Genomic DNA, 51,334 nt, shown 5'->3' on the forward strand with positions numbered 1-51,334 from the left:
AAAAAAAAAAAATGAAATAATAGATAAATTAAAATTCACAATCTAAAAAAATATCACTCAAATTCGGCTATACATATTGTATTGGCTTAGTTTGAGTGATTTTTTGTTGCGAAACTTGGGTTATAACTGAATAGAAAAAAATAGAGATTTTAATATCTCTATTTTTCATATTTAGTAAGTACCATACAACCATCTTTGGTAACTACTATATCATCTTCTATTCTAACTCCTGCAACACCAGGTTTATAAATTCCAGGTTCTATTGTAAATACCATGTTTTCCTCTAATATGTCATCAGTACTTTGAGAAACATCTGGAAATTCATGTACTTCCATACCAAGACCATGTCCTAATCTATGAGTGAAATATTCTCCATACCCACCTTCTGTTATAATGTCTCTTGCAATTTTGTCAATCTCGCTAAATTTCATACCTGGCTTACAAGCCTTAATTGCTTCCATATTGGCTTTTTTGACTAATTCGTATATAGTTTTAGCTTCATCGCTAACTTTTCCAAATTCAAAGGTTCTAGTCTCGTCTGAGGCATATCCTTCATACCATACACCTAGGTCAAATAGAGCATAGTCTCCTTTTTTTAATTTTGTAGTGCCACTTTCTCCATGTGGATTAGCAGCATTTTTACCAAACAATACTATAGTATCAAATGACATAGATTTAACACCTAATTTTTTCATTTCAAATTCTATTATAGATTTTAGTTCTAATTCAGTGATGCCTTCTCTTAAATTATTTTTAGCAATATCAATTGCTATATCAGATAACCTTGTTGCTTCAATTAACTTTTCTATTTCATCACTAGACTTATATTTTCTCATATCTGCAATTAGATTATCACATTCATTAAATGATTTAATTTCAAATATTTTTTGTATTCTTTCTAATCTATCAATAGTTAAATGAGTTTTTTCAAGTAGAACATTTTCTAATTTACCTGTAAGTTTAAATAAATTAGCATAACCATCTTCTGTGTCAAGATAAGAAGTTAAATCTAATTTAACTCTTAGACTACTTTTTGCACTTTCAAATTCCATTGCAGGAACTAATAAAGAGATTTTATCTTTACCAATAATAAGTGCTAATAATCTTTCGTGTGGATCACAACTAAAACCTGTTAAATAATATATATTAGTAGGTTTAGTAATTATTGCAGCATCTATATTTTTTTCTCTTAATATTTTTTGTATATATTTAATCTTTTCCATTATTCTCCTATAATAAAAAGCTCTTAAAGAGCCTTTCATTTTTATTTTATTTTCCTCCTAATAAGTAACCGAATTTAATTCCTGGACGGAATGAATGAGTTATATTATAAGCATCATCCTTTTTTAAACCTAAGTTATCTTTATCGGCAGTATCATTTTTAGTTTTTATACCAGAATTTTCATAACCTAATACAACTGATAATCTAATTTGGTCATTTAATTTTGCACCAACTAATAAGTCAACATTTACAACATGTCCACCACCTAATACTTTTGGACTAGAATTGAAATCAAAATAACCGTGTCCACCAGCAGTTACTCCTAAACCAATAAATGCTTTTGTATCAGAGTTAGGTATAGCAAAATCAAAATTCATTTCTCCACCTACTGTAGCAACTATACCATGTATATTTTCTACTGGTTTATTCCATTCATATTGTGATACAATTTTATCTCCTAAAGTAATTCTAGGACCAAAAACTAAATCAACTTTTTCATTAATTTCATATTTCCATTCAGGCACATAACCAATTCTTAAATCTACTTCTTTTTGCCATATTTTTGTTGGCATTTTACCATTTTCTGAAATTTTTTGAATTTTAAATGGAAAACCAATTTCTCCTTCTATTCTATGAAATGGACCTTCAATATCAGCTGCAAAAGTAGTTAAGCTAGCTAATGCTGCAACTGTAAATAATAATTTCTTCATTTTTTTTCTCCTTTTAAATTAATTTGATATACATTTTTTAAATTTATTATATCATTAAAATTATAACACTATTTGATTTAAAAATCAATTTTATCAATAATAGTTTTTAGAATTTTTTTTGAATTATTTAATTTTTCTTGTTCCGCTTTGCTAAACTCTGGACATATTTTCATGACTTGTCCATTTCTGCCAACAATGTTTGGAACAGAATAATATATATTATCAATAGGGTTATATGTAGAGACTGTTAATATAGATTTTTCATCTCTTAATATAGCACCAACAATTCTATTAACTGCTAAGCCTATTGCATAGTTTGTATATCCTTTTTTCTTAATAATTTCATATGCAGAATTTTTTACTGACATTTCAACAGAATTTTTCAATTCATCTAGTTCTATATTTTCTCTTTTACAATATTCATCAATAGATAATGGACCAATGCTAAGAGATGACCATACAGCAAATTCACTATCTCCATGTTCACCTATTATATAACCATGTATGCTTCTTGGATCTAAATCAAATATTTTTGCCAAATTATATTGTAATCTAGAAGTATCAAGTACAGTACCACTTCCTATTACTCTATTTGCAGGAAAGCCAGATAATTTATATGTTATATATGTTAATATATCAACAGGGTTAGAAACAACTAATAATATTGCATTAGGAGAATATCTCACAATTTGTGGTATCATTTGTTTAAAAATTGATAAATTTTTATTTATTAAATCTAACCTAGTTTCTCCATCTTTTTGTCCTGCACCAGCAGTAATTATTACTATATCTGAATTAGCAGTATCTTTATAATCTCCTGCAATAATTTCAGTTGATTTAAAAAATGCAGCACCATGTGCTATGTCTAATGCTTCTCCCATAGCCTTATCTTTGTTAATATCAACTAATACTATATTAGATGCTATACCAGTTTCTGCTATTGAAAGTGTAGTAGCAGAACCTACAAATCCCGCTCCTATAATTGAAATCTTATTTGTCCTTTTCATCATATTTTTGTATGCTAAATCTCTTTAACCTACTTCTCCTTTCACCTTTTTATATACTTATTTTTTAATATCTAATGTAAAAACTCTATCTGAAATATGTTTTACAAGATTTATATCATGAGATATGAAAATAAAAGTTGTAAAAAAGTTTTTGTTAAAAAATTTTATTAAATTTATAATTTGTTCTTGTGTGCTTAAATCTAATGCAGAAAGTGGCTCATCGCATATGATTAATTTGGGGTTTGAAATCATTGCAGCCCCTACAACAACCCTTTGTCTTTGTCCCCCTGATAAATCAGTAGGGTATTTATTTTTGTAATCCTCTAATAAAAGTATTTTTAACATATCATCTACTTTTTCATCAATATTTTCTATATTATTGACTATTAAAGGTTCTTTTAATATGTTCTCGACTGTAATTGCTTCATTAAGTGAAGTGTATGGATCTTGAAATATCATTTGTATATCAATTATTTTTCTTTCAGAAATATCTTTATTTTCAAATATTATTTCTCCACCATCTTTTTTTTCAATTCCCATAATTATTTTTGCTATTGTAGATTTACCTATACCTGACTTACCTATAATTGAAAATATTTCTCCTTTTTTTACATTAAATGAAACATTTTCAAATATATATTCATTATTAAATTTTTTGCTTAAATTTTTAATTTCTAATAACATGGTTGTTCTCCTTTAATATATTATACTCAATTTAAGGGAAATATAAAAGGATTTTATGTAAATAAAAAAGGCACAATGCCTTTTTTATAAATTTTTACTATTTAACTAATTCAGAGAATTTTAATTCAACACGTCTATTCATGTATCTTCCTTGTTTAGTCTTATTAGTAGCAGCTGGTTCTAATTCACCTTTACCAGTAATGCTATTAACTTTAATAGAATTACTTAATCCGTATTTTTGTAATAACATAGTTATTTGTTTAGCTCTTTCAACAGATAATTTTTGGTTGTATTTAACTGATCCAGTAGCATCAGTATGTCCAACTACGTCTATATCACCTGATACAGCGAAATTATTAACCATATCTACGATTTCTTTTAAGTTCTTTTGTTCTTGTGCATTTGGCACTCTACCATCAACTTTAAATCCATATATAGTACAGATTTTAGTTTCTGATGAACAATTACCATGTATGAAATCTGGTCTTTCAACTTCAACTATAACTGGTTCTTCAACTACAGGTACAACTGGTTCTGGTGTTGGTTCAACAATTGGTTCAACAACTATTGGTTCAACAACAACTGGTTCAGGTTTAACTACTTCTTTTTGAACAACTGGAGCTTTTTTAATGAATGATCCTAATCTAAGACCTACTCTAATACCAACTTTGTTGTCAAATGCTTTATTTCCAGCAGCCTTTAAGTCTTTTGGAGTGAATCCACCATCATATAATAATTCAGCAACTAATGCGTTGTATTCAACACCAAGTCCTAAACCATAGTAAAGACCTGGTTTAAATGGATCTCCTACTTTTTCTCTTGAAGCCATTCCACCTAATCTACCTACAACATAAGCTGCAGCGTCATCTTTTTTATTTCTCCAAAAATTAAGATGTGTTACCGCATAAATAGGTATGAATTCTTTTTCATTTTTAGCAGTAGTACCTTTTTTAAATAATACTTCTGGTCCAGAATTGTAGTGTAATGATTTATAACCGAAGTTATATTCAGCACCTACCCCTAATTCAAATACACCTGTGTCTATAGGTATAATTTCAGTTCCTAATGTGAACCCCATACCGTTAGTATTATCTAACGATGGTTTTGTTGCAAATTTAACGTGATCTCTATATGCGTCGAAACCTGTTTTAACGTTCCATTCCCACGCGAATGTGTTCATGGCTGCAAATGTTAATGCGATAATCGCTATTTTTTTCATATTTTTCCCCCAATTCTAAATATATTTACATACATTTGTTTAATATACTCTGATATATTATATAACAAAAATTGTTAAAAATCAACTTAAAATGTGGTATAATAAAATTAAATAAATAATATTTGAGTTAGGAAACAGTGAAAGTATGAATAAAAAAGTAGTGTTAGGAATGTCTGGCGGGGTAGATTCATCAGTGGCAGCAGTGATTTTAAAAAATCTTGGATACGAGGTTATAGGGGTATTCATGAAAAATTGGGAAGAAAAAGATGAAAATGGAATTTGTACTAGCGAAATTGATTATGCAGATGCAATGAATGTTGCTGAAAATTTAGGAATACCATTTTATTCTGTTAATTTTGTAAAAGAATATGCAGACAGAGTATTTAGTTATTTTTTAGATGAGTATAAAAAAGGAAGAACTCCAAATCCAGACGTAATGTGTAATAAAGAAATAAAATTTAAAGCATTTTTAGAATATGCATTTAGTTTAGGTGCTGATTATGTAGCAACTGGGCATTATGCTAAGGTAATGCATACAGATAAGGGAAGTATTTTATTAAGGGGTATAGATGATAATAAAGATCAATCATATTTTTTATCTAAATTAAGTAGTGAGCAGTTAGAAAAGGTAATTTTTCCATTGGGGGATTATACTAAACCTGAAATAAGAGAGATTGCAAAAAAAAATGGATTAATAACGGCTAATAAAAAAGATAGTACAGGAATATGTTTTATAGGAGAGAGAAATTTTAAAGAATTTTTAAATAACTATTTACCGAATAAAAAAGGGAATATAGTAGATGAAAAAGGTAAAATTTTAGGAACTCATGATGGACTTATGTACTATACTATAGGACAAAGAAAAGGTATAGGTATAGGAAATACAAAAGATGGTAATGGAAAGCCTTGGTTTGTTGCTTATAAAAATTTAGAAAAAAATGAATTGGTGGTATCACAAGGAAATACTGATATCTTATATTCAAAAGGTCTTATAACTAATGACTTTGAATTAATTAATAAAGAAATAGCAAGTTTCCCCCTAAGATGCACAGTTAAGTTTAGATATAGACAAGATGACGTTTCTGCTATAATTACAAAAGAAAATGGGAAACATATAGTTATGTTCGATGAAAAACAAAGAGCGGTAACGGAAGGTCAAATAGTTGTCGCATATTTAGGGAATATTTGTATAGGTGCGGGAGCAATAGATAGTATAATAAAAGGAGATTAAGTATGTTTTTTGGGTTTTTTGGCAAGAATAAAAATGAAAAGATTGAAGAAGTTAAAGAATATTTAAATATTATAGATGAAGACGGAAAAGAAATTACTGTTGAAAAAAAAGAATGGTTAGCTACTGAGTTTTATCCATATATAGAAAACAATATTAATAATGATGAAGAAATATATAATATGGTTAATTTAGCAATGGAATATGGTGTAAAATATGAAGTTTTAGAGCCAAGTTATAAACTATATATTAAAGATAAAAGTGTAAATAAAAACGTTTGTCTTTTATTTAAAGCATATAGAATTAATAAAATGAATGATGAAGCAGTAGATTTATATGAAGAATACATGAATGATGGAAATGATTTGAATTGTTTCATGTATTATGATTTGGCTTTAGCACAAGAAGAGTTATCGAGATATGATATGGTTGAAAAAAACTTATTCTTAGCATTTACTAAGAACAACAACTATATTAAAGTAATAGATAAATTAATGGATTATACTAGTAAATTTTTAGAACCTGATAAATATTATGAATGGTTAAAAGATTTAAATGATACTTCTAGTTCTTGGTATTTGAGTAAAGAATTGGCAATATTACAATTTGAAAAAAAATTATATGGAGAGGCAACAAATAATTTATTAAAAAGCCTTAGTTTGTGTTCGAATAATGAAAAAAATGTTATTATTATAGCTAAATTATTATTAGAAAATAATAGATTAAATGAATTTGAAAATTGTATTTTACCTAAATATGATATAAATACTAGTGATATTAATTTTCATAATATAGTTCAAAAATTTTATTTCAAGGATAAACAATATAAAAAAGGTTTAGATTTATTAAAAGAAATATATTTAACAGGAAAATATGATGAGATATTTGTTCAAAATGAAAAATTATTTTTAAAATCTAAATTATTAGAACAAGATAAGAAAAAGTATGCTAGATTGGTTAGTGGTATAGCTTCACCTAAGGCTAGATTTAATCCACTTTTTGCACCTATATACACTAAGCAATTAAATATGAAAGTTAAAGAAAAAACAGGACCAAAATTTATATTTTTAGGATTTACAACTAATGGAGAAGTTGGAGAATATTCCGAAAACTTGAAGGGAATAGTTAAAAATATTTCTTCATATATATGTGATTTATTGTATTTTAATTCAGATATATCAATAAATAATGCCTTCTTATATGATGATTTAGGACCGGTATTAAAGCGTGGAGAATATAAAGATGAGTATTTCAAAAAAATAAAAGAAAGTAATCCTGATATGGAATATGTAATAACAGGAGAAATTTTTGAAGTAGATTCAAATGGAGCATTTGATATTAGATTTTATACATATAATTTTGAGATGGATCAAAGATTACAACTTTATTTAACTACTACTTCTGAAAATGGCTTATATGAAGTAATATCTAAATTTTTAAATGTTATTATTAATAAGATGCTTGATATCAATGTAGAAAGTGTAAAAATAACAGATAAAAAATTCTTAGAAATATATACGGATTATGTAGAAATATTTTTAAATGTAAATAATGATAATGAAAATAAAGTATATACTACTGATAAGATAATTAGATATTGTTTAAATAATCCTAGTGAATATAAAGTAAATATAGCATTATCTACAATACTTACTCAAAGTGAGTACTTCCCTGAAATTAAAGAGAATTATAAACAAAAAATATATGATATTATAACTTTAAATAATATGACATATAAAGATTTAATGAGTAATTTTGAATTTGTATACGGAGAAATAAATGAAGAAGCTTAAAAATTTTATACCAGCAATATTATTAATATTAATCTTAATATATAGAAATATGACTATTGATTCTAGTTCTAACGATGAATATTTAGTTGTAGGTTTAACTATAATATTTATAAGAATGATATTTTTTAAAATGTCATTAAATAGAAGTATGCTTTATGTAATATTATTATCAGTGATTGGAATATTTTATATATACATTTATACACATAACAATATAAATGATTTAATAACTGAAAACTATATTTTGTTAGCTTCTATATTTAATTTAGTAAATATACTACTAATGTTATGGTTAATACACCAAAATTATGTGTTTATAGGTATGATATATTTAATAAATGCTGTACTAATTTCAGTAGAATTAATACCTAATATAGCCAATTATGTAGAAATTTTAGCAATATCAATATATATAATAGCGAATATTAAAAAAATAATAAATATGAAAAGCGTTAAAGAGAAAGCAGAAATAAAGGAAGAAAAAAATGATTAAAGAAGATTTGGTACATATTTTAGACAACATAATAGATAAGCAGAAATTTAGTAATATGGAGATGAATTACTACTTTAAAATAAAAAAATATTCACTAGAAGAAAGAGCATTTGTTAAAAACTTATTGAATGTAACTATAAAAAATCTAATATATATAGATTATTTGATAGACAATTCAGCAAAGAAAGTAACAAAGAGAAAGACTAGGCAAATATTAAGAATGACATTAGCACAAATGTATTTTACAAATTCTGATATTAAGGGTGCAGTTTATGAAGCAGTACAAATAGCAAAAGAAATTAATGTTGAACAAGGGAAATTTGTAAATGCAGTTTTAAAAGACATAATAAAAAACAAAGAAAAAGTGGATAAAAAAATAGAAGCAGAAAAACTATATTACATAAAATATTCTTACCCTAGATGGCTATATGAAAAAATTTGTATAGATTGGGGAAATGATGCTTTAGAAATTATGAAATCTTTAAAAGAAAGATCATATTTGTCGCTTAGAATAAATACTAAAAAAATTACTAATAAAGAATTTGAAGAAAAAATAAAAAAAGTTGATACTAAAGTATTATTTCAAGTTGAAAATGTATATTACTTATCTAATTATAAGGTTTTTGAAAGAAAAATATTCAAAGAGGATGAAGTATTTATACAAGATGCTTCTTCATACATAGTTGCTAAGAATATGAATATAAAAAAGGGTGCGAAAGTATTAGATGCATGTAGTGCTCCAGGTGGTAAGAGCATAGCCGTGCTTAATATGTATGAGCCAGAAGTAGTTTTTTCTTGTGATATATATGAACATAAATTAGATGCTTTAAATGAAATAAAAGAAAAATTAAATTTAAAAAATATGACAGTTTTAAATAGAGATGCAAGTAAAGAAGAAAGTTTTATGGAAAATATTTTTGATAATATTTTATTAGATATTCCATGTTCAGGACTAGGGGTTCTTAGACGAAAACCTGAAAAGGTGTATACACTGGATTCAAAAAATATAAAATCACTTAAAAAATTACAAAAAAAGATATTTGAAACTAATTTAACTTATTTAAAAAAAGGTGGAGAATTAATATATAGTAGTTGTACTATAACGAAAAATGAAAATACAAATAATGTAAAATATTTTTTAGAAAAACATAAAAACCTAGAAGTGAGTGAGGTGTATATACCAGATAATATTGAGTATGTTAAGGATGAATTTGGGGGAGTATATATAAGTCCTAAAAATAAATATGTAGATGGATTTTATATTATTAAATTTAAAAAGGGATAAAGATGCGATTAAAATTAGAGTATGAGATAGTAGAAATATTAAATAAACTAAGACAATTTGGTAAAATATATATAGTAGGTGGATTAGTTAGAGATAAAATAATAGGTATTGAGTCTAATGATATTGATATGATGTCAGATATAGAGACCGATACCTTACTTGAAGTTTTAAAAGAATATAATCCTATTGTATATAATAGGCGATATCAAATAATAAAATTTAAAACTCAAAATAATAGATACGAAATAGCAAGATTAAGAGAAGATACAGGTATAGTAGATATAAAAAATTTTAGAAGATTTAATTTTGTATCAGACATTACAAAAGACGTAAAAAGGAGAGATTTTACGATTAATGCTATTGCTTATGATGGAGAACATATTATAGATTTAATTGATGGTTTAAAAGACATTAAAGAGCAGAGAATAAAAATTATTGGTGATAGTGAGACAAGATTATCAGAAGATAAGATTAGAATATTAAGAGCATTTAGATTTATGGCAAAACTTAATTTTGATTTTGATGAAAATCTTGAAAATGCAATAAAATTAATGGCAAAAGAATCTGATTTGTTTTCTAATTTTTCAAAAGAAAGATTATTAGTAGAATTTAATAATATAATATTAAACAAATATGGTCATAAAGCCTTAAAAAAAATGTTTGAACTTAATGTTTTAAAATATTTCATACCTATTTATGATAATAGAAGATATAATCCTGAATTATTTTATAAAATATGTAAAAAATATGAATTTATGATATTAAAATATAAGGTTATAGATAAAGAAATGGCATATGCATTATTATTTTCTTTTTCTGCTAAAAAAAAGATTGATTTTTCAGAAAAAAATTATGAAGCAGATAGTGTACAGGTGTTTGAAAAATTTAGACAGATTTATAAAATGCGAAAAAAAGAAGAGTGCAATATTATTAATTTAATATATTATCATAATATTATTTATAAAAATCCATCGCTTATTATGATAAAAAGAATGCTTTTGGATTTAGTAAATAATAATATGGTTTGTAAACTTATAAACATGACTAAAATTATGTATGAGTGGGAATTTGATAATGAAAATATAAATAAAATACTGTATAATATACAAAGACTATATTTAGCAGATGAGCCAGTTTTCATATCTGATTTAGAAGTTTTAAATATTGATTTGTATAATCTTAATTTAGATAGTAAAAAATTTTTCCAAATGAAAAAACAAGCTTTTAAAGAAGTTTTAAATGGAAAATTATCTAATACAAAAGATCAAATTTTAAAAAGTATTATATCAAAAAATAAATTAAATATAGAGTTAAAAGAAGAAATTTGTGCAGGGGCTGTTGTATACAGAAAAATTGAAAATAAATATCAATTTTTAATAATTAAAGGAACTAATGGAGGTAGTTGGGGATTTCCAAAAGGACATGTTGAATACGATGAACTATTAAGTGAAACTGCAATAAGAGAAATAAAGGAGGAAACTAGCATAGATGTTAGTATAATTAATACTAAAAACTTTGTGTATGCAATAAAATATATAATAAGTCCTGACATTTACAAGGAAGTCAATATATTTTTAGCAAGAGCTAATAATTATGAAATAAAAATAGATGAATTAGAATTAGAAAAAGCATTATGGCTTGATTTTAACGAAGCTGTTTCGATATTAACTTATCAGCACCAAAGAAATATATTAAGAAAAGCTATGCTATATATATATGAAGATGAGAGATAAAATGTTTGTTGCCTTAGTGCATTACCCAGTATATAATAGAAATAATGAAATAGTAGCAACTTCAGTAACTAATTTTGATATACATGATATATCAAGAACTTGCAGAACATATGATATTGCTAATTATTACATAATAACACCTGTTCAATCTCAAATAGAACTAACTAATAGAATAATAGGATATTGGCAAGTAGGAGATGGTATAGGTTTTAATAAGGATAGAAATGAAGCTTTTGAAAATACACTAGTAATAGAAAGTATAGAAAAAGCCATAGAAGATATTATAAAAAAGACAGGTAAAAAACCTAGAATTGTAACAACTTCGGCTAGAATTTTTGATAATTCTATAAGTTACAAAAAAATGAGTGAAAAAATAAAGACAGAGAATGAGCCTATACTTTTATTATTTGGTACAGGTTTTGGTTTAACTGATGAGATAATGAATATGTCGTACCATATCTTAGAACCCATAAGAGCCAACACAAAATATAACCATTTATCAGTTAGGTCAGCAGTTAGCATAATTTTAGATAGATTATTAGGAGAGGATTAAAAATGGTAGGTATAGTAATAGTAAGTCATAGCTATAATTTGACTAAATATTTAATAGAATTTTTAGAAATTTTTAAAACAAGTGATTTTGAAATAGTAAATGGTAGTGATGAAAATCAAGCATTTGGAACTAGTGTAGAAAAGGTTGAAACTGCAATAAAAAAAGCAGACAAAGGTAGTGGAGTTTTGTTATTCGTTGATTTAGGAAGTTCTATTGATATAGCATTAAAAGCAATGGAAAATTTAAATGGTGTAGTAAATACACAAATAGCAGACAGTCCATTAATTGAAGGAAGTATATCAGCAGTAGCAGCAAATGATGAGGATATTTCTCTTTCAAAATTAAAAGTAATTGCAGAAGACAGTATTAATTTTAGAAAAATTAAATAAGGATTAATTAAAGTAAAATAGGAGGCAAAAATGAGAAAAAGAATATTAACAATATTATTGATGTTTTTAGGTTTAATGAGTTTTGCAAAAAAACCAATAGATTATATATCTGCTGGTAGAGTTCAAATGTTTAATGGTGAAAAATATGAACTAAGATTTAGTTATAATCCTATAAAAGATTATTTTAAACAAGAATATAATAGAAAAGAGGACCAATCTCCTAATTATGTTAAAATGATAATTATAGATATTTTAAAAGTATCTGAAAATGAAAAACTTTCTGATATTGTAGCGGTTAAATATAATAGTTGGAAAGAACAAGGACTATTAAAATATTTTAAGGTTTTAAGTGAAAGCGAAAATGAGATAATATATGAGTTTATATTAAATTCAAATGAAATTCATGAGTATAATATATACAGAGAAAAAATTACAAATGGTTATCTTGTTTTATATGCTTATTCACAAAGAGGCTATATACATAATGAAAAAGAATTTAATGAATATAAGGCTAAAATAATAAAAAATAAAGATGATTTGTTTAAAAAAATTAAAGAAGTTAAATTGCCAGTTGTAAAGATTAAAAAATAAAGGAAAATAGGGGGCAAAAATGAGAAAAAGAATATTAACAATATTATTAATGTTTTTAGGCTTAATTAGTTTTGCAAAAGATAAAGAACCAATAGATTATGTGTCTGCTGGTAGAGTTCAAATGTTTAATGGTGAAAAATATGAACTTAAATCTAGTTCAAATCCAGTAAAAAATTATTATAGACAAGAATATATAAAAAAAGATGAAAAATTACCTGAATTTGAAAAAATTATAATGATTGAAAGTTTTAAAGCCAAAAAAAATGAAACTATTCAAAATGCTGCTAATGCAATTACTACTTCTTGGAAGAAATCAGAAGGTTTGATATATTTTAATATTATAGAGGATAGTAAAAATAAAGCTATTTTTGAGAGTATATTAATTTTTAGAGATAAAGTATGGGAATATAGTATATATAGATTGGAAATGCAAAAAGAAAACATGGTTTTATATGCTTATAGATATAGAGGTAATTTGAAAAATGAAAAATTATTTGAACAATTTAAGTTTGAAGTATCAAAAAATAAAGAGGATTTTATACAAAAAGTTAAAGAAGTTAAATTGCCAGTTGTAAAGATTAAAAAATAAAGGAAAATAGAAAATAATGAGAAGTATTGTAAATGAACTAAGAGAAGAAAAATTGAGCATATTAAAGTTATTTATTTTATCATATAAGGCTATATTTACTAATATTATTATGTTAGTAATAACTGCTTTAATGTTAGTAGTAATGTATTTTATTCCAATTGAATTCATTTTATTATTAGACCCAATTTCATATTTGATGGTAGTAATAGTATTAGAGTATACATTTTTTAAAAAAACTAATTACAATATTAAAAGAGTAGCCTTATTTCTTGTTATAATACTTTTATTTGAATATATACTTTTTCAATATTTGATTTTAATTGTACCATTATTACTATTGCTTAGAAATTTAGATTTCAGTTCTAGTTTATTATTATCTTTTAAATTAATTAGAGATAATATAGCTAAGATATTTTTAACTAATTTTATGCAACTTATATTTTTAGGTATAATTATTGGATTTCCACTAGCATTTTATACAACAGAATTAAACTTAATTCCAGTAGGAGCAAATCAAGAACAAGTATATGAAATACTTATAAAATTTACTACACCTTATTTACCTTTTTTTAAAATAATAAGCAGTATAATTTTTGGAGTACAAAATTACTTGATATACAAACACGTAGAATATAAAGATATAATAAGGGGTTAGCATGAACGAAATGATAAATATAGGCATTATAAAAGGAACTCATCATTTACAAGGGGCCTTAAAAGTAAATACGGGATTTTTACATTTTGATAAAATAAAAGGTGAAAAGGTTTTAATAGAAGCATTTAAAGGTATGCAAATATTAACTATAAAAGATTTTAAAAAAATGACTGATAAAAAATATATAATAACTTTTGAAGAAGTATCTAATGTTACTGATGCAAAAGAATTAATAGGTGCTAGTATAAAAATAAGAAAAGATTTATTACCTAAAATAGACAAAGATGAATATTATACAGATGATTTAATAAGTTTTAGAGTATATAGTGATAATGAATATATAGGAGACGTTATAGATATTATGGAAACGTCTGCACATGATATATTAGTGGTTCAAAATAACGAAAAGGAAGTTTTAGTTCCTTTTGTACAAGATGTATTTATAGTTAATATTGATTTTGAAAATCAAAAAATAGATATTAATTTATTGGAAGGAATGTTATGAAAATAAGGGTGCTTACACTATTTCCAGAATTGTTTGATTTATATTTATCTCAAACTATATTAGAGAGAGCAAAAAATAATATAATAGATTTTGACATAGTAAACATTAGAAAATATGCCGAGGATAGACATGATGGAATAGATGATACTGCCTTTGGTGGTGGAGCAGGAATGGTATTAAAACCTGAGCCATTTTTTAAATATTTTTTTGAATTAAAAGATAAGAATATTAAACCTTATGTAGTTTTTGTAAGTCCACAAGGTAAAAAATTAGATCAAAAAAAGGTTATGGAATTAGGAAATAAAGATGATTTATTAATAATATCAGGTAGATATGAAGGATTAGATCAAAGAGTAATAGATAGGTATGTAGATGAAGAAATTTGTGTTGGAGACTATGTATTAACAAGTGGAGATTTACCTAGTCTTAGTATAATAGATGCAATTTCTAGACAAAAAGATGGAGTTATAAAAAAGCAATCTTATGAAACAGATTCATTTTATAATGGGCTTTTAGGCTATCCACAATATACTAAACCTAGTAATTTGGGTAGGCATAAAGTTCCTAGTGTTTTATTAGAAGGAAATCATAAAAAGATAGAAGAGTTTAGATTTAAAGAGAGTGTAAAGAAAACTATACTTAATAGACCTGATTTGCTAGAAGAAAAAATGAAAGATAAAGAATTTGTTAAAAAATTAAAGGAGATATTATGAGATTTTTTTTACCAGTTATATTATTTACTGCCATATCTTTTTCAAAGGATACAGATTATAATTTAGAGTTATATAATCCTTTGAAAAATAATAAAAATGTACAAATATTAAATATTAAAAATTATGTTCCACCTGTTATTACAGCCATAGAAAACAATGATATAGATGCATTAAAAAAAGAAAAAATAGATTCAAATATTAATAGTCCTGTATTAAATAAAAACTTACTAGGAACAGCTATATACAATAATTCAAAAGATGCTTCTAAGTATATAATGCAAAAAGATAATGAGCAAATAAATGAGATATCTAGCGATAATACTTTACCTATTCAAAATGCGGTACTTAAAGAAAATGAAGAAATACTAACGCTTTTATTAAATAATGGAGCTATTATTAGAAAAAAAGATGCAAATGGAAATGATGCTTATGATTTAGCTACTAAATTTGGAAAAGGTAGAATGGTTAAGATACTAAGAGATAAAGAATTAAAGAAATATAGAAAAAATAAAGAGAAAAAAATAAAAGAAAAGAATAAAGAAAAAAGCAAATAAATTAAATTTATAATAAAAAAGTTTGAAAATAAAAGAAAATATTATATAATATAGATATAGATAGACATGTATATATTAAGTGTAAGTAAGTAATTTTAGGAGGACAAAAATGATTAGATTAACAGGTATTCCAGCGTCAGAAGGTATTTCGATAGGAAAAATTTTAGTATATCAAACTGAAAAAATTGATATGGAAGCTATAAAAATTTCAAAGATTCCATCAGAATCAGAAATGTTAAAATTAGAAGAAGGTATGAAAAAAACCAAAATACAAATATTAAATATTAGAGAAAAAGTAAGTCAAGAAATGGGAGAAGATAAGGCTGGAATTTTTGATGCTCATTTAGAATTATTAGAAGATGATGATTTGTTAGATGAAGTAAAAGAAAGAATAAAAACTCAAAATATGACAGCAGCTTATGCACTTAATGAAGGTATAGAAGAATATTGTGCACTATTATCTCAATTAGATGATCCATATTTAAGAGAAAGAGCAACTGATCTACAAGATATAGGATCAAGATGGGTAAAAAATATATTAGGAATGAAAATAAGTTCTTTATCTAATTTAGAACCTAATACTATTGTTGTTACTTACGATTTAACACCATCAGATACAGCACAATTAGATCTTAAAAATTGTGCAGGATTTATAACTGAAATAGGCGGTAAAACTGCCCATTCTGCTATAATGGCTAGATCATTAGAATTACCAGCTATAGTTGGAGTTAAAAATATACTTAGCACAGTAAAAGAGGATGAAAAAGTAATAATAGATGGAGATACAGGAGAAATATATTTATCTCCAACTGAATTGATAGAAAAAGAATTTACTAAAAAAAGAGAAGAGTTTTTAAATAATAAAGAAGAATTGAAAAAAGTTAAATATTTACCAACTGTTACATTAGATGGTAGACAATTAAGTGTAATGGGAAATATAGGTAGTCCAGAAGACGTAGATGCAGTATTAGAAGCAGGTGGAGAAGGTATAGGTCTATATAGAACTGAATTTCTATTTATGAATTCAGATCATATGCCTACTGAAGAAGAACAATATAGAGCATATAGAATAGTAGCAGAAAAAATGCAAGGAAAACCAGTTACTATTAGAACCATGGATATAGGTGGAGATAAAGAATTACCTTATTTAGATTTAGCAAAAGAAATGAATCCATTCTTAGGTTATAGAGCTATAAGAATTTCATTAACTCATAAAGAAATGTTTAAAACTCAATTAAAGGCTATATTAAGAGCATCTGCTTATGGTCAAGTTAAGATAATGTACCCTATGGTTTGTTCAATAACTGAAATTAGAAAATCTAATCAAATATTAGAGGAATGTAAGAAAGAATTAGATGCAATAGGTAAGTTATATGATAGAAATATTAAAGTGGGAATAATGGTTGAAACACCATCTACTGCAATAATAGCATATAAATTTGCAAAAGAAGTTGATTTCTTCTCTATAGGAACTAATGATTTAACTCAATATTTCCTAGCAGTAGATAGAGGAAATGAAAAAGTTTCTTCATTATATAGTTCATATAATCCAGCAGTATTAGAAGCTATACAAAAAGTTATAGATGCAGGACATGACAGAGGTATAAATGTAAGTATGTGTGGAGAATTTGCTGGTGATAAAAAAGCAACTGAACTTTTATTAGGAATGGGATTAGATTCGTTCTCAATGAGTGCAAGTTCTATATTAGGAGTTAAGAAAAACATTAGAGATTCTAAATATATAGAAGCACAAAATTATAGAAATATAATATTAAGTAAAGATACGCCAGAAGACGTAATAAGTAGTTTAAAATAGGAGTATAATATGAAAGTTGTTATGACATTAGTTAAAGATTTTGAACTTTTGGAAGCAGTTGGCTCTATTGATATGCTAAGGAGAGCTGATATTGATTTAGATATTGTATCAGTATTTAATGAAGATATAGTTATGTCTTATCATAATGTGGGATTAACAGTAGATAAAAAAATGAAAGATATTGATTTAAATAGTTATGATATGTTAATATTACCAGGTGGAGCAGGCACAGTTAATTATTTCAATTCAAAAGAATTAATGCAGGTTGTTAAAGAGTATAATAAAGAAAATAAGTATTTAGCAGCCATATGTGCAGCACCATCAGTTTTAGCAAAAAATGGTGTTTTAAATGGGAAAAATGTTACGGCATTTCCAAGTGTAATTTCTGATTTAGAAAAGGCTAATGCTAATGTAATAAATAAAGGTGTGGTTGTAGATGGTAAAATTATTACAGGACAATCTGCGGCTTATAGTATAGATTTTGGATTAACATTAGTTGAAACTATATTAGGAAAAGAAAAAAGAATAGAAATAGAGAAATCAATAATTAGAAGCTCAAAGTAGAGCTTCTTTTTGAAAGAATTACGGAGGTTAAATGAAAAAGTTGGCAATAATAACAGGTGCAACTAGCGGTATAGGTTATGAAATAACTAAATTAATAGCCAAAGAAGACGTTGATATATTAATGATATCTAGAAATAAAGATAAAATGGAAACTGTTAAAAAAGAATTAGAATTATTTAATAAAAATAAAATAAGTATATTATCAATAGATTTATCTAAAAATTTAGAAACTGATTTTGAAAATATAGTAAATGAGATTGGAGATAGATCAATTAAATACTTTATAAACAATTCAGGTTTTGGAGATTATGGAGAATTTTCTAGTGCAGATATAGAAAAGCAAAGAAATATGATAAATTTAAATATATTGGCATTAACTAATTTAACTAAGATATTTTTTGATAATGTAAAATCAGATAGTGAATCATATTTATTAAATGTAGCATCAGTAGCATCTTTTATGTCAGGACCATTAATGTCAGTATATTATGCAACTAAGGCTTATGTATTGTCATTTACGAGAGCATTAATATATGAAAATAGAGAAAATAAGAATATTCATATATCTGTATTATGTCCAGGCCCAACTAAGACTAATTTTATTAAATCATCTAATTTAGAAAATTCAGGATTATTTAATAAATTAAAAATTATGTCAGCCTATGATGTTGCTAGAATAGGGTTTAGTGAACTAAAAAAAGGTAAAAAAGTAATAATACCTGGAATAAATAATAAAATAGGTGTAATACTTAATAAGTTTGCACCAAGTAATTTAGTAAGTTATATAGTATATAAAATAAATAAGAAAAAGTAAAAAAAAGTAAAATTACTTAAAAAATTATAAGTATTTAATTTTAATTATTAATATGTTTAATAATAATATAGGAGGTTCAATATGAAAAAAATAATAACAGTAATATCAATTTTAATTACAGCAACAACAACTATGTCAATGACTTCAATAAGAACATTAAAAGGGATAAAATCAGTAAGAGGAAATGTAACATATACAAATAATAGTATTACAAAAAATATTCCTATACATACAGTATTTTTAGGTTTAGAAGGTGAATATCTATTGCCAGTATATGAAAATTATAATAAAACTAAATTTTTATTAGGTGTAGGTGGAGATATTAAATTAGGTTTTTCTGGTTATAAAGAAGATAATTTGAAAAAATTTTTAATAGAAGGTTATTTAGGTCCATATGTAACAGGGCAATTTGGATACCAAGTAAATAGAGATTTTTTATTAAGAGGTGGACTTAAAGTTGGCGTTGGTTTAGATACTCATAGTGTTTGGTCAAAACCAGGTGCTTTAAATGCTAAATTTGCACCTACTGTTGGAGTGCCTATCACTTTAATAGGAGGATTAGATTATAATAAATTTAGTCTTAATCTTGAAATAGGTGGAAAATATCTTGCTAAAAAAGGTGAAATAGGAATATTAAATAAACATAAATTTGTATTTACAACAGGAATTTCATTAGGGTATATTTTTAAATAATAATCTAATATGTGAAAATATATAATATGTAGAAATATAAAGGAGATCAACTATGAAAAAAATGTTAATTATTGGAATAGCAATGTCAATTTTTAGTTTTTCAGAAGGGGCATCATATATTAGAACAGGTATAAATTATACTAGAAATAAAGTTAATATAAGTGATAAAAATGTACATACTGTTTTAGTATCAGGAGAACTAGAATATTTATTTCCTGTATATGAAAATTCAGGTTTTAAAGTATTGACAGGTGTAGGAATAAATGGGAAAATAGGTGGAGCTAATATATTTAGAAATATTAAGAAACAAAACTTATTAGAAATATATGCTGGACCCTATGTAACACCACAAATTTCATATGATATAAATGATTATTTAACTGCTAGAACAGGATTTAAATTAGGAGTGGGCTTAAATGTGCATGAAGTTTTTAATTATGATTTAAATAATGATACTATTATAACTCCATCAGCAACTTTAGGTATACCAATGACTTTTGTTTTGGGAGTAGATATTGGAAGATTTACAAGTAATTTTGAAATAGGTTCTAAATTAGTTATGGGAAATGGTAAATTATTGACAGAGAAAAACAATTTCTTACTTATAACTTCATTATCTATAGGTTATAAATTTTAATTAGATTACAAATTTTAATTAAGAGATCATTAAACTTAAAAACAAGTTTAATGGTCTTTTTTGTAGAAGAAAAAAGAAAAATATGCTAAAATATACAAAAAAACAATTGAAAAATATGAGAGTATAATGTAATATATTAGTTAAGAAAGTGAGTGAAAATGACAAATCAAGAAATTGAAAAAGAAGTATTAAGGCAATATGATATTCTAAAAAGAGGTTGCGAAGAAATAATAAATGAAGAAGAGTTTAAGAAAAAGTTAAGAAAAAGTATAGAAGAAAATAAACCATTAAAGGTTAAATTAGGTATAGACCCAACTGGAAGTGATTTACATATAGGGCATGCAGTTCCACTTAGAAAATTAAAACAATTTCAAGATTTAGGGCATGAGCCAATATTTCTAATAGGAACATTTACTGCAAGAATAGGAGACCCAACTGGTAAGTCTGAAACTAGAAAAATGCTTAGTATGGAAGAAATAGAACAAAATATTAAAACATACCTAGAACAAGTAAAATTAATATTAGATATTGATAAATTAACAGTTAGGTATAATCATGAGTGGTTAGAAACTTTAAGCTTAGCAGAAGTATTAAATCTTTTATCTAAATTCACTGTATCACAAATGGTAAGTCGTGAGGATTTTTCAAAAAGATTAGCAGCTAATAAACCAGTATCATTAATAGAATTTATGTACCCTATATTGCAAGGTTATGATTCGGTAGCCTTAGATGCTGATATAGAATTAGGTGCAACTGAACAAAAATTTAATCTTTTAAGAGGGAGAGATTTATTAAAAGATTTTGGTAAAGAACAACAAATATGTATGCTTATGCCTATATTAGTTGGGTTAGATGGAACTGAAAAAATGAGTAAATCATTAGGTAATTATATAGGGGTAAAAGATAGTCCTAATGATATGTTTGGTAAGATAATGTCAATATCAGATGATTTAATGTATACATATTATGAACAAATTACACAAATTTCTATTGATGAAATAAAAGAAATTAAAGAAAAAATGCATCCTATGGAAGCAAAAAAGAAACTGGCTATGGAATTAGTTAATACATACTATGGAAAAGATGCAAGTATTGAAGCAAGAGCATATTTTGAAAATATTTTTTCAAAGAAAAATTTAGATATAGAATTGCCAGAATTTGAAGTTGATTTTAATGAAATCAATGTTATTGATCTTTTAGTAAAAGAACTTAATATATTTAATTCTACAAGTGAGGCTAGAAGATTAATCTCACAAGGTGGATTTAAAGTTAATGATGAGAGTATAAAAGACGTTAAACATGTTTTAAAAATAGAAGATAACATGATAATAAAAGCAGGAAAGAAAAATATTTTTAGATTAAATAAGAAAGGATAAATTATATGGAAAAAATATATGACGTAATAGTAGTTGGTGGAGGGCCTTCAGCAATAGCAAGTGCTATATATACAGTTAGAAAAGGTCTTAAGGTTGCAGTAATTGCTGATAGTATAGGTGGACAAGTAATAACTACTAATGAGATAGAAAATATTATAGGTATACCTAAAACAACAGGTTATGAGTTTACAACTAATCTTGAAAAACATTTAACAGAATATGAAGTAGACGTTTTCAAAGGACATTTAGTTAATCAAATTAAATTAGAAAATGAATATAAGTTAGTTATTACAGATAATGAAACATACAAGACAAAATCAGTAATATTAGCAACTGGTGCTAAACATAGAAAATTAAATGTAAAAGGGGAAGATGATTTTGCTTCAAAAGGAGTACATTATTGTGCAACTTGTGATGGACCATTTTATAGAAATTTAGACGTTGTAGTAGTTGGTGGTGGAAATTCTGGTGTAGAAGCAGCACTTGATTTATCTAATATAGCTAAAAGTGTTACTTTAATTGAGTATTTAGATACTTTAAAAGCAGATAGTTTACTACAAGATAAATTAAAAGAAAATGAAAAAATAAATGTTATACTAGGTGCAAAATTAGAGGAAATCAAAGGAACACAATTTGTTACAAATCTAGACTATATTGACAGAAAAACAAATGAATTAAAGAATATAAAAACAGATGGAATTTTTGTAGAAATAGGATTGTTACCTAGCACAGATAATTTTAAAGATTTAGTTGAATTAAATAATAGAAATGAAATAAAAATAGATGCATTAAATAAAACAAATGTAGATGGAATATTTGCAGCAGGGGATTGTACAGACGTAGCATATAAGCAAATAATAATAGCATTAGGAGATGGAGCAAAGGCGGCTCTTAGTGCATTTGATTATCTTTTAAAGTTAGAAAAATAAATAGGAGGAACAATAAATATGGGAAGACACGGAACCATTGCTGGTCGTAAAGAATCGCAAGATAAAAAAAGAGCAGCAGCATTTACCAAATATGTAAGATTAATAACAGTAGCAGCAAGAGAAGGAGCAGACCCTGAGTATAATGTTTCTTTAAAACATGCAATAGAAAAAGCAAAAAGTATAAATATGCCTAATGATAATATACAAAGAGCAATCAAAAAAGGATCAGGAGATGGAAGTGCTGATGCTTTTGAAACTTTAAATTATGAAGGTTATGGTCCTGGGGGAGTTGCTATTATAGTTGAAACTTTAACTGATAATAGAAATAGAACAGCTTCAAATGTTAAAAGTCTTTTTGATAGATCAGGTGGTAATTTAGGAGTTACGGGTTGTGTTTCATATATGTTTGAGAGAAAAGGTGTAATTGAAATTGAAAAAAAAGATGGAATGTTAGAAGATGAAATAATGGAAACGGCATTAGAAGCAGGTATGGATGATATGATAACATATGATGATAGTTTCTATATAACAACTCCACTTGAAAATTATGATACAGTTAAAGACGCACTAACTAATGCAGGTTATGAACTATTAGAAGCAGATTTAGAATATGTTCCTTCTATAGAAGTAGAAACTTTATCAGATGGAGATAAAGATAAATTGCAAAAATTAGTTGATAAATTAGAAGAAGACGATGATGTGCAAAAAGTGCATCATAATTTTACTGGTTTTTAATGACAAGAGGTGCTAATAATGGAAAGTGAATTTTTAGATGATGATTTATTTTTACTTGATTTGGAAATATCTAACAAACAAGAATTGTTTGAGTTAGTTGCAAAACATGCAAAAAAATTAAATTTAATAGAAGATGAAGAAGGTTTAATACAAGATCTTTTTGAAAAAGAAAAATATACGGCTACATATCTAGGAAATGAGTGCAGTATACCACATGTAAGAAGTTCAAAAATAAATAAAAATACTATACTGTTTTTTAGATTAAGTAATGGAATTGAATGGTCAGATAAAGATACGGCAAAATATATATTTGTTATACTTGCTAAAAAAGAAGATAGAAATTTACATATAGACCAATTAAAAAGTGTTTCTAAGAAAATTTTAGATAAGAAAAAATTTGAAATTTTTAAAAATTCACAAGATAAAAAAGAAATTTTAAGTATATTAAAAAGCTAGAATAATAAAATATTCTAGCTTTACTTTTTTGAAACAGAGTTTATCAAGCTAGACTACTCTGCTTCTGAGAATAATATTCTAGACAATCTGTCACTCAAATTATCTTTATTACTCATTAATATTTTTCTAACTTGGTCAGAATTTTTACCTTTTAAAGTTTTCATAGCTTTTGTACAAACTCTTATTTTAACTTCTTTACCGTTAATCTCTAATTTCATAACTTGTAAATTAGGTCTCCAAATTCTTTTAGTAGCTCTGTGAGAGTGGCTTACTAAATTACCGTGTCCTGTTTTTTTCCCAAAAACTTCACATACTTGCATCTTTTGCACCTCCATAATTCAATACTTAGATTTTTATTATATCATATTGAAATATATTATTCAAGGGCGTTTTTGCTTTTATTTAAAGATAAATTTTGTTTTAATTCATATAGGTATTTATATACAAAAAATAAAAAAATTTCAAAAAAAAAAAATATGTGTTATAATAAACTATAAACATATAAAATATAGGAAGAAGGATATAAAATGAAAAAAATATTTGTAGTAATATTAATTGCCTTGGGATTAGGTTCATATTTATTTATAAAACAATATAAAAATAAAGAAGTAAAATCTACAACTGATATTACAAAAACAGAAGAGGTTGAAAATAATACAGAGAATAACACAGAAAATAAAATAGAAAATGAAAAAGATACTGAAATTAAAACATTAATATCTAATACTAATGTTGAAAAAAATATAAATAGTAAAGATTTTGAAAATAAGGTAAACATAATAAAGAAAAATTTAGGAATAACGGCTAATGAAAAAACAGTTAAAATAATGTTAGAAATAGATGAAATGCTTAACTTAACTGATGCTGAGTCAAATGAATTCTTTGATAAATTAAGTTTAAGATTATCTAAAATAGTTAAATCAGGTTATGCAAATGTTGAAAAGTTAAACGAGATAGTAGATTTAACAAAGGTAATATTGGTTAAAGAAAAAGAGTATAAAGTTAAAGATGAAAAATTAACATTAGATGATCTTGAAAGAGCTAAAAATTCTGCATTTAATATATTAGGTCTAAATCAAGATGCATTAGATAAAAAAGAAATAATAAAGAAAAATTTAGATATAAAAATTGATAAAAATACTGTTGAAATTATGGTAGAAATAGATAAAATAGCTAATTTAACTGATTATGAATCAAAGGCATTATTTAATAAAGTAGGAGCTGAAACTGCTAAACTAGTTAAAGATGGTAAAGCAAAACCTACTGATTTGAAAAAGATATTAGAATTAATTAAACTTGTATTATCTAATCAAAAAAATGGAACAGGAGAAAATGGAAGATTAACAGCCAATGATGCTAATAAAGCATTAATGGACGTAATAAAGACATTTAAAAAATAAAATAAAATTATAGGTAGATTATTATCTGCCTTTTTAACTGAATATAGGGGTGCATATGAAAAAAATAATATTTACATTTTTAACAGTAATATTTTTTATATCTTGTGGCTATACTGTACCTAAAAAATATATGTCATTTCATTTTGACACTAAGGTAAGTGGAATTAAACTTTTAAGAGAAGATAAAAAAAATAGCGAAAGAGTAATTATAGGATTTAAAGATTTTCAGGGTGAAGAATTTGTTAATTTTGAACTAGGAGATTTTTCTAAATTTAGTGGTAAAATTGGTATAGTATATATAAAATCCAATGGAAGATTAAATGATAAATATAGCTCATATTATGGGACAGAATATGAAATGAAAGGAAGCATAGAAAATATAATTTTAGAAAATCCAAAAAAGAAAGTTAAAATATATATAGATATGAAAAATGGAACAGCATGGGTAGATAATGTAGAAAATAAATTTATAGTAGAAGAAATAAAATTGAAAAAAATAGAAAAAATTTAAATAATTTGATATATAATTTCAAAATTAAGTGCAGAGAAAACTGTGAAAAATATAAACAAAATATCAGTAGTAGAGATTTTCACCTTTACTACTTTTTTAATGAAATTTTGACAAATAGTATGTTAATGTGTAAGATTAGATGAGAGTAAATGTAATATAATAGTGATAGTTTATAATCTATGTACTTTTATCAATTAAATATGATATAATGTAGCTATAAATGCAAATATAAATTAAAGAAGGAGTGATTAAAATTAATAAAATAAAGTATATCATAGATCATAAAATGTTAGAAAAACTATGTAATAGAAATTTAGTAATTTTAGAATCTGTATTTAAAGAAAATATATTTATAAGCATAGCAAAACAAATTAGTGTTTTTGCTAATAATGAACAAAGATTAAGCATAATGATAGGTAGGTAATAAAATGAAAATAGGTATAGATAGAATAGGAATACATGTTCCAAAATATTATTTAGATATAGAGAATTTAGCAAGTGCTAGGGGAGTAGACCCTATGAAATTTACTAAAGGGTTATTACAAAAGAAAATGGCAGTAACACCTATTAGCCAAGATATAGTAACAATGGGTGCTATGGCTGCTAATAAAATATTAGATAAAAAATTAAAAAAAGAAATAGATCTTTTAATAGTAGGAACTGAAACAGGAGTAGATCAATCAAAGTCAGCAAGTATATTTATACACTCTCTTTTAGGATTAAATCCGTTTTGTAAAACTTTTGAAATTAAACAAGCATGTTATGGAGCAACTGCTGCATTACTTTATGCAAAAGACCATATAAAAACTCATAAAAATTCTAAAGTTTTAGTAATTGCTTCTGACATTGCTAAATACGGAATAAATACAGGTGGAGAATCAACGCAAGGTGCTGGTGCAGTCGCTATATTAGTAACTAATAATCCAAGTATTGCTGAAATAGAGGATGAAACAGTATGTTATACAGAAGATATTATGGACTTTTATAGACCTAATAAATCTGATTATGCATTAGTAGATGGGAAATTATCAAATGCCATGTATTTGAAAGCATTAGATATGGTATATAATAAATATATAGAACTAGGTTATAATACTGATTTTAAAGATATATGTTTTCACATCCCATACCCTAAATTAGGAATTAAGGGATTAAGACAAATAAGACCTGATTTAGAGTATAAAAATGATGATGCTATAAAATTAAATTCTGAAATAGGAAATATTTATACAGGTTCTCTATTTTTAAGTTTTTATTCTTTAATTTCTAACTCAAATGAATTAAAAACTGGGGATAGAATAGGAATGTATAGTTATGGTTCAGGTGCTATTGCAGAGTTTTTTGCTGTCAAATTATGTGATAATTTTAAACAGGAAAAACTTGATTTAAGTAATAGAATAGAATTAAATATAAATGAATATGAAAATATGTTCTTTAAAGAATTAGAAGAAGATATAGAATTTGAAAATTATGCTAATGAAAAGATATATTTAAAAGGTGTATTTGACACTAAAAGGAAGTATGCGATAAATGAATAATGATTTTAAAGCTTATTATAAAAAAACAAGATTAGAAAGATTAGAAGTATTGAAAAATAATAACTATATTTCCAAAGAGTCATATAATTATTTATTATCTGAAAAAACTCTAACTAATGATGTTGCTGATAAATTTATAGAAAATCAAATAGGAATATATTCTTTACCTTTGGGTATTGCAACTAATTTTTTGATAAATAACAAAGAATATGTAATACCTATGTGTATAGAGGAACCATCAGTTATAGCAGCGGCTAGTAATGCAGCCAAAACTATAAGTGAAAATGGTGGAATAACAGCAAGTATAGATAAAAAGTATACTATAGGTCAAATAGCAGTATATAATGTAATGGATTTTGATTTGGCTATACAAAAAATTAATGAAAATCATGATATGTTAATAGATACTGCAAATAAAGCACATGTTGGCATAAACCTTGTAGGTGGTGGAGCAAGAAAAATATATGCAGAAAAAAAAGAGGAATTTTTAGTAATATATTTAGTGGTAGATACAGTAGATGCTATGGGTGCTAATATTTTGAATACAATGTTAGAAGCAGTTTCGGTAATAGTTGAAAACCTAATAGAAGGTTCTATACTTATGAGTATAATTTCTAATTATTCAACTAAATCTATAGTTAAAGCAAGTTGTAAAATTGAAATAGAAGAATCTATAGGTAAAAAAATTGAATTGGCATATAAGTTTGCAAAAGCAGATATATATAGAGCAGTTACTAATAATAAAGGTATATTAAATGGAATAGATGCATTAACTATTGTAACAGGTAATGATTTTAGAGCAATGGAATCTAGCATACACTCATATGCAAGTAGAAACGGCAAATATGAACCCTTAACTACATGGGAATATAAAAAAGGTTACTTATATGGTAACATAGAGATACCATCGCCTGTTGCCACTGTTGGGGGCTCTATAGGATTAAATTATGTTACTAAAATAGCCTTAGAGATATTAAAAAATCCAAATGCCAAAGAATTATCTATGATAATGGCTTCGCTAGGATTAGCACAAAATTTTGCAGCATTAAAAGCATTAGTTACAACAGGTATACAAAAAGGACATATGAAATTACATGCAAGAACAATAGCAATATTTGCAGGTGCTAAGGAAGAAGAAATAGATATTTTGGTTAATGAAATGATAAAATTATCTAAAATAGATTTAATATATGCCAAAGAAATATTAGGAGAAATTAGAAAATGAGTACATGTTCTAAAATAATACTATTAGGAGAACATAGTGTAGTTTATGGGAAAAAAGCATTAGCAATTCCTGTAAAAAAATTATGCATAAATGTAGAATTAGTTGATGAAAAAATTAAAGAAGATAGTCATGTTAGATATATAAAAGAAATTATTGAAAAAAAACATAATGTAGATAAAAAATATGTGAAAATAAATTCTAGCATACCTATAAGCAGTGGTATGGGGTCATCAGCAGCACTTGCTATAGAAATGGCAAAGAAATATAATGCTGATATAAGATATGTTGTTGACAAGGCTGAAATAAAAATGCACCAAAATCCTAGTGGTATAGATGCTAATGTAATATTAAATGAAAAAAGTATAATATTTCAAAAAAATAGAGAAAACATTGAAGTAGATAAATTAGGAGCATATTTAGTAATTTCCCATAGTGATGAGTATGGAGATACTAAAACTGCTGTTAACATGGTAAAAAAATTAAATAGAGATGATATAATAGAACAATTAGGTGAGATTACAAAAGATGGTATAAGGGCATACTATAAAAAAGACTTATATTCTTTGGGTCTAGCCTTTACTAAATCTCAAAAATGTTTAGAACAATTAAATTTAAGTACAAAAAGAATAGAAAAAATAATAGATAAAGCAAAATATGATAGTTTAGGTTCTAAAATAAGTGGTTCAGGCTTAGGTGGAGTGGTAATATCACTTTGCAAAAATAAGGCAAAAGCCAAAAAAGTAAAAAAGAAATTAAATAAAAGTGGAATAGATAAGGTTTGGGTAGTTAAAATATAAAGGTAATTTAATAACAATGAAAGGTATAAATTATGAACATAGCATATATGAATATTGCAATAATTAAATATTGGTGTAAAAATATGTTTAATCCATATTTAGTGCCCTTAGTTCCAAGTATTTCTTTGTTATCGACTACTATGTATACTAAAACTAAAATAAGTGCTAGTGTATCTGATACTTTTTATTTAAATGGAAAATTACAAGATGATATTGAAACTTCTAAAATTTTTTCTTTTGTAGATAAGGTAGTTAGTAATAGAACGAAACTTTGTATAGAAAGTTTTAATTCTATGCCAACAGCAGCAGGTTTAGCTTCTAGTGCTTCGGCATACAGTGCTTTAACTATGGAACTTAATAAATATTTTGATTTAGGTTTAACTGTTGACCAAATGTGTAAAATTGCTAGTATGGGGTCTGGTTCTGCTGCTAGAAGTTTTTTTTATATATCTGCTTTTGATGAAAATGGAGAAATATACCCTTTAAAAACAAATTTAGAATTTGGTATGAAAGCAATAATTATAAGTGATAAGAAAAAAAGTATTAGTAGTAGGGCTGCTATGGAAATTTCTAAAAATACTTCTAATATAATAGATATCTGGGTAGAAAAAAATAAAAAGTATTTTGTGGAAATGAAAAAGGCCTTACTTAATAATGATTTTGAATTAGTTGGGAAACTAATGCAAGAGAGCACTAAGTTGATGCATGAAGTAATGAAAACTTCAACACCTAGTATAAATTATTTAACAGATAAGAGTGTAGATTGTATAAAATATATAGAAAATTTACAATCCATTGGCTATAAAATATACTGGACAACAGATGCAGGGCCTAATGTGAAAGTTCTTTATTTAAAAAAAGATGAAGAAAAAATTTCTAAAATTTTAAATGAAAAATATAAAGGAGTAATCTTAAATGTTATATAAAGCCCCATCTAAAATATATTTGGCAGGAGAATATGCAGTTTTAAAACCTAATTCAGTAGCTGTTATTGCCTGTGTAGATAAATATACATATTTAGATTTAGAACCAAGTAATGTTGAAAAAGTAATAAGCAATATAGATGATAAACATAATTTATTGAAAAATGCTAGAAAAGTGGCTTTTGAATATATAGGAGAGTATAAGACATTTGCTTATACATATACAACTGATTTATATGATAAAAATATGAAATTAGGTTTAGGTTCATCTGCTAGTGTAGTTGTAGTAACTATAAAGGCTCTATTAGAACACTTTAATATTTCATACACTAAAAATACCTTATTTGAATTATCTGTTAAGGCCATGCTTTTATCGAATATGAAAGGTTCTATGGGAGATATAGCATGTATTTGTTATGAAACTTTAATAGAGTATAAAAGTATTTATAAAGATAGTTTTAAATACAGTATAAGACCTATAAACTTAGATAAAAATCTTGAAATAACATGCATTCATACAGGAGTAGAAGCGAGTACAAGTAAGCAGATATCTAAACTTGATATTGATAGTGATGAGTTTAATGAATTTTGCAAAATTTCTGATAAATATACAAATATGTATGTTAAAGCCCTAGAAACTGGGAATGACAAGTTATTATCTTTAAGTATAGAAAACTTAAGAAAAAATTTATTTGAGTTAGAAAAGTTTAGCAATATAACTATACATAGTGAAAAAATAAAGGAAATAATAAATAATAATGAAAATTGTAAAACTAGTGGTGCAGGTTTGGGTGATTTTGTGGTGTCAGTAAAATTAGGAGAAAAAAATGAAAAAGAATCAACATATGAAGTATGCTTTAGAATGTAAAACTAATAATTCACTAAATGATATTAGATTGAAATATTTTTCTATGCCAGAAATTAGCATGGATGAAATAGATATATCTACAAGTTTTTGTGGTATAGATTTTAAATACCCTATATATATTAATGCAATGACTGGTGGAAGTGAAAATGCAGATAATATAAATAAAAGATTAGAATATATATCAAAAAAACTAGAAATATTTATGTTTTCTGGTTCTTATACTCCAAATTTGAATAATAATAATAATAAATATTATTACCCTAAAAATATGGGTGTTAATTTAGGAGCAGACAAAAGTATAGATGATATGAAAAAAGCAATAAATGAGACTAATGCTAAAATAATTCAAATTCATTTAAACCCTATGCAAGAATTAATGATGGTAGATGGAGATAGAAATTTTAAAGCCTATACTAAAAATATATCTTTAGCAATAAAATCTTTAGACATACCAATAATTCTTAAAGAAACAGGTTATGGTATGAATGGTAAAACTATTGAAAAAGCAATAAATTTTGGCATTAAAACTATTGATATAAGTGGTAAGGGCGGAACTAATTTTTCGTATATAGAAGATAAAAGAGCAAATAAGAATAGAGAGTATATGTACGAAATTGGCTATACAACGAAAGAAAGTTTGCTTAGTAGTATAAAATATCAAGATAGAGTAGAAATACTCGCTAGCGGTGGCATAGAGAGCCCTATGGACATAGTTAAATGTCTTAGTATGGGGGCAAAAGCAGTGGGCATGTCAGGACATATACTAAAACTACTTAATAAGTATGATGATGATGATAAGATTATAGAAATTATAAAAGAATATATAAATGAAATAAAAATTCTTATGTGTATTACTAATTCTAAAAATTTAAAAGAATTAAAAGGTAAATGGGAGGAAGTAAAATGATAAAACCGTTGGGAGAAAGAATATTAGTATCAGTAATTGAAGAAGTTAATAAAACTAAAAGTGGAATAATATTAAAAGATTCTTCAACAAAATCAGATATACATATAGCAAAGGTAGTAGAAGTGTCTGATGAAATAAATAATATCAAAGTAAATGATAAGGTATATTTTTCTAAATTTAAAGGAGAAATTTTAAAAATAGATGAAAATGAATATATAATATTAGAACTTAAAGATATATTGGCAAAGGAGATATAAGGTGGGAAAAATTATTAAGTTTAATGAAGAAGCAAGAAAATGTTTAGAAAATGGAGTTAATATTTTAGTTGATGCAGTAAAAGTAACTATTGGTCCTAAAGGGAGAAATGTAGTTTTAGATAGGGGTTTTGGTGCACCAATAATAACTAATGATGGAGTAACTATTGCAAGAGAAATAGAATTAGATGATATAGTTGAAAATATGGGAGCACAAATATTAAAAGAAGTTGCAACTAAGGCTAATGATTTAGCAGGAGATGGAACAACAACTGCGACAGTTTTAGCAGGGGCTATGATAAAAGAAGGTATGAAATTAGTATCTTCTGGGCATAATCCTGTATTAATAAGAAAAGGTATAGAAAAAACTGGTAAAGAAGTAGTAAAAAGATTAAAAGAAATTTCATATACAGTAGATAATGATGAGCAAATAAGAGACGTTGCGACAGTATCAGCCAATGATGAATATATAGGAGAATTAATATTAAAAGCTATAGAAAAAGTTGGGAAAACTGGTGTAATAACAGTTGAAGAAGCAAGATCACTTGAAACTAGTCTTGAAATAGTAGAAGGAATGCAATTTGAAAATGGTTATTTATCACCATATATGGTAACTGATACAAATAGAATGACAGTAGATATGGAAAATCCATATATTTTATTAACTGATAAAAAAATAAATAGTATGAAAGAAATACTACCTTTATTAGAAAAAGTAGTAGAAACTTCAAGACCATTGGTAATAATAGCAGAAGATATAGAAGCAGAAGTTCTTGCAACATTAGTAGTTAATAAAATAAGGGGTTCACTTAATATAGCAGCAGTTAAAGCACCAGCATTTGGTTCTAGGAGAAAAGATATGCTAGAAGATATCGCTATACTTACAGGTGCTAATGTAATTTCAGAAGATAAAGCCATGAAATTTGAAGAAGCAGATTTAGATGATTTAGGAAGTTCTAAATCTATAAAAATAACTAAGGAAAAAACTACTATAGTTGATGGTAAAGGTTATACAAACGAAATTAAAGATAGACAAGAATATATAAAAAGTCAAATTGAAAACACTAGCTCAGAATACGAAAAAGAAAAATTAAACGAAAGATTAGCAAAATTATCTAATGGTATAGGTGTAATAAGAGTAGGAGCAGCCACTGAAACTGAAATGAAAGAAATGAAAATGCGTATAGAAGATGCATTAAGTGCAACTAAGGCAGCAATAGAAGAAGGAATAATAATAGGTGGTGGAGCAGCACTTGCTAAAATATCTAATTCATTAAATGATTTTAATTTAGAAGGTGAAGAGCAACTAGGTGTAGAAATAGTAAAAAAAGCACTTTATGAGCCATTAAAGCAAATAGTAATAAATGCAGGACTTGAAGCAGGAGTAATAATTGATAGAGTAATAAATTCAGGTAAAAACGAAGGTTATGATGCAGCAAAAGAAAAATATGTTGATATGATGAAAGAGGGTATATTAGACCCAGCAAAAGTTACAAGAGTTGCTATACAAAATGCTATATCTGCTTCAGCACTTTTAATTACTACAGAAGTAGCCATAGCAAAAGAAAATGAAGAAGAAATGCCAGTAGGTAGATAATATATAAAATGAAAAAACACACTCTAATTTAGAGTGTGATTTTTATTTGTTATTTTACAGCTATAACATCAATTTCAACTTTAACGTCTTTAGGTAGTCTTGCTACTTCAACACATGCTCTTGCAGGTTTAACTTCACCTAAATATTTTTCATAAACTGAATTGATTTTTCCAAAATCATTCATATCTTTGATAAATACAGTTGCCTTAACAACATTTTTAAATTCATAACCAGCTTCTTTTAATATAGCTCCAATATTTTCTAAACTTTGCTTAGTTTGTAGTTCTACATCCTCAGAAACTAAAGTCATAGTAGCAGGAACAAAAGGTATTTGTCCTGAAACATATAAAACTCCATTTACTTCAATTGCTTGTGAATATGGACCTATTGCAGCTGGTGCATTAACAGTGTTAATAATTTTTTTCATAATAGCCTCCTTTTAATATATACATATATCTACATTTTAATTATACCATTAAAATCAAAAAATAAAAGAAATTTTTATTTGTTATTTTTATCCCAAATTAAAAGAGAAAGAGAGTTTTTCTTTTATTTATTAGTCTAATCGCTAATATTTTACTATACAAAAAATGGTATTTGTGATATAATGTGTTTATAAATTTAAAATGAAGAAAGGTGGTCGTATTTACAATGAATAATGTAAAATACCAAACAATAATTGAAGATGTTTATGCAAGAGAAATTCTTGATTCAAGAGGAAACCCAACTGTTGAAGTTGAAGTATATTTAGAAGGTGGAGCAATGGGAAGAGCTTCTGTACCTTCAGGAGCTTCTACTGGAATACATGAAGCTGTTGAATTAAGAGATGGAGATAAGGCAAGATATTTAGGAAAAGGTGTTTTAACTGCGGTTGAAAATGTAAATAATGAAATCGCTGAACACATAATAGGAATGGATGCTTTAGACCAAGTAGAAATAGATAGAGTTATGATAGAACTAGATGGTACTGAAAATAAAGGTAGATTAGGTGCTAACGCAATATTAGGTGTATCATTAGCAGTTGCTAAGGCAGCTGCAAATCAATTAGGATTACCTTTATATAGATATTTAGGTGGGGTAAATGCAAAAGAATTACCTGTTCCAATGATGAATATATTAAATGGTGGATCACATGCTGATTCAGCAGTTGACGTTCAAGAATTCATGATACAACCAATAGGAGCAAAAACTTATAGAGAAGCTTTAAGAATGGGTGCTGAAATATTCCATCACTTAGGTAAATTATTAAAAGCAAATGGAGATTCAACTAATGTTGGTAACGAAGGTGGATATGCTCCAAGTAAAATTAATGGTACAGAAGGTGCATTAGAAATAATATCAGAAGCAGTTAAAAAAGCTGGTTATGAATTAGGAAAAGATATTACATTTGCATTAGATGCAGCAGCATCAGAATTTTATGATGAAGCTAAGAATAAATATGTATTCAAAAGAGAAGGTGGAGTTGAAAGAACTTCAGAAGAAATGGTTGATTGGTATGCAGGTTTAGTTGCTAAATTCCCAATAGTTTCAATAGAAGATGGATTAGCAGAAGATGACTGGGATGGATTTAAACTAATGACTGAAAAATTAGGAGATAAAATACAAATAGTTGGAGATGACTTATTTGTTACTAATACTAAGAGATTAGAAGAAGGAATTAAAAAAGGAATTGCAAATTCAATCTTAATTAAATTAAACCAAATAGGAACATTAACAGAAACATTAGATGCTATAGAAATGGCTAAAAAGGCAGGATACACTGCAGTTATTTCTCATAGATCAGGAGAAACTGAAGATGATACTATAGCAGACGTTGCAGTTGCTACTAATGCAGGTCAAATTAAGACTGGTTCTGCTTCAAGAACTGATAGAATAGCTAAATATAATCAACTATTAAGAATAGAAGATGATTTAGCTGGTCAAGCAATCTATAAAGGATTAGATTCATTATACAATATTAAATAATAATAACAATAAAAAATAAAAATGCCCTGAATTTTCAGGGTATTTTTAAAACTTTAATTTGAAAGGAAGAAATGGAAAAGAATAAAATACAATATTTAAGATATTACGATATAATATTTATTACGATAATTATGTTTGGAATTGCAATTTACAGTTCAATTTTAGATTATAAAGACATAATATATGGAGTATCAAATATAAATGAAAATTTATATTTTTCATCTACAGAAGATTGGTTTAGTATAATTATAGAAATTTTTGAATTATTCATAGTTTTTGTATATTTATATTTTAGAAAATTTGATTTTTCAAAGTGGAAATTTAAAATGGGATTAAAGACTATTTTAAAAGGAATTTTAATTTATATAGTCGCATCACTTATTATAGATATTTCTTCATTTGTTTTTAGTTTTAACCAATTTCCATTAGTTTATACAGGGCAGTTTATTGCTGTCAGTGAATTTATCAAAGAATTTAGTATATCATTAATACCATTTTCAATTTTAAATGGTTTTTTTGAAGAAATATTCTTTTTGGGAATTTGTTTAAGCGTAAAAGAAAAATATATTAAATATGCATTAATTTATTCTATGATAATTAGAGTATCTTTTCATACATATCAAGGTATGGCATCTGCTATGACTATTGGTATAGGAATAGGTCTATTATTTTATGTAGCATACACTAAATATTCAAATAAAAATTTAGCACCTGTCGTAATAGCACATATTATTTCAGATATTTTTGGAGCAGGAATTATAGGGTTTTTAGTATATTAAAAATAAATTTTTAGTTAGGTAGGCGAATAATGAAATTATTTTTTAAAATTATATTATTAATTGTTTTAATAATATTCTTAGTAGTTTTTTATGTGAATTTAATTCAAAAAAGATCTTTTAGAAGTTTTGTAGTTGAAAAATATTTGTGGTTAAATAATGAGAAAAGTTATTTTGAAGAAAAATCTGATGAATTATTTGAAAAGCAGATAGAAGAATCTATGAAAAAAAGTGATATGGCATATGAGAAACCAGTAAATTATATTGATTATGAAATAAATGAAAAGTATATTGAAGGTATGCAAACTTTTATTTGGAATGATAAAAAAGATATAAATCAAAAAAATATAATATATATACATGGTGGTTCTTATATAAATCAACCTAATTCGTATCATTTTAAAGCATTGAATAATATAACTAAAAAAACAGATGCTAAAGTGTTTTTTCCAATATATCCAAAAGCACCAAAGCATACTTATATTGATTCATTATTAAAATTAGAGACTTTGTATAAAAGTATTTTAAACGAAAATGTAAAACCAGAAAATATAACTATAATGGGAGACTCTTCTGGTGGTGGACTAGCCTTATCATTTGCACTTTTTATAAGAGATAAAAATTTAATTCAACCTAAAAATATTATTCTTGTTTCTCCTTGGTTAGACCTTACTTTAACTAATGAAAAAATAAAAGAATATGAAAGTAAAGATCCTATATTATCTAGTTGGGCTTTGAAAAAAATAGGAATACTTTGGGCAGGTAGTAAAGAAGAAACTAAAAATAAATATGTAAGCCCTATATTTAATTCTTTTGAAAATTTAGGGAAAATCACAATAATTACAGGAACTAATGATATACTTTACCCAGATATTTTAAAATTAAAAAAAATATTAGAAGATTCTAAAATAGATTTTAATATTATAATCAAAGAAAAAATGGGGCATGTATATATTATTTACCCTATTCCAGAAGCAAAAGAAACACAAGATGAAGTAATCAAAATAATAAAAAAAATTTAATAGATTAGTCATAAAATATTATCAAAAAAATGTCTATACTATAGGAAATTATTAGGTTTTATAAAAAATAAAATAAAAAGTTATAAAAAAATTTGCATTTTAAAAAATTAAAGGTATACTATATTAACACATTTAAGGAAAGAGGTAGTAAAATGACTATTACAGACACTAAAATTAGATTAATTAAGAGTACAGAAGAAGAATTGAAATTAAGAGCTTATGTAGACATAACATTTGATAATTGCTTTGTTGTGCATGGATTGAAAATAATAGATGGTCAAAATGGATTATTTATAGCAATGCCATCAAAGAAAATATCAACAAATGAATTTAAAGATATAGTTCATCCTATACAAGCAGAATTTAGAAAAGAAATAACAGATATTATACTTGCTAAGTATGAAGAAGAAAAGAATAAAGAAGAATAAAGTCATATAAATATACGTGACTTTTTGTAAGACAATTAATAAATACACTATTACATTTATAATTTTAGAATTATAATTTAGATAGTGTATTTTTATATTAAAATCTATTGAATACTTAAATTAAACATGATATAATGAACTGATTTTTTTATGAAAGGAGGAATTTATATAATATTTATTATATAAATAGTTAAGAAAACTTATGAAAAAAATATTTTTTATATTATTATTTAGTTTAGTTAGTAATTTATTTGCATTAAATAATAATATAGGAGAAATTAATTTGAAAGCAGGAGTAATATTTAAAAGAGAACCTGATTTAAATGAACCATATAATTATTGGGGAACAGCGTATTCTTTTGTTCAAATTGGAGAATTAGAATACCTATATCCAGTATATAGATCTAAAAATAATGAGATTATAAAAATTGGAGGAGGACTTCAAACTTGGTTTCAACTATATGATGCCCCAAGAAAAAATACTCAAAAATCTGCAAAAATATCTATATCTCCAATTTTTACAGCAGTTATAGAAAAAGAAATAAAAGAAAATTTAAGTATTTATGGTGGAGTCAGTGTTGGAGCGGGGCCTCATTTATTAACAGTTTTTAAAGATAAAAAACAAAATAAAAAAGGTTCGATAACTGTAAGGCATGGTTTCCCATTATATGGTAAATTTGGTGTGAAATATAATAACTTTATTATAGAATCACAAGCAGGAGTGTATATTGCAAAATATATAAGAGAAGTTGATAATATAAATACATATAAATATATAGCAAATGTTGGAGTATTATTTGGGTACTCATTTTAAAAATGTGGAAAGGTAATTAAATGAAAAAAATATATATAACATTATTAACAGTAATATTATCAGGAATTGTATTCGGATTGCCAAATACTGATGGAGAAATTAATTTAAAGGCAGGGGTTAATCTTAGAATAGACCCAGATTTGCGTGAACCAATATTGTATGTAGGAACATCCATTCTTTTTTCTGAAAATTTAGAATTAGAATACTTACATCCTGTGTATAAAATAAATTCTAAAACTGATTTAAAAATAGGTGGTGGATTACAAAATTGGTTTATGCTTTATGAAGTTGATGGTAAAAAAGCTCAAACTTCACTTAAATTTTCAGTAGCACCTGTTGTTTCATCAATAATAGAACATAATATAAATGATAATACAAGTATTTATGGTGGTGCTAGCATAGGTATAGGGATAAGATCTTGGGTAGCGTTTCCAAATGAATTTCAAAGACCATTTAAATCGGGAATAACTTATGGAATACCTATATATGGTAAATTTGGAGTAAAATATAAGAAATTTTTAATAGAATTACAATCAGGAGTATATATAAGTAAATTTAGAGATAAAAATTTTCATAGATATGTTGGAAATATAGGAGTAGTAGTAGGTTATTCATTTTAATTAAAAAAATGTTGAAATAAGAAATATAAACTTATACAACATTTTTTATTTATATATTTAAGTAAAAAAAAAGAACTATAAGTTCAAATGGTTGGGCTGGCTGGATTCGAACCAACGCATGGTGGAGTCAAAGTCCACTGCCTTACCGCTTGGCTACAGCCCAATAAATGACAAAATAATTTGTCAAGTTTTAGAATAAACCAGGTATAGAAACTCCACCAGTTACAGATGACATTTCGTTTTCTGCAAGTTCTTCGGCTTTGCTAAATACTTCGTTTATTGCTGATAAGATTAATTGTTCTAATTCTTGTGTATCATTTTCTTTAACAGCTTCTTCTAGTACTTCTTTACCTATTTTTAATTCAATTAATTTTTTTTGTCCGTTTGCTTTAACTTTAATTTGTTCACCAGCAACAGAAGCTTCAACAAATTTATCTTTAAGACCTTCTTGTACTACCAACATAGCCTCTTGCATTTGTTTTGCTTTTTTTATTATATCGTTTTGACTACCAACACTTTTGTTAGTTTTTAATTTTCTTACCATTATTATCTCCTTTATAAAAAAATGGTGGCGAGAGAAGGATTCGAACCTTCGAAGGCTGAGCCGGCAGATTTACAGTCTGCTCCCTTTGGCCACTCGGGTATCTCGCCGAAAAAATGGTGCCGCTTGTCGGATTCGAACCAACCACCTACTGATTACAAGTCAGTTGCTCTACCAAATGAGCTAAAGCGGCGTTTTAATTAAAATGGCGGAAGTGACGAGACTCGAACTCGCGACATCTTGCGTGACAGGCAAGCACTCTAACCATCTGAGCTACACCTCCATATTTAATGGTGGTCACAACTGGGCTCGAACCAGTGACCCCCTGCTTGTAAGGCAGGTGCTCTCCCAACTGAGCTATGCGACCTTCTTCATTTTAATTAATTTTTAAATATTTATATGTTTGTATGGTAGGCCCTAGGAGAATTGAACTCCTGTTTCCGGGATGAAAACCCGATGTCCTGACCACTAGACGAAGGGCCCATACAATCGCTTACTAGCGACAAAAGTAATGATATCAAAAATATCCGCAAATGTCAATAAGAAATTTAAAAAAAAAATAAAAAAAATAAAAAATAATAGAAAAAAAAGCTTAAAAATGCTATAATATATAAGTGAAATTAGAAAAAAAGATTAGGAGATGAATATGGTAGAAAAAAATTATGGTTCTGATGATATTATGGTCTTGGAAGGTTTAGAAGCCGTAAGAAAAAGACCTGGTATGTATATAGGGACGACATCGTCAAGAGGACTACACCAATTAATATGGGAAGTAGTTGACAATAGTATAGATGAAGCGTTAGCTGGTCATTGTGATACAATAAAAATTAGGATGTTACCTGATAACTATATTGAAGTATCAGATAACGGTCGTGGTATACCTATTGCCATGCATAAAACTGGAAAACCAACATTAGAAGTTGTTATGACAGTATTACATGCAGGTGGGAAATTTAGTGATAAGAATTATACCTTTTCTGGTGGGCTACATGGAGTAGGAATTTCAGTAGTTAATGCCTTATCAGATGATTTAATAGCGACTGTTACAAGAGATGGACAAATAGTAGAGCAAAAATTTTCTAAGGGAAAAGTGGTTTCAGATTGTGTCCAAATAGGAACTGCTGATGAAAATGAGCATGGAACAGTAATTAAATTTAGGGCAGATAAAACAATATTTGGTAATATAGTATTTGAGCATGCAATTTTAGAAGATAGAATAAAAGAACTTGCTTATTTAAATACAGGACTTAGAATAATTTTAACTGATGAAAGAGATGAAGAAGAGGAAATAGAAGTTCAAGAATTTAAGTTTGATGGTGGAATTAAAGACTTTGTAGAAGATATGCTTCAAAAAGAAAAAATGGTTGCTCCCGTAGTTTACATGAAAGATAGAGTAGATATAGGAGATAAATACATAGAAGTTGAGGTTGCATTAACATATAAAAATAATCAATCAACTACTGAATATTCTTTTGTAAATAATATTAATACCTATGATGGTGGTACACATGTTCAAGGATTTAGAAGTGCATTAACTAGAACAATAAATGACGTTGCTAAACAAATAGGATTATTAAAAGATAAAAAGAATGAAAATTTCCAAGGTTCAGATGTAAGAGAAGGTTTAGTTTCAGTTATAAATATTAAATTTCCTGAACCTCAATTTGAATCACAAACTAAATCAAAATTAGGAAGTAGTGAAGCAAATTCTGCAGTTTATGGAGTGGTAAGTAATAAACTTAAAATATATTTAGAAGATCATCCAAAAGATGCTGCTGCCATAATAGAAAAAATGTTAATTTCTAAAAAGGCAAGAGAAGCAGCAAAACAAGCAAGAAGTGCTATACTTAGAAAAACAGGACTTGAGATTGGTTCACTTCCAGGAAAACTTGCAGATTGTTCTTCTAAAAATGCAGATGAATGTGAAATATATATAGTCGAAGGAGATTCAGCAGGTGGTTCTGCTAAACAAGGAAGAAATAGAAAATTCCAAGCTATATTACCACTAAGAGGTAAAATAATAAATGTTGAAAAAGCAGCATTACATAAAATATTAGAAAATACAGAAATTAAGGCTATGGTAACTGCTTTTGGAACTAATATAGGTGAAAACTTTGATATAGAAAAACTTAAATATGGCAAGATAATAATAATGACAGATGCCGATGTAGATGGAGCACATATTAGAACTTTAATGTTAACATTCTTCTTTAGATATTTAAGAGAATTAATAAATAATGGTAATATATATATTGCACAACCACCTTTATATAAAATACAAGTAGGTAAGAGTATAAAATATGCTTATTCAGATGATGAGTTGAAAAATATTACTACAACACTTGATAGTGAAAACAGAAGATATGGTATACAAAGATATAAAGGTTTAGGAGAAATGAATCCTGAACAATTATGGGAAACAACTATGGATCCTGATACTAGAACTTTATTAAGGGTTACTTTAGAAAATGCAAGTTATGCAGATAAAATGTTTACTATACTTATGGGAGATAAAGTAGAACCAAGAAGACAATTTATAGAAGAACATGCAAATTATGTAAGAAACTTAGATATTTAATAGGAGATGAAAATGTCAGATAAAATAAATGAAAATAACGAAGAAGAAATAAAAGATGTAATGTCTACGGATTCTAGAGAACAAGAAATACCAATATATATTGAAGATGAAATAAAGGCGTCATATCTTGATTATTCTATGAGTGTAATAGTAAGTAGAGCTTTACCTGATGTAAGAGATGGACTAAAGCCAGTGCATAGAAGAATACTATTTGCTATGAATGATTTAGGAATGACTAATGATAAGCCATTTAAAAAATCAGCGAGAATCGTTGGGGAAGTTTTAGGTAAGTATCACCCACATGGAGATACTGCTGTATATAACTCTATGGTAAGAATGGCACAGGAATTTAATAGTAGATATATGTTAATAGATGGTCATGGTAACTTTGGGTCAATAGATGGAGATAGTGCTGCTGCAATGAGATATACAGAAGCAAGAATGGCTAAAATTACTAATGAAATTTTAGAAGATATAAATAAAGATACCATAGATTTCAGAAAGAACTTTGATGAAAGTTTAGATGAACCAATAGTATTACCTGCAAAATTACCTAATCTATTATTAAATGGAGCAACAGGTATAGCAGTAGGTATGGCAACTAATATACCACCACATAATTTATCAGAACTTTGTAATGGAATAGTAGCATTAATAGACAATGATAATATTACTATAGATGAATTAATGGAACATATACCTGCACCAGATTTTCCAACGGGTGGAATAATAAACGGTAGACAAGGTATAATTGATGCTTATAGAACAGGTAGGGGTAAAATACAACTAGTTGGTAAATTAAGCATAGAAACTTCTAAAACTGGTAAAAACAGTATAATAATAACAGAGATACCTTTCCAAGTTAATAAATCTAAATTAATAGAAAAAATAGCAGATTTAGTAAGACAAAAGAAAATATCAGGAATTACTGAATTAAGAGATGAGTCTGATAGAGATGGTATAAGAATAGTTATAGAAGTTAAAAAAGGAGAAGAACCTGAATTAATACTTAATATGCTATATAAATATACTGATTTACAAACTACTTTTGGTGTAATAATGTTAGCCTTAGTAAAAAATATTCCAAGAGTTTTAAATTTAAAACAAATTCTAAAAAAATATTTAGAGCATAGATATGAAGTAATAGTTAGAAGAACTAACTTTGACTTAGAAAAAACTAAGAGAAGAGCTCATATATTAGAAGGATTTAGAATAGCACTAGACAGTATAGATGAAATTATAGTTTTAATTAAAAAGAGTCCAGATGGAAATGTTGCCAGAGATAATTTAATGGCAGAATATGGATTTAGTGAAATTCAAGCCAAAGCCATATTAGATATGAGATTACAAAGATTAACTGGTTTGGAAAGAGAAAAAATAGAGCAAGAGTATAATGATTTATTAGCTTTAATAGCAGAATTACAATCTATATTAGATTCAGATGAAAAGATATATGGAATAATTAAGCAAGAAGTAATAGATATTAAGACTAGTTATGGAGATAAGAGAAGAACTGAGATACAAGATAGAAGAAATGATATAGACATAGAAGACCTTATAAAAGAAGAAGAAGTTGTTGTAACAATAACTAATAAAGGTTATGTTAAAAGAGTTTCATCTGATACATATAGACTTCAAAAAAGAGGTGGCGTAGGAGTTAATTCTACTAATACCATAGAAGATGATGAAGTTAAAGATATATATACAGTTAAGACTCTAGATAGATTATTAATCTTTACTGATAAAGGTAAGGTATATAATATTAAAGTTTATGAAATACCAGAAGCAAGTAAACAAGCTCGTGGTAAACTTATAAGTAATATTATTAATCTTGATGATGGAGAAAATGTAAGTGCTATATTAAATACGGTAGGAGCAACTAAGACTTCAGAAATATTCTTTTTAACTAAAAATGGTATTGCAAAGAGAACTAAGATGGAAATGTTTGAAAGCATTAACAAAACTGGTAAGATAGCAATTACCCTTAAAGATAATGATGAATTAGTATTTGTTGATTTCTCTCGCGGCTTAGATGATGAAATATTTGTAGCAACTAAAAAAGGTATGGCTATAAGATTTAAAGAATCTGATGTAAGAACTATGGGAAGAAGTGCTAGCGGTGTTAAGGCTATAAATCTTAAAAAAGATGATATAGTAACATCAGCATGTGTAATAGATACAAGTAGTGAACTTAAAAATTGTGAAGTTTTAACTATTTCATCAGAAGGATTTGGTAAGAGAACGAATTTATCTGAATACCATGTTCAAAAAAGAGGTGGAAAAGGAGTTAAAAACTTTAAGATTAGTAAGAAAACTGGTGATGTAGTAAGTTCATTATTAATAGATAATACTGATGTTAATAGAGAAATATTATTAATAACAAAAGATGGAACATTAATAAGAACTAAAATAAAACAAATTTCAACATATAGTAGAGCAACTTCAGGAGTAATAGTAATTAAACCTAGAATTGGAGATTATGTAACATCCATAGCAATGACTTTGGAAGGTGATGAAAATGTCAATGAAGACTAAAAAAAGAGTACTATTTTCTATAAGTAAGAAAAGTGAAATAGATGCTGCTTTTAATTTCTCAAGAGCCATAAAAAAACATTTTGAAAATGTAGAAACATGTGTAGTTTATGTAAAAGATATAACTAAATATGAAATTTTTCAAAATAATATAAATGGTTATACTATGACTAATGCTGCAACTATGGTTATGGGAGAATATAAAGGAATAGAAGATAATTTTTATGAAGAAATAAAAGAGAAAGCTAAAAATTATTTTGATAAAGTATATAGTGTAACAGGCGAAGCCATGGAAGTTATAACAGAAGAAATGAAAGCATATGATTTATTAGTTATAGTTCGTGATGAAGGAAATATTACTTCATCACTTACTGATGTTATAAGATCACATTATAAACCTTTGGTTATAATACATGAAAATGGTAAAGAATTTAAATTCGATAAAATATTAATGTTAAATGATGGTGGTTATAAGGTTAATAAATCAGTATTTTCATATTTTAATATATTTGGAGAAAGAAATGTAGATGTATTAAGAGTAAATGTTGAAGATAGAGATAGACTTACTGAAAGATTTGGAGATATTTGTAATTTAATACATGAAAATGGAAATGAAGTAGAAATAATAAGTAAATATATACCTAATTATGATATTATACTTATGGGTGGACTTAATTACCCAGCATTTTTTGAGAGATTTACAGGACAAACAGGTTTAAAGATAATAGAATTATCAACTAAGCCAATATTCATTGGTTAGGAGTATATATGAGAAATAAATTAAATTTAAAAGTTAAAGCATTTGAAACAAGTATTATTTGGGTATTACTTGCAAGTTTAATTTCTGGATTACTACTTTTAGGTAAATTACTTACTATGCGTAATAATTACATAAGCTTTAAAATGCATGTATTTAATTTTGAAGATTTAGTAAATGAAATGTCTAAATATATGAATACATTAAAAGATTTAGAAGTATTACTGCAAATATATAGAATTTCAATATTGATACTTTGTATAGTTATAGCATTTTTCATAATTTATAGAATAGCAACAAAAGAAATTTTTAAATTAACGAAGTTTAGTTTTATAATATCTTTTATAACATTAATGTTTTCTTGCTATTTAGTATATATTACAAAAGATATATTTTATGCTTTAAAAACATTAAATAACAGATTATATGATACAGATTTTTCAAAGATAGCATATCTTGCATCTAAGTTTCAAAAGATAAAAAATATTAGATATATTGCAATAACAATATTTTTCTTAGTTTTAGCATTAACAATAATTGCTTTAATAATTAATATTTATGAAGCGACTAAAAAAAGTGATATAGTATTGTTTCCAACAGTAAATTCTGCTATTTTATCAATTAGTGTAATAACTTTTTTAATTTTAATTTTTGTAACATATAGAATTAATGCAGGGAGTAATATAATAAGGCCGTTTGACTATATCATGATAGAATATGATACAGATGATAATGAAAATATAATTCCATATGCAAAAATTGATATCAAGAAAATTGAAAAAAAATATGTTGATCCATATATAAAAGATTTTTTAAAAACAGGATTAATATATGAAATTAAATCTAATAGAAAATACAATAATAAGTCGTTTTTAGATATTAAGGTTGCTTATGATATAGAAAAAGCAGAAGATTTAAAATTAAGTTTAAGAGAAACTGAAAAGAAAATATTACTTAAAGAGAAAGTTAGCATAGCAAAAAATAATGATGAAATTGATAAAGAAAAATTATTAAAAAAAATTGATAAAAAAGATACTAGATATATATCTAATGCTGATAGTGAACTAACTTTTAATAAGTTATTTTATTCAAAAGATAAAAATGGTAATTTAGAAGTGTATTTTATACAAAAAATTTCTGTTGATATATTGTCTAATACAGAATTAAATGAAATAGAAAAATCAGGTATAAATAAACTTGATGGACTTATTTATAGAATGGTATATTTAGGAAATGTATATATAAATGAGAAAAAAGATATATTATCATATAATGGTATAAATAAAAAGGATTTAATAAAACATATAAAACAGGAATCAGAATTTAATGAATATTTAAGAGAGATGAATATAAAGGAATTTTAGAAAGGGTTTAAATGAAGGAGAAGTTAAAAGTTCTTACTGAGCAATTACATAAAAGACTAGAAGAAGTTCTTGATATGGAAGAGTTAAATGAGATAAGAATAAAAGCACTTGGTAAAAAAAGTGAAATAAATGCTCTTATGAAAGAAATGGCAAAACTTACTCAAGATGAGAGAAAAGCTTTTGGTCAAATAATAAACGAAGTTAAATCAGAATTGCAAAATAGAATTGAGCAAAAAACATTTGAAATAAAAGAAATATTAAAGAAAAAAAGAATAAAAGAAGAAACTATAGATATTAGTTTACCAGGTAAAAAAACTAATTTAGGAAGTCTTCACCCTATAACTAAAACTATGTCAGAAATAAAAGAAATTGTTTCTAATATGGGATTTGATATAGTAGATGGACCTGAAATAGAATTAGTTAAGTATAATTTTGATGCACTTAATATTCCTACAACACACCCATCAAGAGAAAAAACAGATACTTTCTATATAGATAATGACTTACTATTAAGAACACAAACTTCACCTATGCAAATTAGGTATATGTTAGAAAATGAACCACCATTTAGAATGATTTCACTTGGTAAGGTATATAGACCTGATTATGATGTTTCTCATACACCTATGTTTCATCAAGTTGAAGGACTTATGGTAGGAGAAGATGTTTCTTTTGCTAACTTTAAGGCATTACTTGAATTAATTGTAAAAAGAATATTCGGGGAAGATAGAAATGTAAGATTTAGACCGCATTTTTTCCCATTCACTGAGCCTAGTGCTGAAATGGATGTTGAATGTGGTATATGCAAAGGTTCTGGCTGTAGACTTTGTAAGGGTACAGGTTGGCTAGAAATACTAGGTAGTGGTATGGTTAATAACAAGGTATTAGAAGCTGGTGGTATAGACTCTACGAAGTATCAAGGATTTGCCTTTGGTATAGGTATAGAAAGAGTAACTATGCTTAAATATGGTATAGATGATTTAAGATCATTTTTTGAAAATGATATAAGATTTTTAGAGCAGTTTTAGGGGGGTAGAGATGTTAATTTCTTTAAATTGGTTAAACCAGTATGTAGATATTAAAGATAAAGATATTAATGAGCTAGAAAATGCTCTAACAATGATAGGTCAAGAAGTAGAAAAAATAGAAAATAAATATGGACATTTAGATAAGGTTTTAACCGCTAAAATAGTTAAGTATGAAATGCACCCAGATTCAGACCATTTAACTATTTGTCAAGTTGATAATGGAACTGAAATTTTGCAAGTAGTTTGTGGTGCACCTAATCATAAAGAAGGCGACATAGTTGCTATGGCACAAATAGGTGCTAAATTAGGAGAAGATTTCATTATAAAAAAAGGTAAAATAAGAGGAGAAGCATCAAACGGTATGCTTTGTTCACTCGCTGAATTAGGTTTAGGAGATGAAGCAGATGGTATTATGATACTACCTAAAGATACTCCGTTAGGTGTGCCTATTAATAAACTATACGATAAAGATGATATAGTTTTTGAATTAGAAATAACACCAAATAGACCTGATTGTTTATCGTATATGGGTATTGCAAGAGAATTATCTGCTTACTATAATTTACCATTAAAAAAACCTGACACTAAAATAATGTCAGAAATAGATAAAACAAATTATTCTACTGTAAATATAGACAATGCCAATATTTCTAAAAGATATATGACAAGAATAATAGAAGGTGTTAAAGTAACTGATAGTCCAAAATGGCTTAAAGATAAATTAGAAGTATTGGGCATGAAAAGTGTAAATAACATAGTAGATGCTTCAAATTTTGTAATGCTAGAACTTAATCAACCAAATCATATTTTTGATTTAGATAAGATAGATAGCAATATAATAATAAGAAATGCAAAAGAAAATGAAAAAATTATTACATTAGATGATAATGAATTAGAATTAGATACTAATGATATAGTTGTAAGTTCTAATAATGAAGTTATAGCATTAGCAGGAGTTATGGGTTCTAAAAAACATTCAGTAACTAATGAGACTACAAATATATTATTAGAAGTGGCACATTTTGATTCACAAAGTGTTAGAAAAACAAGTAGAAAATTTGCTATAATTTCTGAATCTTCATATAGATTTGAGCGTAGTGTAGATATAGAAAATCAAATAAATGTAATAAATAGACTTGCTAATGTAATAGTAGAAGTAGCGGGTGGAAAAGTTTTAAATGGTATAGTATATAAATATCTAGAAAAACAAACTGTAAATACAACTAGTCTTGATTTAGAAAGATTATATAGATTTATAGGTAAAAATATAGGAAAAGAAAAAGTTATTAGTATATTAGAAAACTTAGAAATAAAGGTGGTAGATAAAGTAGACACATTAGAATTAACACCACCAACTTATAGACAAGACCTATTATTAGAACAAGACTATTTTGAAGAAGTAATAAGAATGTATGGATTTGATAACATAGAAAATATACTTCCTAAATTAGATATAAAAGAAAATAAGGTAATAGATACTACGGCTCTAAATTATAGGTTAAAAAATATATGTTCTTCAATTGGTTTAAGAGAAGTAATAAACTATAGTTTTATACCTAAAAAAGCTTATGAAATGACTAAGCAAAGTTTAGAGGATACAATAGAAATTGAAAACCCTATAACAGAAGATTTTGCTATTATGCGTAAGAGTTTAATGTTTAGTTTACTAAAAAATGTTAAAGACAACTTTAATAGAAGTTTTAATGATATTAAACTATTTGAAGTGAGTAAAACTTTTGAAAAGAAAAATGACGAAATACTTGAATCTACTAAATTAGGAGTAGTATTAGCAGGAAGTAAAGATAAGAATATTTATGCTAATGAGTTAGTTTATGACTTTTATGATATAAAAGGTATAGTAGAAAGTATTTTAGAAAGTCTTAATGTAACTTCATATAAAGTATTAAGGACTGATAATGAAAGTCTACATACTGGTCGTGGAGCTGATATATTCATAGGTAGAGATTTAATAGGAAGTTTTGGAGAAATACACCCTGATTTAGATGAAAACTTTGATTTTGATGGTAAGAAAGTAATGTATTTTGAATTAGATATAGAGAAAATTAAAAAATATATGAAAGATAGTATAAAATATCAAAGTATAAGTAAGTATCAAGTAGCTACTAGAGATTTAGCCTTTGTGGTTGGAGAAAGAGTATTAGTAGGAGATGCTATTAAGTCTATAGAAAAAATAGATAAAATAGTAAAAAAAATACATTTATTCGATATTTATCAAGGTATAGGCATTGAAAAAGGTTGTAAGAGTTTTGCGATAAGTATACTTATGAGAGATGAAAATAAGACATTAGAAGAAAAAGAAATAAATTCTGTTTTAGATAAAATTATAGCGAAATTATCAAAAGAGTATGGTGCAGTTATAAGAAAGTAGAGGGAAATATGAAAAAGAGTATAATGACAGTTATTATAGTTTTAATGACTATGGCTTGTTCAGGTATTAATTCTAATATATATATTCCGAATTTCTACATAAATAAAAAAGCAAATGAAAAAATATATATTAAAGAAAATTTAATAGCAGATTTAGAAGTTAAAAATGTTGATACTAGGGTAAAAGATGGAAAAATACATTCAACTTTATCTTATTCTTATGGTGATACAAAAGGAATAATTAAGGTTGCAACAGGATTATTGATAGAAGGGAATAAACTATATTTAAAAGATGTTGAATTTATTAGAGATAGTCAAGATTCTACAATAACAACAGCAATTGAAAAATTAATTTTAAAAGCTATGGAATATAAAGTATTATATGATTTTTCTGAAAGAAATATCATAGTTGATGATATAGAATTGACAAATAAAGGAATGACTTTAAAGATAAGTAAGTAGTATAGAAAAAGAGTATTAGGTATAATTTATCTTAATACTCTTTTTTGATAGTTATTATTTAATATGACAATATTTAATGTAAAACGTCACATAAAA

General features: G+C 26.1%; 54 protein-coding genes and 6 tRNA genes. 46 read left to right on the forward strand and 14 right to left on the reverse strand.

All coding sequences use genetic code 11. The annotated features are described in order from the left end of the window. Positions 1-158: 158 nt before the first annotated feature. The 5 genes from AWT72_RS00575 to AWT72_RS00595 form a co-directional block, all read right to left on the reverse strand. On the reverse strand, positions 159-1,223 hold the full coding sequence (locus tag AWT72_RS00575) for a M24 family metallopeptidase (protein WP_067139215.1): 1,065 nt from the start codon (positions 1,221-1,223) through the stop codon (positions 159-161). Positions 1,224-1,269: 46 nt separating this feature from the next. After that, complete coding sequence (locus AWT72_RS00580) at positions 1,270-1,932, reverse strand: hypothetical protein (RefSeq protein ID WP_067139218.1); 663 nt, start codon at positions 1,930-1,932, stop codon at positions 1,270-1,272. A gap of 77 nt (positions 1,933-2,009) precedes the next feature. After that, positions 2,010-2,942: an L-lactate dehydrogenase gene (locus AWT72_RS00585; protein WP_231501455.1), complete on the reverse strand. Its 933-nt coding sequence runs from the start codon at positions 2,940-2,942 to the stop codon at positions 2,010-2,012. Positions 2,943-2,996: 54 nt separating this feature from the next. Continuing rightward, positions 2,997-3,623, reverse strand: coding sequence for an ABC transporter ATP-binding protein (locus AWT72_RS00590; protein ID WP_082680482.1), 627 nt, complete (start codon positions 3,621-3,623; stop codon positions 2,997-2,999). Positions 3,624-3,720: 97 nt separating this feature from the next. After that, positions 3,721-4,842 (reverse strand): OmpA family protein, encoded by a 1,122-nt coding sequence (locus tag AWT72_RS00595; RefSeq protein ID WP_067139223.1) that lies wholly within the window; start codon positions 4,840-4,842, stop codon positions 3,721-3,723. A 145-nt stretch (positions 4,843-4,987) separates the two neighbouring features. On the opposite strand from AWT72_RS00595, the gene mnmA reads away from it, so the two are divergent. The 22 genes from mnmA (at position 4,988) to AWT72_RS00705 (ending at position 23,943) form a co-directional block, all read left to right on the forward strand. Further along, on the forward strand, positions 4,988-6,073 hold the full coding sequence (mnmA, locus tag AWT72_RS00600) for a tRNA 2-thiouridine(34) synthase MnmA (protein WP_067139226.1): 1,086 nt from the start codon (positions 4,988-4,990) through the stop codon (positions 6,071-6,073). Positions 6,074-6,075: 2 nt separating this feature from the next. After that, entirely contained in the window at positions 6,076-7,863 is a 1,788-nt protein-coding gene (locus tag AWT72_RS00605) for a tetratricopeptide repeat protein (protein WP_067139229.1), read from the forward strand. After that, positions 7,850-8,356, forward strand: a complete 507-nt coding sequence (locus tag AWT72_RS00610) for a hypothetical protein (RefSeq protein WP_067139232.1) — start codon at positions 7,850-7,852, stop codon at positions 8,354-8,356. Before AWT72_RS00605 ends, AWT72_RS00610 begins: the two co-directional genes overlap by 14 nt. Further along, on the forward strand, positions 8,349-9,641 hold the full coding sequence (gene rsmB / locus AWT72_RS00615; protein ID WP_067139235.1) for a 16S rRNA (cytosine(967)-C(5))-methyltransferase RsmB: 1,293 nt from the start codon (positions 8,349-8,351) through the stop codon (positions 9,639-9,641). Before AWT72_RS00610 ends, rsmB begins: the two co-directional genes overlap by 8 nt. Before the next feature lie 2 nt (positions 9,642-9,643). Further along, a complete protein-coding gene (locus tag AWT72_RS00620) occupies positions 9,644-11,374 on the forward strand; it encodes an NUDIX domain-containing protein (protein WP_067139238.1) in 1,731 nt (576 codons plus the stop codon). Then, positions 11,364-11,927 carry an RNA methyltransferase gene (locus tag AWT72_RS00625; protein WP_067139241.1) on the forward strand — a complete coding sequence of 188 codons (564 nt, stop codon included), beginning with the start codon at positions 11,364-11,366 and terminating at the stop codon, positions 11,925-11,927. Before AWT72_RS00620 ends, AWT72_RS00625 begins: the two co-directional genes overlap by 11 nt. 2 nt (positions 11,928-11,929) lie before the next feature. Beyond that, positions 11,930-12,316 (forward strand): PTS-dependent dihydroxyacetone kinase phosphotransferase subunit DhaM, encoded by a 387-nt coding sequence (locus AWT72_RS00630; RefSeq protein ID WP_067139244.1) that lies wholly within the window; start codon positions 11,930-11,932, stop codon positions 12,314-12,316. Positions 12,317-12,346: 30 nt separating this feature from the next. Beyond that, positions 12,347-12,907 (forward strand): HI_0983 family protein, encoded by a 561-nt coding sequence (locus AWT72_RS00635; RefSeq protein WP_067139247.1) that lies wholly within the window; start codon positions 12,347-12,349, stop codon positions 12,905-12,907. 19 nt (positions 12,908-12,926) lie between these two features. Next, on the forward strand, positions 12,927-13,496 hold the full coding sequence (locus tag AWT72_RS00640; protein WP_067139250.1) for an HI_0983 family protein: 570 nt from the start codon (positions 12,927-12,929) through the stop codon (positions 13,494-13,496). Between the two features lie 16 nt (positions 13,497-13,512). Next, the gene (locus tag AWT72_RS00645) at positions 13,513-14,151 is read left to right on the forward strand and encodes a hypothetical protein (protein ID WP_067139252.1); all 639 of its coding nucleotides are present in this window, start codon (positions 13,513-13,515) and stop codon (positions 14,149-14,151) included. Between the two features lies 1 nt (position 14,152). Then, positions 14,153-14,656, forward strand: a complete 504-nt coding sequence (rimM, locus tag AWT72_RS00650; RefSeq protein WP_067139255.1) for a ribosome maturation factor RimM — start codon at positions 14,153-14,155, stop codon at positions 14,654-14,656. Further along, a complete protein-coding gene (gene trmD / locus AWT72_RS00655) occupies positions 14,653-15,369 on the forward strand; it encodes a tRNA (guanosine(37)-N1)-methyltransferase TrmD (protein WP_067139258.1) in 717 nt (238 codons plus the stop codon). Before rimM ends, trmD begins: the two co-directional genes overlap by 4 nt. Next, entirely contained in the window at positions 15,366-15,923 is a 558-nt protein-coding gene (locus AWT72_RS00660) for an ankyrin repeat domain-containing protein (RefSeq protein WP_067139261.1), read from the forward strand. The genes trmD and AWT72_RS00660 overlap by 4 nt, the downstream gene beginning before the upstream one ends. A 109-nt stretch (positions 15,924-16,032) precedes the next feature. Continuing rightward, positions 16,033-17,739, forward strand: coding sequence for a phosphoenolpyruvate--protein phosphotransferase (ptsP, locus tag AWT72_RS00665; protein WP_067139264.1), 1,707 nt, complete (start codon positions 16,033-16,035; stop codon positions 17,737-17,739). A gap of 9 nt (positions 17,740-17,748) precedes the next feature. Then, a complete protein-coding gene (locus tag AWT72_RS00670; protein ID WP_067139267.1) occupies positions 17,749-18,303 on the forward strand; it encodes a DJ-1 family glyoxalase III in 555 nt (184 codons plus the stop codon). A 31-nt stretch (positions 18,304-18,334) separates the two neighbouring features. Further along, the gene (locus AWT72_RS00675; protein ID WP_067139270.1) at positions 18,335-19,117 is read left to right on the forward strand and encodes an SDR family NAD(P)-dependent oxidoreductase; all 783 of its coding nucleotides are present in this window, start codon (positions 18,335-18,337) and stop codon (positions 19,115-19,117) included. An 81-nt stretch (positions 19,118-19,198) separates the two neighbouring features. After that, the gene (locus AWT72_RS00680) at positions 19,199-19,810 is read left to right on the forward strand and encodes a hypothetical protein (RefSeq protein ID WP_067139273.1); all 612 of its coding nucleotides are present in this window, start codon (positions 19,199-19,201) and stop codon (positions 19,808-19,810) included. A 52-nt stretch (positions 19,811-19,862) separates the two neighbouring features. Further along, positions 19,863-20,447, forward strand: a complete 585-nt coding sequence (locus AWT72_RS00685; protein ID WP_067139276.1) for a hypothetical protein — start codon at positions 19,863-19,865, stop codon at positions 20,445-20,447. Between the two features lie 158 nt (positions 20,448-20,605). Next, on the forward strand, positions 20,606-21,823 hold the full coding sequence (gene tyrS, locus AWT72_RS00690; RefSeq protein ID WP_067139278.1) for a tyrosine--tRNA ligase: 1,218 nt from the start codon (positions 20,606-20,608) through the stop codon (positions 21,821-21,823). Positions 21,824-21,828: 5 nt separating this feature from the next. Then, entirely contained in the window at positions 21,829-22,752 is a 924-nt protein-coding gene (locus AWT72_RS00695; protein WP_067139281.1) for an FAD-dependent oxidoreductase, read from the forward strand. An 18-nt stretch (positions 22,753-22,770) separates the two neighbouring features. Next, entirely contained in the window at positions 22,771-23,487 is a 717-nt protein-coding gene (locus AWT72_RS00700; RefSeq protein WP_067139284.1) for a YebC/PmpR family DNA-binding transcriptional regulator, read from the forward strand. An 18-nt stretch (positions 23,488-23,505) separates the two neighbouring features. Continuing rightward, on the forward strand, positions 23,506-23,943 hold the full coding sequence (locus AWT72_RS00705; RefSeq protein WP_067139286.1) for a PTS sugar transporter subunit IIA: 438 nt from the start codon (positions 23,506-23,508) through the stop codon (positions 23,941-23,943). A 53-nt stretch (positions 23,944-23,996) separates the two neighbouring features. Here AWT72_RS00705 and rpmB read toward each other — a convergent pair whose 3' ends face one another. Next, positions 23,997-24,263: a 50S ribosomal protein L28 gene (gene rpmB / locus AWT72_RS00710; RefSeq protein ID WP_067139290.1), complete on the reverse strand. Its 267-nt coding sequence runs from the start codon at positions 24,261-24,263 to the stop codon at positions 23,997-23,999. Between the two features lie 207 nt (positions 24,264-24,470). On the opposite strand from rpmB, the gene AWT72_RS00715 reads away from it, so the two are divergent. From AWT72_RS00715 to groL, 11 genes are all read left to right on the forward strand, one after another. Next, positions 24,471-25,343 carry a hypothetical protein gene (locus AWT72_RS00715; RefSeq protein WP_067139293.1) on the forward strand — a complete coding sequence of 291 codons (873 nt, stop codon included), beginning with the start codon at positions 24,471-24,473 and terminating at the stop codon, positions 25,341-25,343. A gap of 55 nt (positions 25,344-25,398) precedes the next feature. Beyond that, on the forward strand, positions 25,399-25,854 hold the full coding sequence (locus AWT72_RS00720; RefSeq protein WP_067139296.1) for a hypothetical protein: 456 nt from the start codon (positions 25,399-25,401) through the stop codon (positions 25,852-25,854). Positions 25,855-26,140: 286 nt separating this feature from the next. Then, a complete protein-coding gene (locus AWT72_RS00725) occupies positions 26,141-26,278 on the forward strand; it encodes a hypothetical protein (RefSeq protein WP_156413062.1) in 138 nt (45 codons plus the stop codon). A 4-nt stretch (positions 26,279-26,282) separates the two neighbouring features. Continuing rightward, on the forward strand, positions 26,283-27,392 hold the full coding sequence (locus tag AWT72_RS00730; protein ID WP_067139301.1) for a hydroxymethylglutaryl-CoA synthase: 1,110 nt from the start codon (positions 26,283-26,285) through the stop codon (positions 27,390-27,392). Continuing rightward, a complete protein-coding gene (locus tag AWT72_RS00735; RefSeq protein WP_067139304.1) occupies positions 27,385-28,617 on the forward strand; it encodes a hydroxymethylglutaryl-CoA reductase, degradative in 1,233 nt (410 codons plus the stop codon). The genes AWT72_RS00730 and AWT72_RS00735 overlap by 8 nt, the downstream gene beginning before the upstream one ends. Then, positions 28,614-29,414 carry a GHMP family kinase ATP-binding protein gene (locus tag AWT72_RS00740; protein ID WP_067139307.1) on the forward strand — a complete coding sequence of 267 codons (801 nt, stop codon included), beginning with the start codon at positions 28,614-28,616 and terminating at the stop codon, positions 29,412-29,414. Before AWT72_RS00735 ends, AWT72_RS00740 begins: the two co-directional genes overlap by 4 nt. 32 nt (positions 29,415-29,446) lie before the next feature. Next, positions 29,447-30,340, forward strand: coding sequence for a diphosphomevalonate decarboxylase (mvaD, locus tag AWT72_RS00745; RefSeq protein ID WP_067139311.1), 894 nt, complete (start codon positions 29,447-29,449; stop codon positions 30,338-30,340). Beyond that, complete coding sequence (locus AWT72_RS00750; RefSeq protein ID WP_067139314.1) at positions 30,330-31,205, forward strand: mevalonate kinase family protein; 876 nt, start codon at positions 30,330-30,332, stop codon at positions 31,203-31,205. Before mvaD ends, AWT72_RS00750 begins: the two co-directional genes overlap by 11 nt. Next, positions 31,165-32,112, forward strand: coding sequence for a type 2 isopentenyl-diphosphate Delta-isomerase (gene fni / locus AWT72_RS00755; RefSeq protein ID WP_067139317.1), 948 nt, complete (start codon positions 31,165-31,167; stop codon positions 32,110-32,112). Before AWT72_RS00750 ends, fni begins: the two co-directional genes overlap by 41 nt. Next, a complete protein-coding gene (locus tag AWT72_RS00760) occupies positions 32,109-32,369 on the forward strand; it encodes a hypothetical protein (protein WP_067139320.1) in 261 nt (86 codons plus the stop codon). Before fni ends, AWT72_RS00760 begins: the two co-directional genes overlap by 4 nt. A gap of 1 nt (position 32,370) precedes the next feature. Beyond that, positions 32,371-33,963 carry a chaperonin GroEL gene (gene groL, locus AWT72_RS00765; protein WP_067139323.1) on the forward strand — a complete coding sequence of 531 codons (1,593 nt, stop codon included), beginning with the start codon at positions 32,371-32,373 and terminating at the stop codon, positions 33,961-33,963. Positions 33,964-34,012: 49 nt separating this feature from the next. Here the strand turns inward: groL and AWT72_RS00770 are convergent, their stop codons facing one another. Next, positions 34,013-34,390: a RidA family protein gene (locus tag AWT72_RS00770; protein ID WP_067139326.1), complete on the reverse strand. Its 378-nt coding sequence runs from the start codon at positions 34,388-34,390 to the stop codon at positions 34,013-34,015. Between the two features lie 224 nt (positions 34,391-34,614). On the opposite strand from AWT72_RS00770, the gene eno reads away from it, so the two are divergent. The 6 genes from eno (at position 34,615) to AWT72_RS00800 (ending at position 39,588) form a co-directional block, all read left to right on the forward strand. Continuing rightward, the gene (gene eno, locus AWT72_RS00775) at positions 34,615-35,928 is read left to right on the forward strand and encodes a phosphopyruvate hydratase (RefSeq protein ID WP_067139329.1); all 1,314 of its coding nucleotides are present in this window, start codon (positions 34,615-34,617) and stop codon (positions 35,926-35,928) included. Positions 35,929-35,999: 71 nt separating this feature from the next. Beyond that, positions 36,000-36,707 carry a CPBP family intramembrane glutamic endopeptidase gene (locus AWT72_RS00780; protein ID WP_067139332.1) on the forward strand — a complete coding sequence of 236 codons (708 nt, stop codon included), beginning with the start codon at positions 36,000-36,002 and terminating at the stop codon, positions 36,705-36,707. Between the two features lie 29 nt (positions 36,708-36,736). Further along, on the forward strand, positions 36,737-37,726 hold the full coding sequence (locus AWT72_RS00785; RefSeq protein WP_067139335.1) for an alpha/beta hydrolase fold domain-containing protein: 990 nt from the start codon (positions 36,737-36,739) through the stop codon (positions 37,724-37,726). 152 nt (positions 37,727-37,878) lie between these two features. Beyond that, on the forward strand, positions 37,879-38,154 hold the full coding sequence (gene spoVG, locus AWT72_RS00790; RefSeq protein WP_067139338.1) for a septation regulator SpoVG: 276 nt from the start codon (positions 37,879-37,881) through the stop codon (positions 38,152-38,154). 202 nt (positions 38,155-38,356) lie between these two features. Beyond that, a complete protein-coding gene (locus tag AWT72_RS00795) occupies positions 38,357-38,968 on the forward strand; it encodes a hypothetical protein (protein ID WP_067139341.1) in 612 nt (203 codons plus the stop codon). Between the two features lie 20 nt (positions 38,969-38,988). Further along, positions 38,989-39,588, forward strand: coding sequence for a hypothetical protein (locus AWT72_RS00800; protein WP_067139344.1), 600 nt, complete (start codon positions 38,989-38,991; stop codon positions 39,586-39,588). 88 nt (positions 39,589-39,676) lie between these two features. Here AWT72_RS00800 and AWT72_RS00805 read toward each other — a convergent pair. The 7 genes from AWT72_RS00805 to AWT72_RS00835 all read right to left on the reverse strand — a co-directional run bounded on the left by AWT72_RS00805 (position 39,677) and on the right by AWT72_RS00835 (position 40,612). Continuing rightward, positions 39,677-39,751 (reverse strand) — tRNA-Gln (locus AWT72_RS00805). Positions 39,752-39,778: 27 nt separating this feature from the next. Beyond that, positions 39,779-40,132 (reverse strand): YbaB/EbfC family nucleoid-associated protein, encoded by a 354-nt coding sequence (locus tag AWT72_RS00810; protein WP_067139347.1) that lies wholly within the window; start codon positions 40,130-40,132, stop codon positions 39,779-39,781. Positions 40,133-40,154: 22 nt separating this feature from the next. Further along, positions 40,155-40,239, reverse strand: a tRNA-Tyr gene (locus AWT72_RS00815). A 7-nt stretch (positions 40,240-40,246) separates the two neighbouring features. Further along, positions 40,247-40,322, reverse strand: a tRNA-Thr gene (locus AWT72_RS00820). A 13-nt stretch (positions 40,323-40,335) separates the two neighbouring features. Then, positions 40,336-40,412 (reverse strand) — tRNA-Asp (locus AWT72_RS00825). Between the two features lie 8 nt (positions 40,413-40,420). Beyond that, positions 40,421-40,496, reverse strand: a tRNA-Val gene (locus AWT72_RS00830). Between the two features lie 41 nt (positions 40,497-40,537). Continuing rightward, positions 40,538-40,612: transfer RNA gene (locus AWT72_RS00835), tRNA-Glu, on the reverse strand. 163 nt (positions 40,613-40,775) lie between these two features. On the opposite strand from AWT72_RS00835, the gene gyrB reads away from it, so the two are divergent. Genes gyrB through AWT72_RS00870 form a run of 7 tightly spaced genes read left to right on the forward strand, consistent with a single transcriptional unit; the run spans position 40,776 to position 51,238 of the window. After that, positions 40,776-42,707, forward strand: coding sequence for a DNA topoisomerase (ATP-hydrolyzing) subunit B (gene gyrB, locus AWT72_RS00840; RefSeq protein WP_067139351.1), 1,932 nt, complete (start codon positions 40,776-40,778; stop codon positions 42,705-42,707). Positions 42,708-42,767: 60 nt separating this feature from the next. Beyond that, entirely contained in the window at positions 42,768-45,242 is a 2,475-nt protein-coding gene (gyrA, locus tag AWT72_RS00845; RefSeq protein WP_067139370.1) for a DNA gyrase subunit A, read from the forward strand. Continuing rightward, the gene (locus tag AWT72_RS00850) at positions 45,226-45,999 is read left to right on the forward strand and encodes a hypothetical protein (protein ID WP_067139354.1); all 774 of its coding nucleotides are present in this window, start codon (positions 45,226-45,228) and stop codon (positions 45,997-45,999) included. Before gyrA ends, AWT72_RS00850 begins: the two co-directional genes overlap by 17 nt. An 8-nt stretch (positions 46,000-46,007) precedes the next feature. Continuing rightward, positions 46,008-47,360, forward strand: coding sequence for a hypothetical protein (locus AWT72_RS00855; protein ID WP_067139357.1), 1,353 nt, complete (start codon positions 46,008-46,010; stop codon positions 47,358-47,360). Between the two features lie 11 nt (positions 47,361-47,371). Further along, positions 47,372-48,388, forward strand: a complete 1,017-nt coding sequence (gene pheS / locus AWT72_RS00860) for a phenylalanine--tRNA ligase subunit alpha (protein ID WP_067139360.1) — start codon at positions 47,372-47,374, stop codon at positions 48,386-48,388. A 10-nt stretch (positions 48,389-48,398) separates the two neighbouring features. Beyond that, positions 48,399-50,777 (forward strand): phenylalanine--tRNA ligase subunit beta, encoded by a 2,379-nt coding sequence (gene pheT / locus AWT72_RS00865; RefSeq protein WP_067139363.1) that lies wholly within the window; start codon positions 48,399-48,401, stop codon positions 50,775-50,777. A gap of 8 nt (positions 50,778-50,785) precedes the next feature. After that, the gene (locus AWT72_RS00870; protein ID WP_067139366.1) at positions 50,786-51,238 is read left to right on the forward strand and encodes a hypothetical protein; all 453 of its coding nucleotides are present in this window, start codon (positions 50,786-50,788) and stop codon (positions 51,236-51,238) included. The last annotated feature ends 96 nt before the right edge of the window (positions 51,239-51,334 follow it).

The organism is Oceanivirga salmonicida (assembly GCF_001517915.1).
Lineage (GTDB): Bacteria > Fusobacteriota > Fusobacteriia > Fusobacteriales > Leptotrichiaceae > Oceanivirga > Oceanivirga salmonicida.

Bases quoted from the DNA above. Each gene is read 5' to 3' on its own strand.
- AWT72_RS00575 (WP_067139215.1), bottom strand. From the start codon at position 1,223: ATGGAAAAGATTAAATATATACAAAAAATATTAAGAGAAAAAAATATA.
- AWT72_RS00580 (WP_067139218.1), bottom strand. From the start codon at position 1,932: ATGAAGAAATTATTATTTACAGTTGCAGCATTAGCTAGCTTAACTACT.
- AWT72_RS00585 (WP_231501455.1), bottom strand. From the start codon at position 2,942: ATGATGAAAAGGACAAATAAGATTTCAATTATAGGAGCGGGATTTGTA.
- AWT72_RS00590 (WP_082680482.1), bottom strand. From the start codon at position 3,623: ATGTTATTAGAAATTAAAAATTTAAGCAAAAAATTTAATAATGAATAT.
- AWT72_RS00595 (WP_067139223.1), bottom strand. From the start codon at position 4,842: ATGAAAAAAATAGCGATTATCGCATTAACATTTGCAGCCATGAACACA.
- mnmA (WP_067139226.1), top strand. From the start codon at position 4,988: ATGAATAAAAAAGTAGTGTTAGGAATGTCTGGCGGGGTAGATTCATCA.
- AWT72_RS00605 (WP_067139229.1), top strand. From the start codon at position 6,076: ATGTTTTTTGGGTTTTTTGGCAAGAATAAAAATGAAAAGATTGAAGAA.
- AWT72_RS00610 (WP_067139232.1), top strand. From the start codon at position 7,850: ATGAAGAAGCTTAAAAATTTTATACCAGCAATATTATTAATATTAATC.
- rsmB (WP_067139235.1), top strand. From the start codon at position 8,349: ATGATTAAAGAAGATTTGGTACATATTTTAGACAACATAATAGATAAG.
- AWT72_RS00620 (WP_067139238.1), top strand. From the start codon at position 9,644: ATGCGATTAAAATTAGAGTATGAGATAGTAGAAATATTAAATAAACTA.
- AWT72_RS00625 (WP_067139241.1), top strand. From the start codon at position 11,364: ATGAGAGATAAAATGTTTGTTGCCTTAGTGCATTACCCAGTATATAAT.
- AWT72_RS00630 (WP_067139244.1), top strand. From the start codon at position 11,930: ATGGTAGGTATAGTAATAGTAAGTCATAGCTATAATTTGACTAAATAT.
- AWT72_RS00635 (WP_067139247.1), top strand. From the start codon at position 12,347: ATGAGAAAAAGAATATTAACAATATTATTGATGTTTTTAGGTTTAATG.
- AWT72_RS00640 (WP_067139250.1), top strand. From the start codon at position 12,927: ATGAGAAAAAGAATATTAACAATATTATTAATGTTTTTAGGCTTAATT.
- AWT72_RS00645 (WP_067139252.1), top strand. From the start codon at position 13,513: ATGAGAAGTATTGTAAATGAACTAAGAGAAGAAAAATTGAGCATATTA.
- rimM (WP_067139255.1), top strand. From the start codon at position 14,153: ATGAACGAAATGATAAATATAGGCATTATAAAAGGAACTCATCATTTA.
- trmD (WP_067139258.1), top strand. From the start codon at position 14,653: ATGAAAATAAGGGTGCTTACACTATTTCCAGAATTGTTTGATTTATAT.
- AWT72_RS00660 (WP_067139261.1), top strand. From the start codon at position 15,366: ATGAGATTTTTTTTACCAGTTATATTATTTACTGCCATATCTTTTTCA.
- ptsP (WP_067139264.1), top strand. From the start codon at position 16,033: ATGATTAGATTAACAGGTATTCCAGCGTCAGAAGGTATTTCGATAGGA.
- AWT72_RS00670 (WP_067139267.1), top strand. From the start codon at position 17,749: ATGAAAGTTGTTATGACATTAGTTAAAGATTTTGAACTTTTGGAAGCA.
- AWT72_RS00675 (WP_067139270.1), top strand. From the start codon at position 18,335: ATGAAAAAGTTGGCAATAATAACAGGTGCAACTAGCGGTATAGGTTAT.
- AWT72_RS00680 (WP_067139273.1), top strand. From the start codon at position 19,199: ATGAAAAAAATAATAACAGTAATATCAATTTTAATTACAGCAACAACA.
- AWT72_RS00685 (WP_067139276.1), top strand. From the start codon at position 19,863: ATGAAAAAAATGTTAATTATTGGAATAGCAATGTCAATTTTTAGTTTT.
- tyrS (WP_067139278.1), top strand. From the start codon at position 20,606: ATGACAAATCAAGAAATTGAAAAAGAAGTATTAAGGCAATATGATATT.
- AWT72_RS00695 (WP_067139281.1), top strand. From the start codon at position 21,829: ATGGAAAAAATATATGACGTAATAGTAGTTGGTGGAGGGCCTTCAGCA.
- AWT72_RS00700 (WP_067139284.1), top strand. From the start codon at position 22,771: ATGGGAAGACACGGAACCATTGCTGGTCGTAAAGAATCGCAAGATAAA.
- AWT72_RS00705 (WP_067139286.1), top strand. From the start codon at position 23,506: ATGGAAAGTGAATTTTTAGATGATGATTTATTTTTACTTGATTTGGAA.
- rpmB (WP_067139290.1), bottom strand. From the start codon at position 24,263: ATGCAAGTATGTGAAGTTTTTGGGAAAAAAACAGGACACGGTAATTTA.
- AWT72_RS00715 (WP_067139293.1), top strand. From the start codon at position 24,471: ATGAAAAAAATATTTGTAGTAATATTAATTGCCTTGGGATTAGGTTCA.
- AWT72_RS00720 (WP_067139296.1), top strand. From the start codon at position 25,399: ATGAAAAAAATAATATTTACATTTTTAACAGTAATATTTTTTATATCT.
- AWT72_RS00725 (WP_156413062.1), top strand. From the start codon at position 26,141: ATGTTAGAAAAACTATGTAATAGAAATTTAGTAATTTTAGAATCTGTA.
- AWT72_RS00730 (WP_067139301.1), top strand. From the start codon at position 26,283: ATGAAAATAGGTATAGATAGAATAGGAATACATGTTCCAAAATATTAT.
- AWT72_RS00735 (WP_067139304.1), top strand. From the start codon at position 27,385: ATGAATAATGATTTTAAAGCTTATTATAAAAAAACAAGATTAGAAAGA.
- AWT72_RS00740 (WP_067139307.1), top strand. From the start codon at position 28,614: ATGAGTACATGTTCTAAAATAATACTATTAGGAGAACATAGTGTAGTT.
- mvaD (WP_067139311.1), top strand. From the start codon at position 29,447: ATGAACATAGCATATATGAATATTGCAATAATTAAATATTGGTGTAAA.
- AWT72_RS00750 (WP_067139314.1), top strand. From the start codon at position 30,330: ATGTTATATAAAGCCCCATCTAAAATATATTTGGCAGGAGAATATGCA.
- fni (WP_067139317.1), top strand. From the start codon at position 31,165: ATGAAAAAGAATCAACATATGAAGTATGCTTTAGAATGTAAAACTAAT.
- AWT72_RS00760 (WP_067139320.1), top strand. From the start codon at position 32,109: ATGATAAAACCGTTGGGAGAAAGAATATTAGTATCAGTAATTGAAGAA.
- AWT72_RS00770 (WP_067139326.1), bottom strand. From the start codon at position 34,390: ATGAAAAAAATTATTAACACTGTTAATGCACCAGCTGCAATAGGTCCA.
- eno (WP_067139329.1), top strand. From the start codon at position 34,615: ATGAATAATGTAAAATACCAAACAATAATTGAAGATGTTTATGCAAGA.
- AWT72_RS00780 (WP_067139332.1), top strand. From the start codon at position 36,000: ATGGAAAAGAATAAAATACAATATTTAAGATATTACGATATAATATTT.
- AWT72_RS00785 (WP_067139335.1), top strand. From the start codon at position 36,737: ATGAAATTATTTTTTAAAATTATATTATTAATTGTTTTAATAATATTC.
- spoVG (WP_067139338.1), top strand. From the start codon at position 37,879: ATGACTATTACAGACACTAAAATTAGATTAATTAAGAGTACAGAAGAA.
- AWT72_RS00795 (WP_067139341.1), top strand. From the start codon at position 38,357: ATGAAAAAAATATTTTTTATATTATTATTTAGTTTAGTTAGTAATTTA.
- AWT72_RS00800 (WP_067139344.1), top strand. From the start codon at position 38,989: ATGAAAAAAATATATATAACATTATTAACAGTAATATTATCAGGAATT.
- AWT72_RS00810 (WP_067139347.1), bottom strand. From the start codon at position 40,132: ATGGTAAGAAAATTAAAAACTAACAAAAGTGTTGGTAGTCAAAACGAT.
- gyrB (WP_067139351.1), top strand. From the start codon at position 40,776: ATGGTAGAAAAAAATTATGGTTCTGATGATATTATGGTCTTGGAAGGT.
- gyrA (WP_067139370.1), top strand. From the start codon at position 42,768: ATGTCTACGGATTCTAGAGAACAAGAAATACCAATATATATTGAAGAT.
- AWT72_RS00850 (WP_067139354.1), top strand. From the start codon at position 45,226: ATGTCAATGAAGACTAAAAAAAGAGTACTATTTTCTATAAGTAAGAAA.
- AWT72_RS00855 (WP_067139357.1), top strand. From the start codon at position 46,008: ATGAGAAATAAATTAAATTTAAAAGTTAAAGCATTTGAAACAAGTATT.
- pheS (WP_067139360.1), top strand. From the start codon at position 47,372: ATGAAGGAGAAGTTAAAAGTTCTTACTGAGCAATTACATAAAAGACTA.
- pheT (WP_067139363.1), top strand. From the start codon at position 48,399: ATGTTAATTTCTTTAAATTGGTTAAACCAGTATGTAGATATTAAAGAT.
- AWT72_RS00870 (WP_067139366.1), top strand. From the start codon at position 50,786: ATGAAAAAGAGTATAATGACAGTTATTATAGTTTTAATGACTATGGCT.